The following is a 54,783-nucleotide window of genomic DNA, read 5'->3' as shown; positions in this document are numbered from 1 at the left end:
GGGCGGCGGCACGGCGCGGCGCTGATCGGCGACGTCGGCCGGGTCGGCCTCGACCACATCCGCCTCCGCCGGTTCCGGAACGGGTTCCGCCCGACCGACCGCGGCCTCTTCGTCGACGATCTCGGTCTCGGCCTCGGTTTCGGGCTCGGCGAGGCGCAGTTGGTCGGCCACGTCGTTCCACGGCTTTTCCAGGCTCATCACGGTGATCCTCCACAGCGGCTGCGGACAGGACGGTGCCCGCCGCAACCCCAGGGTCGCGACGGGCGGACGGACATGAACTTCAGGAACGGATTCACACACCATCGGGGACCCGGACTCGTGGTGCTCGCCGAACGCGTCACGAGACGCAGGACCGGGCACTCCGGTCGACCGCAGGAGCGAGCCACCTCGCCGAACGAGCCGCATCCCCCGCTTGCCGTCACCTCCTCCGCCGTTCAACCACCGTCGATCCGACGCGGCGGAGGTGACCGCTCGCGCGGATCGACCCGGTGCGCCGCGTGGGCCGCGGGACGGGCTCGTGGTCCGGCGGACCGGTCGGGGCCGCGGAATGCTCCGGACGGTCCCCGCTCGGTGAACCAGGGCCGGGGCGTGGAGTAGGCGCCGAAGTTGGCGGCGACGATCGCGTCGAACTCGGCGTCGAGCCAGCCCTGGTCCGCCAGGACCAGGTCGGCGAAACCGACCTGCCCGGTATCCCGGACGCAACTCCTGCCGTTCACGTCGATCACTCCCAGGCCACGATCACCGGGTCACTGACCGATACACTTTTCTTATAGCCTCGACTGGAGATTGTGTCAAGTACTCGGTCGGGTTTACGGTGCGGCGAGCAGGTCAGGGGATGGCCTGCGGTGGGAGGAGCTGTCCGCCGTGGGCCTGAACGAACTCGACGACGTCGACTTCCCGGCCTACACGATCGGACAAGCGGCCGACCTGCTCGGTGTGCGGCAGGCGTTCCTGCGCAGTCTGGACACCGCCGAGCTGGTCCTTCCGCACCGCTCCGGGGCGGGTCATCGCCGCTACAGCCGCAGGCAGCTCGAACTCGTCCAACGCGTGCGGGCGCTGTTCGACCAGGGGCATTCCCTCGCCGCCACCGTGCGCATCCTGGAGCTGGAGGACACGCTCGCCGCGGCCCGCGCCGAGATCGCCGACCTCCGCAGCCAACTCGCCGCCTGCGCGGAAGACCCGACGCCAGGTGGTCCCGTCGCCTGACCGGCCCGACACGACGGCCTCCCCCGACGACCTCCCACCACGGCCTCCCCGATCGGCGGACGGACCCGCATTTGGCACTCTCCGCCTCCGAGTGCTAACAAAGTCGAGGGTGGAGCGCACCATCCACCACGACCAAGATGGTGTCGATCACTCACTCGATTTCGGGTGTCCCTCGATCGACTGGCCGACGAGGAAAGGTGTTGCGGTGATGGCGGTGGACGTGGACCTGGTGCCGTTGCGGGCGGACTTCGACGTGGTGTGGCGCGGTTACGACCGGGGCCAGGTGCGGCACTACGTGGAGGGTGTCGAGGCCGAGCTGCGGGTGCTCGCGGTCGACCGCGACGCGGCCGTGGCCCGAGCCGACGACCTCGCCCGTCAACTGGAGACCGCCCGGGCGGAGATCCGCGCACTGCGCAAGCACATCGACCGGATCTGCCGCACGCCGATCGAGCCGGACGCGCTCACCGACCGCCTGCGGCGGATGGTGGAGCTGGCGCACGACGAGGCCGCTGAGGTCACCGAACGGGCACAGGCCGTTGCCGAGCAGCACTGGACGACGGCGGAACGGGCCGTGACGCGGTTGCGGGAGCGCTCGGAACGGCTCGTGGACGAACTCGACGCGCGGCGGCGGGAAGCCGAGGCCGAGCACCGGGACCTGATGCGGCAGGCCGGTGAGCGAATCCTGGCGGAGACCCGGTCGGCCGAACAGCGGCGACGTGAGCTGGACGAGCAGGCGGCGGCGTTACGCGAAGAGGTCCAGCTCGACTTCGAGATGGCCATGCGCGCCCGGCGAGCCGAGTCCATGGCCGCAATGGCCGAACAAGAGGCCGCCGCCCGCGCACGCGCCGATCACCTGGTCCGCCAAGCCCGCGAACACGCCCGCCGCATCGTCGCCGATGCCCGCCACCGAGTAGACGAACTCCGCACACGACGCGACCGAATCGCCGCCGGCCTACGCAACGCCCGAGACCTCCTAGCCGAAGCCGACCCCCTCCTGCACACCCCACCCGACGACATCCCCGCCCCCCGAACCGAATCCAACCCCGCCGCCTAACCCCACCCACCCCAACCCGCGTGTCCAACCTCCAGAACGGGCGTGTCCAACGTCGGGAACGGGCGTGTCCAACGTCCAGAACACGCGTGTCCAACGTCGGGAACGGGCGAGTTGAACGCTCAGAACATCACTAGTCCAACGTCTCCAAGGACACGCGCGTTCTGAGCGTTCAACTCGGGTGTTCTGAGCGTTGGACACGCGCGTTCGGAACGTTGGACACGCGTGGGGGTTAGGCGTCTTCGCGGTTGGGGTTTTCTAGGCGGAAGAAGTTGCTCTGGGAGCCGTCGGAGCGTTCTTCCTGGTAGATGAAGTTCAGGCCGCGTTCGTCGAAGGTGGCGAACCACTCGTCCCAGTCGACGGGGCGCAGCTTGTCGCCGCTGTAACCGGGGAAGTCGAAGCGGAGCACGCCGAGGTGGTCGCCGTGCTCGGTGCCCTCGACGGTGGCGGGCGTGGCGTTGCGCGCCTCGGCCCACTGCCGGATGACGTCGTGGCTGGTGGTGGCGAGGCTGCGGCCCGGCCGTTCGGGGTCGTCGTCCGGAGAGGTGACCTCTTGGGCGTACTTCAGGCTCTTCGACGACTTCTTGCCGCCACGGATGCCGCCGCCGGAGTCACTCTCCCTGCGGGGTCGCGGTGCGCTCCGACCGCTCATGGCCTCGGCGACGGCGTGCACGAGTTGGTCCTTGCGCAGGCTGTGAACACCGCTCAGGCCGAGGTCGGACGCCTTGTCCCGCAGCTGCGCCACGGTCATCTCCGCCAGTTCGCTCTCGCTGACCTTGGACTTGCCGGCCGTCCGGCCGCTCTTTTCCTTCTGTCTGGTCATGTCGTCCTCCTTCGGCGGTGGGCTACCCCCACCGACCCGTGCGATTCGCGCGGCCGGTCGGTTCCTCAGGAGAAGTTCTGCAGGGATCTCTTCAGGACAGGAGGCCGGCTCGGCGGGCCGCCTGGGCGATGAGCGAGGCGGTCAACCCGCCGTGGCGGAACGGGAACGCGTGCGCGCCGGGTGTGACGGCCGACCACGCGTCGGGCGCGGCGGCGGTGAGCCGGTCCACCCAGGTCTGGGGCGCGAAACGGTCCTGCTCGCCCCGGATCAGCAGGGTCGGGCACCGGACGTCCGGGATGACCCGCTCCGGCTCGTCCCGATGCGCGGAGCGGATGAACCTGGTCAGCTCACGACGACCGCCGCGCACGTAGTACGGCACGGTCACCGGCAGCAGACCGGGCGGCTCGTGGCGCGAGTTGCTCGCGTACTCCCGGAACAGGCCGGGGAACCTCCGTTGCTCGGGCGGGAACGTCGGCCCCATCAGCACCAGCGACCCCACCCGGTCGGGACGTCGCACGGCCACGTGGAGAGCGGCCTGAGCGCCCGTCGAATGGCCGACGAGAACGACCCGCGCGTCACCCGCCACCACGTCCAGCCACGCCTCGACGGTGTCCGCGACCGCCGTCACCTCGGCCGGGCACGGGCGCGGCGATCGGTGCCCGAACCCGGCACGTCGAGCAGGAACGACCTGGCCCAGCCCCCGCACCCGGCCAGCGCGTCGACGAGGTATCCGAGGGCACCGAGACCGGGAACGATCGCCACCAGCGGACCGTCGGCACGCCTGGAGCCCCGGCCGGAGTCCGGGTCGGGGGCGCGATGAGCGAGATCGGCCTGGCCGTGCTCGCCCGTGGGAACGAGGCGGTCAACGAGCTCAACTACCTGACCCGCACGCCCGACGGCCGGTTGGTCACGTCGTCCACCATGCCGTTGCGGGACGAACGGGGCGAGGTGTTCGGGGCGCTGTGCGTGAACCTGGACGTGACGGCGTTGCGGCAGGTGGTGGACCTGCTCGCGGACCTGGCCGGTGGCGGTGTCCCGACCGCGACGACCACGTTCACCGACGACATCGAGGACGTCATCGACGCCGTGGTGCGGGCCGAGGAACTAGCGCTGGCCAAGCCCGTGGACGGCCTGGGCAAGCCGGAACGCCTGCGGTTGTTGCGGGCTCTCGACCAACGCGGGGTGTTCCAGCTGCGTGGTGCGGCACCCCGTGTCGCCGCACGTCTGGGCACCTCGCGGGCCTCCCTCTACGCCGACCTGGCCGCGTGCCGGACCAATCACACCGAGGAGGAGCTATGACCCCTTACCTGCTCGTGGACGAGGCGAAGGTTCGGCGCAACGTCGACCGCCTGCGCGCCCACCTCGACGCGCTCGGCGCTCCCCTGCGCCCGCACGTGAAGACGGCCAAGTCGGTGGACGTGGCCAGGTTGGTGTTCGACGGCGGCACGGGGCCGATCACCGTCTCGACGTTGCGCGAAGCCGAGGCGTTCGCGGACGACGGGTTCACCGACATCGTGTACGCGGTGGGCATCGCACCGTCCAAACTGGACCGAGTGGTGGCGGGCCACCAGGTCCAGCCGGTCCGGATGATCGGCGGGAACCAGGTCAAGGGTGGTCAGCGCACGCTCGTAGTCCCCCGCACGCGCCTGCTCAGCCGCTTCCGCAAGTCGGACCTCGTGCGCCAACCCCGCAATCGCGCCGGCGGTCGAAGGGTGGCCGGTCGAGGCGGTAGGGCCGGTCATGCGCTGAACCCCCGTTGCCGTCGCACGCCGCCCGTGGTGGGGTCGGACATGGTGGCGGGTAGTAGACCTCGGATGCGTTGGTTCACCTCGGAGAGGGTCCTGGTGTCACCGGTCATCAGGGCGTGCTCGCCCTGATCGATCAGCACCCTGGCCTGGTTCGGTGACGACATCCGGTCGGCGTTGGCGCGGAAGTAGTGGAAGACCGTGACGTCGAGGCTGCCGTCACGGCGCAGCAGCACCACCTCAAGGTCCAGCGCGCGTCCGGACACCCGTTCCGCGGCGTCCGCGTCCTCGTCCCTCCGCGCCTGCTCGGCCACAGCCAGGAACTGCTCTCTGGCCAACATCTTCTTGATCGAACCGAGATCCACATCGGCCGAACCGTCTTCGAACGACTCGAAGTTGGCCCGCACCGTCGTCTTGGTGGACTCGTCCACCGCCAGCCGTTCCGCTTCGGCCAGCAACGCCTTGATCCTCAACCGGTCGGGTCGGCGCTGGTCCATCATGGCGAGCGCGCAGTTGTTCATCAGGATCGCGGCCGGCTCACGCAGACGTGCCGCCCCCGCGTGACGTCCGTACGGCAACGCCTGGTCCAGCCGCCGTGCCGCCTCGGTCAACTCGACGGGTGCACGCCGCGCCACCACCAGAACAGTTCGCCCACCAGCCGGTGCCCCGTGTGGCCCAACTCGTCGAACGCGTTCCGCACCTGCTCCGGGCTCGGATCGTCGGGCAACGGCAGACGGTCGTCACGCGGTGGCACCCCACCGACCAAGGTCGAAACCCCGACCGACAGCTGCCGCCGCGCACGCACCTCGCGCGGTGACGCATCGGTCCGCAACCCCGTGACCCGGAACGGGTTGCGCCGGTACAGGTCCGGCCCGGCCACCTCCAGCAGCCGTGCGCGTGCGCGATCGGCCCTGAGAGCGTCGCGCCCTGACATCAACCCTCCCACGCCGATTCCCCTCCCACCCGATGACCGAACCAACGCTAGTGACGCTCGCACCTTGCGCCGGACCGTTGGCATGTTCCGGCCGTCGCGCGTCGATAAGCACGCCACCAAGCCACGCTGGACGCATGACACCATCCACTGTGGACCGCCTGCTGATCGCCGGCGGGCTGCTCGCCGCGATGACAGCAGCGGGCTGCGGCACCGTGTCGGGCACCGCCGTTCCCGCTCCCACCACCACGACCACCACTCCCCCGCCGCCGCCGACGGCGACGGACGGCACGGACTACGCGGCGTGCGCCGACGGAACGTGCGAGGTGGCGGTATCCGGCCCGGTCGACATCGCGCTCGGCGGATCGGCCGGACCGGGCACGTTCTCGGTGCGGACGATGCACGCGGACGGGATCGACTTCGAGGTGACGCTGGCCCAGAGCGGAGGCAGCGGCACGCTCAAGGGGCACTGCACGTTGTCGTTCGTCCCCGGTGGAGGCGGCAGCTCGTGCTCGACCAAACCGAGCCCTCCACCCGCACCCCGCGCCGGGGTGCTCGCCGTTCAGATGGTCGGAGTCACGGACGGCACGGCGGTCCTGCGGCTGGTCTCCGGCTGACGGCTAAGCCAGGCGGTAGCCGACCTGCCGCACGGTGTGGATGAGCGGCGGTTGGCGCAGTTTGCGACGCAGCTGCGTCATGAGCACGTCCAGCACGTTGGTCGCGGGCTGCGCCATCTCGTCCCACGCGTAGCGGATGAGGTCGGCCCTCGACACCGGCTGCCCCGCGTTGGCCAGCAGCAGTTCCAGCACCAGGTACTCCCGGCGGGTCAACGTGAGCAGCACCCCGGCACGGCGCACCTGGCGCGTGCCGGAGTCCAGTTCCACGTCCGCGTGCCGCAGCACGGCGGGTCTGCTGACCTCCTGGCGGTGGCACAGCCGGCGCACCCGCACCACCAGCTCCTCCATCGCGAACGGCTTCACCAGGTAGTCGTCGCCGACCTCCAGCCCCTCCACCCGGTGGCCCACGCTGTCCAGCGCGGTGAGGAAAAGCACCGGCACCCGCAGACCGCCGTGGCGGCGCTGCCGGACGTAGGCCAGCGTGTCACCGCCCGGCACCATGCGGTCGAACACCGCACAGTCGTACGAGTTGACCGCCAGCGCCTCGTCCGCAGTCGCCAGGTCCGCCGCCACGTCAACCGCGAAACCAGCACCCCGCAACGTGACCGCCACGGCGAACAGCAGGTCTCGGTCGTCCTCGGTCACCAGGATGCGCACCACCCCACCGTAGTCAACGGGCCCGACGTCATCCCGCCCGTTGCAACAACCAGCCCCGATCGGCGGCCTTCGCGCCCAACTGGAACCGGCTGCGCGCACCGAGCCGGTTCATGATGTCCGCGACCATCCGCCGCACCGTGCGCACCGACACGTCCAACCGGGCCGCCGCGGCCTCGTCGGTGCTGCCGGCGAACAACAGCGCCAGCAGCTCGCTCTCCCGCCGCGACAGCTCGGAGTCGTCGCACACGTCATACGCGGCCACCGCCTCCGGCCAAATCCGCTCGAACAACTCCACCGCCGCCCGCACCACACTGGGCAGCTGGAACACCGCGACGCCCTGTTCGGCAGGCAGCAGCGCCGCGACACCGTCCACGACGACCGCGTCCATCGGCACGTGCGGCAACGTCCGCACCTCACACGGCGCCAGAGCCAGCGCGTTGGGCCGCAGCACGTCGGGCAGCAAGACCCGGTAGCGCACGCCGCGACGCAGATTGGCCTGATCGATCCGACGCAACGTCATCCCACCGGTGGCCATCACCACGACCTCGGTGTGGGCTCGGGCGAGCAGCGCGTCGATGCCGGTCGGCAACACTTTGATCACAGGACACCTCCGATGAGAAGCGAGGCGGCGACGCCCCGAGCGTGCAGTCCATCCAGTCGTTCAAGCCGCACATGTGCGGAAATCACGCCGACCGCCGCTTCGACCGCGGCTTCGGCAGCACCGGCGATGCGCAGCAGCGCGTCGGCTTCGGTAAGGACAACGCCCGCGCAACGTCCGCGTCCACCTCACCCGGCGACACGCGCAGCCGGTATGACCTGGGCCGGGCGTCGATGCGACCGGCCGGCAGCGCCTGCCGCAACTGCCAGACGTACGTCCGCACATTGCGCTCCGCCGACACCGGGACGGCCTGTTCCTGCCAGATCTCGTCGATCAGCTCATCTAGGCTCACCCACGCGTTAGCGTGCAGGAGCAACGCGGCCAGAAGGGTGGCGGGCTTGCGGGCACCGGCTTGCGGGCCGAGGACTCGGAAGATCACGCCGTCAACGATCCGTCACGACACATGAGGTTCTGATGACATGCGGGTGATGGTGGTGGAGGACGACGAGAACCTCCGGATCGCCGTGGCGACCGAGCTGCGCGGCGTCGAGCTGGGTGGCATCGCGCTGGACGTGGACACCGCGGCCGACATCGCCGCCGCCCACCGCGCGTTCACGACCAGAGGCAACAACTACGCCTGCGTCGTCTTCGACCGCATGCTCCCCGACGGCGACGCCATCGACTACGTCCAGGACCAGCGCGGACGCGGGTGGACGGTGCCCGTCCTCTTCCTCACCGCACTCGACGCGGTCGGCGACCGGGTGGCGGGCTTCGCCCACGGCGGCGACGACTACCTGGTCAAACCGTTCGCCATCGAGGAGCTGACCGCCCGGGTGCTCAAGCTGTGCCGCCGCGCCGGCGCCGGGAGACCGGCCGTGCTGCGCCACGCCGACCTGGAGGTCGACTGCATCCGGCACGAGGTGCGCCGCGCCGGCGTGCTGCTCTCGCTGTCGGGCAAGGAGTTCGCCGTGCTGGAGTACCTGGCCACGCACGCCGGGCAGGTGGTCAGCCGCACCGACCTGATCGAGCACTGCTGGGACGACGAGCCCATGGCGAACGTGGTCGAAGCCGTGGTCAAGAGGCTTCGACGCAAACTGCACGCGCCCGAGCTGATCCACACCGTCCACGGACACGGCTACCGATTGGGGAACGCATGAGTGGCTCAGCAGCACGGCTACGCGCGTTGCGGCGGCTGCTCACCGTGCTGTTCACCGCGATGAACACCGCCGGCCTGCTCGTGCTCGCCATCCTGGTGATCCGGGAGGACGAGGAGCAGGGCGTGGCCGAGCTCGACGCCGACCTGCACCGGGTCACCGCCGTGGCGAGGAGGCTGATCGACTTCGACGAGTCGCTGATCACCGCCGACCTCATCGCCGACCCGATCAACGACGAATGCCCGCAGTTCGTGATCCTCCCCGGCGGCGCGGGCCCCGAGTACCGCGGTCACGTGAGCGCGCAGAACTGCGTGTCCGCCGACGGCGGCGTGCTCAGCGGCCTGGCCACCTTGGCGGTGAGCGAGGGCAAGACGGTGTGGGGCCCGAAGGACAACCTGCGGGTGCGTGCCGAGCCGTTGGAGAGAACCAGCGGCGAGGTGATCGGCGCGATCGTCGCCTACACCGACATGAGCCAGGAACGGGCACGACACCTCGGCGTGGTGTGGCGAGTGGTCGGCGGCTGCCTGGTGCTGGTGGTCGCGCTCGGGCTCGCCGGGCACGCGCTGTCGGGTCGCGCGATCCGACCCGCCGCGGCGGCGTTGGAGCAGCAGGAGGTGCTGCTCGCGGAAACCGCGCACGACCTGCGCACACCGGTGGCGGCACTGCGCGCGCTCGCCGAGACCGCGTTGCGCAACCCCGGCCAGCACGCCGAACTGCTGCCGCGCACGGTCGGGCTGGCCGCGCGGATGGGCGGCATCATCGACGGCCTGCTCGTCCGGGCCCGGCTGGCGGCGGGTGTCGAGCAGCTGGCGATCCAGCCGATCTGGCTGGACCAGCTGGTGGCCGTGGTCGTCGAGGAGACGCCCGCGCCGGACACCCGGGTCACCGTCACCGCCGCGCCGACCATGGTCAACGCCGACCCGAGCCTGCTGCAACGCGCGATCGGCAACCTGCTGACCAACGCGCTGCGGCACGGCCGACGGCCGGACGGCGAGGCGATGGTCCACATCACCGTCGCCGACGGCCGGGTGACGGTGGCCGACAACGGGCCGGGCATCGACCCGGCGGCGGCCGAGGGCGTGTTCGACCGGTTCACCGGCTCCGGCGCGTCGTCCGGGCTCGGGCTGTCGATCGTGCGCTGGGTCGCCCTGGCGCACGGCGGCACGCTGCGGGTGTTCAACGCCGAGGAGGGCGGCGCGATCTTCGAGCTCGTCCTGCCGGCCAGCGGACCGTGAACGCGAGCCAGCGAACCGTGAACGCGAGTCAGCGGACCTTGAACGTCTGCCACGGCTTGAGCCGCACCCAGTCGTCGTCCAACCGGTACGCGAGGAGATACGTGTATTCGCCGGGGGCGTCGAAGGTGCGTCGGAAGGTGATCTCCTGCGCGGTCGTACCGATCGAATGCTCGTTGAGCGGGGGAAAGTCGCGCGACTCGTTGGTCGAGTTCCGCACGACCTGCACGGTCAACGCGCGCACCGTGATCGGCCGATCGGCCGAGACTGTGGCGCGGACCACAACCTCCTCGCCGGCCTCGGGCGTCCGGGGTTCCAGGCGCAGGGTGGCGAGGATGGTCGGCGTGGGCGGGAGGTCGGCGACGGGCACGTCCCGCTCACCGGTCAGCACGACCGTGAGAACGAGCACCACCACCAGCGCCGGCACGCCGAGGAGCAGCAGGAACCGCGTACGAGACAAGGGCTGGACCGTTTCTGTATCGGATGCCATACGCTACGTGATTGCAGACTAGGGGGTCGGTGCAATGGGAATCTCAGTGAAGTGGCGGGGCCGCGTGCCGGTTGCCCTGCTGACCGCCGCGAGCCTCACCGTGGCAGGCCTGGCCATCGGCGGTGCGTCGGGCGTGCCGCAGCTGGAGTTCCTGCAATCCGGGCACTGGATGCTGAACTCGGCGCTCGGCAAGGTGTTCCACGTCGACGGCGCGACCAAGCAGGTCAACGCCGAAGTCGCCATGCCGGACGCCGAGCAGGGCAGCCTGGTCGTGCAGAGCGACAGCAGCGGCTACGTCATCGGCAAGGGCAAGTACACCGAGTTCGGCAAGTCGACGCTGCGGGTGGAGGGCACGACCGCCGCGCCGACCGAGGCCGAACTGCCGGTGGCGCTCCAGGTCGCGGGCGGCCCGTACCTGGTCTACCGGGAGACCGGCAGTGTGGTGCGGCTCAGCGGCGACAAGCCCACGCCGCCGATCTCGATCGGCGAGCGGCTGGGCCACCCGGTGGCCACCCCGGACGGCACGCTGTGGCTGCACAAGATCGAGAGCGGCCAGCTGTGCCACCTGTCGGCGGACGCCACCGCGCCGTCCTGCCCGGCCGCGATCACGGCGGGGCACGCGGGCGGTCTGACCGTCGTCGGCGACCAGCCGGTGTTCGTCGACACGACCGCCGACACGATGCAGGTGGTGCAGGACAGCGGCATCGGCCCGCCGAAGGCCATCGGCACGAACATGCCGGACACCACGAAGATCGGCCCCGGCGACGTCACCGGCCGCGTGCCGATGGTCGACCCCTCGGGCACGTTGTACCTGGTGGACACGGCGGACGTGGTCAGCGACCGGCCCCCCGCGCAGACCGTGGTGGTGCCGCTGGGGCCGGGCGACTACACCACACCGGAGTCCACCGGCTCCACCGTGGCGGTGCTCGACCAGCGCGGCGGCACGCTGCACACCTACGACGGCACCAGCGGCAAGCCCGAGAAGACCCCCGTGCCCGCGGAACGCGGCACACCGCGACTGACCAAGAACGAGGACAAGCGGCTCTACGTCGAGAGCGGCGAGGGCAAGCACGTGCTGGTGGTCGACCCCGAGGGCAAGGTGACCCCGGTGCCGGTGGACAGCACCGGCGGTTCCCGCACATCCGAGGCGCCACCGCCCGAGTCGACCACGACGCCCCCGAGCACCACCACGCCGCCGGCTCTCGGCACCCAGCAGCCCACCGCGCAACAGCCCCCCGCGCAACAGCCGACCCAGCAGCCGACCCAGCGTCGGCAGCCACCACCACCGCCGCCGATCCCGGCGAGCCCACCGGGTGCGCCGGGCGGGTTGACCGCGACGCCTGGCAACGGCTCGGTCGTGCTGGCCTGGGGCGCCGCCGCCGACAACGGCGCGCCCGTCACCGCCTACCACATCAGCTGGAACGGCGGCTCGGCCTCGGTCGGCGGTGGTGAACGCGGCTTCACCGCCTCGGGCCTGGCCAACGGCACCGCGTACACGTTCACCGTCGTAGCCCAGAACTCCGCCGGGTCGAGTTCTCCCGCGACCGCCGCGGCCACACCACGGCAGCCGACGACGCTCACCATCTCGCGCGGCCGGACCGAAACCTTCAACGAGGACTGCCAGAAGCCCGACTGCTCTCTGATCCACATCGAGTTGCGCGGCTTCGCCCCGAACACCGACTACACGATCGTCGCCCACTCGACCAAGTGGCCTGCATTCAACGACCACACCAGCCGCAGCGACGCGCAGGGGAACGTGACGACCGATCGGTTCCACTTCGGCGGTGTGGGCCAAGAGGTGTGGGTGGTCGTGAATGGCGTCGAGTCGAACCGAATCTACTGGGAGGACCGATGACCGCGCCGAAGTCGACGCTCGCGTACCAGGCGATCGCTGACAACGTGCAGCGCGTGGTGCGCGGCAAGCCCGAAGTGGTGCGGTACGCCGTGGCCGCGCTGCTGGCCGAGGGGCACCTGCTCGTCGAGGACGTGCCCGGTCTGGGCAAGACCACGCTGGCGCGATGCCTGGCGCGCAGCGTCGGCGGCACGTGGAACCGCATCCAGTTCACCCCGGACCTGCTGCCCGGTGACGTGACCGGGGTGACCGTGTACCACCAGAAGACCGAGCAGTTCGAGTTCCACCCCGGTGGCGTGTTCGCCAACGTGGTGCTGGCCGACGAGGTCAACCGGGGCACGCCGAAGACGCAGTCGGCGCTGCTGGAGGTGATGTCCGAGCGGCGGGTGACGGTCGACTCGGTCGCGCACGAGGTGCCGCACCCCTTCCTGGTGGTGGCCACCCAGAACCCGATCGAGATGGAGGGCACCTACCGGTTGCCCGAGGCCCAGCTGGACCGGTTCCTGATGCGCCTGTCCGTCGGCTACCCGGACCTGGCCGCCGAGGTGCTGGTGGTGATGAGCGACGCCGCGCGGGTCGGCCCGGACGATCTCGAACCGGTGATCGACATGCCGACGTTGCGCGCGGCGATCACCGAGGTCCGCGGCTCGCACATCGCGCCCGCGATCTGCGAGTACGCGGTCCGGGTCGCGGCGGCCACCCGTGAGCACGCCGCCGTCCGCTGGGGCGCGAGTCCGCGCGGCAGCATCGCCCTGGTGCGGGCCGCGCAGGCGTTGGCGGCGACCGAGGGACGGCTGTTCGTCACGCCCGACGACATCAAGGCCGTCGCCGAGCCGGTGCTGTCGCACCGGTTGGTGCTGACCCCCGACGCGGAGCTGAACCAGCGGCGGCCCGCCGAGGTGGTCGCGGAGGTGCTGGGCACGGTCACCGCACCGCTCGCGGCGGGCTGACCGGTGCGGTTGACCCCACGCGGCGTCGCCGTGCTCGTCGCGGCCGTGCTGTGCGGTGTGGGCGGCTTCTGGGCCGGTTACCCGTTGTTCCAGGCGTTGGCGGGGCTGTCGGTGGGCGCGGTGGTGGCGGCGTTCTTCGTCGCGGCCCGGCGTCCGCGCGTGGACGTGCGCCGGGACGTCTACCCCGACCGGGTCGAACGGGGCCGGCCCGCGTTGGCGCGGCTGGCGGTCCGGCACGCGGGCGGCGGCTTCACCGCGCGGGACCGGTGCGGGCCGCACGTGCGGGGCGTGGTCGTGCGGGCGGACGCGGTGTACCGGTACGAACTGCCGACCACCTCCCGGGGGAAGCACACCGTCGGGCCGTTGGCGATCGAACGCGCCGACCCGTTGGGGCTGGTGCGCAACCTCGTGGACACCGGTGACACGGTGACGCTGTGGGTGCACCCCCGGCTGCACCCGGCCCGGCCGTTCGCCGGCGGTTACCGGCGGCACCACCACGACGGCCCGACCACCGACCAGTCGCCGCGCGGTTCGCTGGACCTGCGCGAGGTGCGCGAGTACGTGCACGGTGACGAGGTGCGGCTGGTGCACTGGAAGGCGACCGCGCGGACCGGCCGGCTGATGGTGCGCGACTACGCCGACCCGGACCAGCCCCGGTTCACGTTGCTGCTGGACACCAGGCACCCCAAGGGTTTCGAGGAAGCCGTGGAGATCGCCGCGTCCCTGCTGCACGCGGGTGTCGTCGCCGGTCGTCACGGGCGGCTGCTGACGCCGTGCGGCGTGGACGTGACCGTGCGGGGCGGGGTGCTGGGGGCTCGGCGGTTGCTGGACGAGCTGTGTGTGTTGGGGGTGCGGCCCGATGCCGCGCTGCCGTCGCGTCCGCCCGGCAGCCTGGTGGTGGTGACGGCGGGTCCGCTCGACGCGATCGCGCCGCTGCGGCCGGATGTCGTGTTCTCCCTCGGCGGCCCCGGTGACGTGGTCGGGGCGCGGGTGATCTGGGCGCCGGACGCGGAGCGGGCTGTGCGGCGGTGGAACGAGGCGGTGGGATGAGCATGCCGACAGTTGCGCGCGGGTCCGGTCTCGTGGCGGTCTACCTGGCCGCTTCGGTGGCGGGTCTGCTGTTCGGGCCGGTGTTCGGGGTCGGCGCGTTGCTGCTGCCGGTCGGGGCGACCGTGCTGCCTGCTCTCGCGGTGACGTTGTGGTTGCGTTCGCGTGAGGCTTGGCGTGCGATGGCGGCGGTCTTCGCGGGGCTGGCTGGTCTGCTGGTCGCGCTGCGCGCCGACCCGTCGGCCGTGTTCGCCGGGGTGACGGACTCGTGGCGGCTGGCGTTGCAGACGACGTGGCCGGCGCGCCCGGAGCCCGAGGTCGTCGTCTTCGTGCCGCTGCTGGTGTTGGCCGCCGCGGTGTTCGGGGTCGAGCTCCTGCTCCGGCTGCGGGCGCCGTTGGTCTCTCTGCTGCCCGCGCTGGGTGTGGTGGTGTTGAGCCAGGCTTACGCGGCGGCCGGTGGTGTGTCGGCGATTCTTGCCGCCGTAGCCTTCGCGGCTTGTGGTGCGGTGATCGTCGCGCGGGGGATTCCCTGGGCGGCGGTGGCGCTCGGGGTCGTCGGTGCGGTGGCGTTGGGTGTGGTGTCGTCCGGGCCGGCTTTGTCGTTGCGGACCGACGAGTTCGCGCCGTTGGCGACGCCGCGGGTGGCCAGTCCGCTCGACGAGCTGCCGTCGCGGCTGGCCGATCCTTCGACGCCGGTGTTCGAGTACACGTCGTCCGCCCCGGTCGACCGGTGGCCGATCGTGGTGCTGGACGAGTTCGACGGGGTGAACTGGACGCCCGGTGGTGGGCTGCGGCGGATGGGCACGGGACTGCCGCCCGCCGTCGAGTCGCCTACCTCGCGGTCGGCCGAGGTGCGGATGCTGGGGTCGTTGGACGGGCCTTGGCTGCCGAGCCAGACCTGGCCTGCCACGGTGGAGGGCGTCGACGCGCTGGTGGACCCGGCGCGTGGCACCTTGCTGAGCGAGGCCGGTGCTTCCTCGTACACGTTGACCTGGTGGGAGCCGCAGGTCGACCCCGTGTCGTTGATGGGGAAGGCGATCGATCCTTCGGTGCCGGGTGCGAAGGCCGGGGTCGGCACGGCGCCGGCTTCGGTCCACGACTTGGCGGAGAAGGCGGTGGGGAGGATGCGGTCGTCGTTCCGGACCGCGTTGCTGCTGGAGAAGTACATGCGGGACAACTACGAGCTGGTGACCACCGGTGACCTGCCGGTCGGGCACGGGTGGCCGCAGTTGGAGCGGTTCCTGACGGTGGAGAAGCGCGGGACGCGCGAGCAGTTCGCGGCGGCGTACGTGGCCATGGCCCGGCTGCTCGGCATCCCGGCGCGGCTGGTGGTCGGGTTCGCCGGGCCGGACAGCGGTTCGGTGGTGCGCAACAGGGATGCCCTGGCGTGGCCCGAGGTGGCCGTGGAGGGTGTGGGGTGGGTGGCGTTGGACCCGACGGGGTCGGCGCGGGTGTCGTCGGCTTCGAACGGGCTGCCCAGGGTGTTGGAGGACACCCGTTCCGACTTGCCGTCGCCGGACGAGATGGTGCCGCCCGAGCTGCCGCCGGCCGCACCGGACGTCGCTCCGGCCAGGAGGGTGCCGTGGGCGTTGGCGCTGTGGCTGCTGGTCGTGCCGGTGGGTTGGCTGCTGGCGTTGCCGCTGCTGGTGGGTGTGCGGTCGTGGCGACGTCGGCGTTCCGGCACGGTGGCCGACGCGTGGGCCGAGGTGCGCGATCGTCTGCGCCGGCACGGGGTGGCGGTGACGTCGGCGATGACCGTCCGGGACGCCGCTACCGCCGCCCGACCCGTGGTCGACCCGCCGACCGCGGATGCCCTGTCGGGCCTGGCGATGGCCGTGGACGCCACGATGTGGTCGGGTGCTCCGGTGGACGCGCGCGCGCAGGCGTGGTCGGCGGTGCGAGCGGTGCGGTCGGGTTTGGCGCGGCGGCCGTGGAAAGCCCGGCTACGAGCCGCGTTCCGCTACTGACCGGCACTACCTCTTGCAGACCGCTCCACGGATGGATACGGGCTGGCTGAGGTAATTCTTGTCCCCGTCAGTGCCCCAGACTTCGAAGCAGTACGGCCGGCCGGGCTCGATCGGAACCCGCGCCGTCTTGTCGCGCGACTCCGGCAGCTTCCGATTAGGTTGCCCCGCGGGAACCACAACCACCACGTAATCCAGGTCGGCCGGGCCGCGCCACGCGAGCTCAACGTGGTTGTCGCCCTCTCCGACCACCTCCAACTCGATCTGAACCGCCGCTTCACCGCCCGGCGCACTCACGGTCGGCGGGACCGGCGCCGATGCCGGCGGATCTTCGCGGAGGAGGAGGATCGGCGCGGCGGCGAACAACCCCAACGCGCCCACAATGCCGACGACCAGCCCGAGACGCCCCCGCCGATCCCCCTTGTCCGAAGGCTTGACCTCGGCGATCGGCATCCGCACCGGCGGCGCGGGCGAGACGGAGAAATACCCCTCGGGCTCCTGCGGCGATGCCGGCATCGGCGCTGCGTACGGCGGCGCGACCGGAACCTGTCCAGACGGTGGCACAACCGGCGGTGACACGAACGGAGCACCACCCCACGACGGCTCCACCGGCGACGGCGCGAACGGCACCTCAATCGCCTGAGCCGACGAGTCCTGATCCGACGACGGCTCCACCAGCGGCGGCACGGACGGCACCTCAAGCGGCTGAGCCAGCCCGGCCTGATCCAACGACGGCTCTACCGGCACAGGTGCGACTGGTTCCCCGGCCGGCGGCGCTACCGAGGCCTGGCTTCCCTGCGGCGCGAACGGCTGCACCGGCGGAGCATCAGCCGGTGGTGGCGCGACCGGCAGGAACACAGGTGGAACACCGCCTGGCTGCGGCCCTGGCGAAGGCTGGCTGAGCGGCGGCACGAACGGCGGCGGCACGAACGGCGGCGGTGTGAATGGCGGCGGTGTGAATGGCTGTGCGGTTGGTGGCGCGGTTGGCGTCGGTGGCTGGGTGAGTGGTGGGTGGATCGGGGGTGCGGGGTGCGTTCGGGGCGATGTGGTCGGGAAGTAGGTGGGCGGAGTGGGGTACGGGGTGTCGGCGAAGTCGTCGAAGTCGTCGAAGCCCGAGCCGGCGATGGCCGCCAACCGGGCCGCCACGTCAACCGGACGGCTGTCGGGCTCCCGCGCCAGCAGTCCGCGGACCAGGTCGGCCAGGCCGGCGGGCAGGTCCGGTCGCGAGACCTCCGGCACCGGGGCGCCCAGGAGCCTCAGCAGGTGCTCTTCCGCCCGCTCCCCCATCCGGCCCGGGTAGGGCACCTGGCCCGTGAGCGCCAGGTACAGCACGGCGCCCAGCCCGTACAGGTCGGTGCGCGCATCACGCACGGCGTCGCGCACGGTCTCGGGTGCGGCGAAGTCGACCGGCGGGTCGGACGGGAAAGCGCGGCGCACGGCCAGGCCGCCGTCGGCCAGCACGGGCTCACCCGAAGCGCGGAACAGGACGTTGGTCGCGGTCACGCCGCCGTGCACCAGTCCCGCGGCGTGGGCCGCGCCCAGGGCTTCGGCCAGCACCCGCCCCAGGTCCAGCACTTCGGCGACCGGCAGCTGTCCGTCGTGGCGCACTCTCGTCGCCAGCGAGTACCGGCACAGCTCCGAGACGACCGCAGTCACGCCGTCGGCCAGCTCCTCCACGCCGCGCACGCCCGGTGTGAAGGGAACGCGGCGCCACCTGGCGATCTCGCGTTCCACCGCCGTACGGGTGCGGCGGTCCAGGGAAATCGGGAACACCTTGTACGCGGCCCCGCCGCCCGCGTACACCGTCGCCACCGGGCCGACGCCCAGGGGGACGAGGTGGTTGCCAGGAGGATTCGCCATCGCGGTGCTCATTGTCCCCACGGTGCCGCAGCGCGTCCAGCCGCCGACCGCCGTGTCCGGTAGCTGCCGCGCGGGTACCACGGACATCGCCGCCGGTCCATCGTGACGCGCATGAACACCACAGGGCCGGCGGCCCGAGCAACCCGGCCTGCTCGCGCTCGGCCTGTTCACCGCCGCCCTGGCCTACGGGGTCGATCGGCGTGCTCCTCGGCGCGGTGCTGCGCGGTCCGCTGGAGGGCATGTTCCTGATCATCATGGCCAGCTTCATCGACCCGGTGCTGCAGAACCCGCCCGCCGGTCAACCCGGCCGGCGACAGTGCCGGCCTGACCTACCTGCCCACGTACGGCGCGATGCAGGTGTCGGCCGAGGCGGGCTACTCGGACCGCGTCCCGCTAGGGCACCTCGGTCTCCAGGTGGTGTGGTTCGCCGCCGTGGCGGCGGTGGGGCTGTTCGCCTTCCACCGCCGCACCCGCGACCGCGTGGTTCAGGGCAGCACGGCCCTCGGCCGTAGTCGAGCACCGCCGCTGATCTACCGGGCTCAGAAGGTGATGCTCCAGCCGTCGATCTTGCCGGTGTCGTACGTGTAGACGTCCTTGACCCGCAACGTCCACGTGCCGTTCTTGTTCTCCGACGACGTGTCCACGGTGAACGTCTGGTGGATTCCGTCGGGGGAAGTGACACCACCGGGCTTGTGCAGCGCGAACACCGCGCCGCTCGGGCCCACCAGGTCCACCGCCAGATCGGCGGTGTACGGGTGGACGATGTCCACCTTCACCGCGGTGGCGGCCGTGCCGCGACCGTCGCATCCGGACACCACGATGGCGGACGTGAGGGCCTCGCCGGCGTCCGGGATCTCCACGTCGGTGGTCGAACCGCCCTTGCAGGTCGGCGGGTTCGGGTCGCCGCCGCCGATGAACCCCGTGTGCAGCAACTTGTCCGGCGAACCCGAACCCCCGTCCCCGACCGCGCCGCCGGTGGCGTTGTCGGTCAAAGCCTTGGCCACGTCGGCCGGGGAGGCCGCGCGGTTGGCCGCCAGGTACAGCGCCGCCGCGCCCGCCACGTGCGGCGTGGCCATCGAGGTGCCGTTGAGGGCCCGGTGGCCGCCGTCGTGCCAGGTCGAGGTGATGTTCGAGCCCGGCGCGAAGATGTCGGTGCACTTGCCGTAGTTGGAGAACGAGGACCGGTTGTCGGAGTCGTCGGTCGCGTTGACCGTGATCGCCTCGGGCGTGCGGGCGGGCGTGGTGCCGCACGCGTCACGGCTTTCGTTGCCTGCGGCCACGGCGAAAGTCACACCGGCCGCGATGGCCTTCTTGACCGCGTCGTCCACAGAGGACTGCGCCGGACCACCGAGGCTCATGTTGGCCACCGCGGGCTTGACCGCGTTCTGCGCCACCCAGTCCAAGCCGCCGATGACCTGCGACCACTGGCCGGAGCCCTGGCAGTCGAGCACCCGGACGCCGACCAGCTTCACGCCTTTGGCCACGCCGTAGGCGGCCGAGCCGAGGGTGCCGGCGACGTGCGTGCCGTGCCCGTTGCAGTCCTGCGCCTCGGTGTCCTGGTCGATGAAGTCGTGGCCGTCGACGGCTCGGCCGCCGAAATCGGCGTGCGCCTTGTGGATACCGGTGTCCAGGACGTACGCGGTGACGTTGGACGCGGTGGTGGTGTAGGTGTACTTGGAGTCGAGCGGCGGCTTCTTCTGGTCCACCCGGTCCAGGCCCCAGGTCGGGTTGTTCTGGGTGTCGGTGGCGTACGCGGTGCCGTCCTGCTCCACGTACTCCACCGCCGGGTCGGCGGCGAGCCGGCGCGCCTGCTCCTCGCTCATCGCGGCCGAGAAGCCCCGGATCGTCGCGGTGTAGGTGAGCTTGACCCGGCCGCCGTACCCGCGAGTCAGGTCGGCGGCCTGGGCGGCGGTCTGATGCGCGCTCAGGCCGTGATCGCGCAGCGCGACGATGTAGCTGTCCGCCACCGCGCCCGGTCGGTTCGCGCCCAGGATCTCGCCCTCGGCCTGCCGACCGGTCGCGGAGCCGAGGTGACCGGAGCCGGTCAGCAGCAGGGCTGCCGACGTCAGGCAGGCGGCCGCGACCCGTCGCCGGGTCGAGCGATCAGATCGCATGGGACGTACTCCTGGTGCGGTGGCGCGACGAACCCTGATCGGCTCGTCCTGGCCTCCGACTACCCGTGCCCCTGATCGATCATGCGTCGGGTGCTGTCACTGGATCGGGCGAACGTCCACGCCGGCTGCCCCGATAGGCCCGCTCCCGCGCCCTGGTGAGCACGGCGGGAGCCAGGCCGAGGCCCGGTGGCCGGTTCCGCACCGGGTCGAGCGCGGGCAGGTCGCGGTCGACGTCCAGCGGTCGGGCGACGAGCCTGCCGACCGGCCGCCACGGTCCGCCGACCTCCAGGGTGAACCCCAACTCGTCCGGCAGATCGCCCAACGACGCCGAGCCGGCCCGGTTCGGGTCGGGGACGGCGGCCAGCCACACCAGGCGACCACGCCAGCGGAACGGGCTGATGCTGCCGTAACGACCGCTCGACCACGTCCGTGCGGGCAGGGGCAGTACGCGGGCGAACGACGTGGACAGCAGCACGTCCCAGGGACCCGGCAGCCGGAACGCCAACCCGAGCACGTCGGGCAGCCCGCCGGGCGTGCCCGCGCCCTTGGACAGCCGACCGACCACGTCGGTGACGCCCGTCGGCAGCGGCAACGCCGGGTCGAACGTCACGCTCACCGTGCCCTCGAACCACCGGCCACGCGGGTGCAACGCCCTGGCGTCCCGGGCGCCGGCCAGCACCCGGAACGCCGGTTCGACGACGTCAGGCACTGCGGGCATTCGGGTTTCCCCTTGAGCGCCAGTCCCAGCGCGACCATGCCGAGTCCGAGACCCAGGTGCAGCCAGCGCGCACCGGATGCGGCAGGCGCGTGGTCGTACTCATGCGGATCACCTCGCCTGAGACGGTGGTTTCCGCTCGACTACCCCCTGCTCACCGCTCGAAACGACCCGCCCATCACCACCAGACAGGGCCCGCCCGTCATCGCCCGGCACGGCCCGCCCATCACCACCAGACACAGCCCGCCCGTCATCGCCCGGCACGGCCCGCTCACCGCCGCGCGACACAGCCCGGTCGCCACCAGCCGACACGGCCCGCCCATCACGGCTCGACAAGGCCCGGTCACCGCCGTTCGGCACGACGCGGCCGGTCGCCGCCGATGCCACGTCCGGGTAGCGCGGGAACAGCCGGTCCAGGTCGGTGCGCTCGAACACGCGGCGCACGTGCGGCGGCACGGCGGCCAGTCGGAGCCAACCGCCGGAGCGCTGCGCCCGTGCCCTGGTGCGGACGAGCGCGCTCATCGCCTGGGCGCCGCAGAACGCCACCCCCGACATGTCCAAGACGATCCGGTCGCGTCCCTCGGTCACCAACCGGTCCATCCGGTCCAGCACCCGACGCGCGCCCGCCAAGTCCAACTCCCCGGTCGCCACCACCACCGCGCACCCCGTCCGGTGGGCCTCGACCGACAGCGCCAGCATTCCGTTCCCTTCACGCCACCCGGTAGTACTCGTCGACGCCCGCCCCTGACAGGGTGAGCAGCAGCCCTTCCCTGGTCGACCAGGGACATATCTCCACCTCGTCGTGACCGGTGGCCGCCATCAGCGCCTCCGCGACCAGGGCGCCCGCCAACGACTGCTCGGCCCGGTGCCGGGAGATGCCGGGCAGCCCGGCTCGTCTGGGCGCGGGCAGCCGGTCCAGCCGGGGTATCCAGGCTCGCAGGTCGGCCAACCGCAGGACGCGCCGCACGGAGGGTCCGTCGTGCTGCGGTCTTGCCCCGGCCAGCCGAGCTAACTGCTGGAACACCTTCGAGCAGCCGACGGCCCGGTGGTCGGCGACGGACCTCCCCTCCAGCGCCGCCACCACCCGATCGTGCACCAGGACCTGCTGTTCGCGGGCCAGGCCCCGGCGGTCCGGGTCCAGCGTCCGATCCAGGGACAGCCGTCGGGTCAGCGTGCGTGCGCCGAACGGCAGCGACCGGGCCAGCGACGGTTCCAGGTCGTCACCCGCCGCGAGCTCCACCGTGCCGCCGCCGACGTCGAGCACCAACAGCGGGCCGACGTGCCAGCCGAACCAGTACCGCGCGGCCAGGTAGGCGAGCCGGGCCTCCTCCCGGCCGGGCAGCACGCGCAGTTCGGTGCCGGTGCGGCGGGCGACCTCGGCGATCACCTGGTCGGCGTTGCCGGCGTCGCGGATGACGGAGGTGGCGAACGGGACGACGTCCGCGACACCGGCCCGTTCGGCGATCAGGCGCGCGGTGCGGACAGCGTTCACAATCTGTTCCACGCCTTCAGGGCGGAGTCGGTTGTGCGGGTCCAGGGTCTGGTCGAGGCGGAGCCGGGTCTTGTGCGAGACGACCGGGTGCAGTGGAGAGCCCGACACGACGACGAGGTGTGCGCTGAAGCAGCCGACGTCGAGTACTCCGACCTGCCCTGGTCTGCCGGACATACGCCACCGCCATCCGCTTGTACGAGAGGTACCGGGGAGAGTGCCCACAGACACATCGGGTGAAACCGGATTGGGTGATGTGACTCCGGGTAGTTCACCCCGCATGAGTGCTTCGGAACGGCCGTTGGCAGTGGTGACCGGCGCGTCGAGCGGGATCGGCCTGGAGCTGGCGAAGGTGTTCGTCGAGCACGGGTTCGACCTGGTCGTGGCGGCGGAGAACGACGCGGTGGAGGACGTCGCGCGGGAGTTGGGCGCGGGCGGGGCGCGGGTGGACCCGGTGCGGGCGGACCTGGCCACGTTCGAGGGCAACGAAGACCTCGTCGCGGTGGTCGAGGGCGTCGGGCGCCCGGTGGACGCGCTGGCGGTCAACGCCGGTGTCGGGGTCGGCGGTGATTTCGTCGACGACAGCGACCTGCGAGCGCACTTGCGGGTGGTGGACTTGAACATCTCGTCGGCGGTGCACCTGGCGAAGCGGCTGGTGCCGGCGATGGTGGAACGCGGCGCCGGACGGGTGCTGTTCACCTCGTCGGTGGCCGCCACGGCGCCCGGACCGTTCCACTCGGTGTACGCGGCGTCGAAGGCGTTCCTGGCGTCGTTCTCACAGGCGTTGCGGGAGGAGTTGCGGCACAGCGGGGTGACCGTGACGGCGTTGATGCCGGGCCCGACGGACACCGACTTCTTCCGCCGTGCGGGCATGACCGACACGAAGATCGCCACCGGACCGAAGGACGACCCGTCCGAGGTCGCGCGGGCCGGGTTCAACGCGCTGATGGCCGGCGACGACCACGTGGTGGCCGGGTCGCTGCGCAACAAGGCGCAGGCCATGGCCGGCCGGGTCCTGCCCGATCCGCTGAAGGCGCGGGCGATGCGCGGCATGACCGAACCCGGCTCGGCCGACTCCGGCTGGTGAGCGAGCACCTGGCGAGCGAGCTCAACCCTCCGGATTCCCGGCCTCCGGGCTTTCCGTCTACGGGCTTTGCTTTCCGTCTACGGGCTTTCGGGCTCCCGACTCTCGGGCTCCGGCTGCTCGTCGCCGATCAACCGGCGGTACTCGTCCACTTCCTGCGGCGTCGGGTCGATGGGCGCTTCCTCGGCGACCTCGTCCGGGTCCACCGGTTCGTCCGCGGGTTCCTCTGGTGCGGTCATGGCCGCTGATTACCCGGTGTGCGCTTGCTCGAACGGGGTAACCAGGCCACCGTGACCATCCACGCCCGACGAGATGTACCGGCCCTACCCGACCTCGTCTTCAACGCCGCCGCCGACCCGGCCCGCCTCGCCGCGTGGCTGCCCGCCCCGTACCAGGTCGTCGGCCGCGCGGACGACGTGCTGATCCTGCGCCAGCACGAGGAGCCGTACCAGGTGAGCCTGGCCGCCGACTACGACCGGCTGCTCCTCACCTGGAAACCGCTGGCCGACCACGGCTGCCGGGGCGTCCTCCGTGTCTCGCTGGCGGGCGTGGCGGGCAGCGTCGCCGAACTCCAGATGGACGGTTGCGCCGACGACCAGTTGCCGTCACGCCTGCTCGAAGCGCTGGCTAATGAGGTTGAGCAGAACCTCACCGCCGGCTGATCATGCACGGGTGGACCTCCGCCCCGCCCGGCCCGACGAGCTGCCGCTGCTCCCCGCCATCGAACGCGCCTCCGGTGAGCCGTTCCGCGATTTCGGCATGCCGGAGATCACCGACGACGACCCGATGCCGCTGAGCACCCTCGAACACCTGCACGTCTGGGTGGCCGCCGACCCGCACCCGGTGGCCTGGGTCGCGGTCGAGGTGGTGGACGGGGCGGCGCACGTCGAGCAGATCAGCGTGCACCCCGACCACGCCCGGCGCGGTATCGGCGCGGCGCTGCTCGACCACGTCGAGCACTGGGCCGCGGCGCGCGGTCTCGAAGCGTTGACGTTGACCACCTTCCGCGACATCCCGTGGAACGGCCCCTATTACCGACGACTCGGATTCACCGAGGTAGCGGAGCTGTCGCCGGGTCTGCGGGACGTCGTCGCGGCCGAGGCGGCACGTGGTCTGGACCCTGCGACACGCGTTTGCCTGCGCAGGGCGCTGCACCGGGGCGTTCGAGCGGGATACTGAACGGGCAGGCCTCCCGCCAGCAACCGTTCGGAGGTTCCCCCGGTGGTCGACTTCGTGCACGAGGCACTGCTCTACCGCGACGACCAGCAGTACCTCGCGGGCACCGTGCCGTTCGTGCGCGACGGGCTCGCCGCGGGCGAACCGGTGCTGGTGGCCGTGCCGCAACGGGGCATCGACCTGTTGCGCGGCGCGCTGGGCGGACAGGCCGCGCAGGTGGAGTTCCTGGACATGAGACGCGCGGGGCGCAACCCCGGCCGGATCATCCCCGGGGTGCTGACCGCGTTCACCGACAACTCGGGCGGCGGCCGGGTCCGGATCATCGGCGAACCGATCTGGCCGGACCGCTCCGAACTGGAGTACCCGGCGTGCGTGCAGCACGAGGCGCTGATCAACACCGCGTTCGAGGACCGCCCCGCCTGGATTCTCTGCCCGTACGACACCGCGAACCTCACGCCACAGGCCGTGCGCGACGCGGAGACCACGCACCCGATCATGGTCGAGGAGCAACGGCGCAGGCAGAGCGACAACTACCGCGAGCCGTTCCTGATCGCCGAGGAGTTCAACCGGCCGCTGCCCGCGCCGCCGCCGGACGTGCTGACCCGCCGGTTCGACCTGGACAACCTGAGCGCCACCCGCCGGCTGGTGGCCGGGTTCGCCGCCGACGCGGGGCTGACCGCCGACCAGGTCGAGGACCTGGTACTCGCGGTCAACGAGCTGACCACCAACAGCGTGGTGCACGCGGGCGGCTTCGGCACGCTGCTGCTGTGGCGCGAGGGTGACGTGGTGGTGTGCGAGGTGCGCGACGGGGGCCAACTCGCGAATCCCATGGTGGGCAGGCGCAATCCCGGCGCGAACGCGCGCGGCGGGTACGGCGTGATGCTGGTGAACCTGCTGTGCGACCTGGTCCGCGTGCACACCAGCGAAGCCGGCACCACGATCCGCGTCTACATCGGCTGACCACGACGGCCGACCGCTCGACCGACCGGCTCGCCCAAGACGTTCGGCCGACACGTCGGCTGACACGTTCGGGTGATGCTCGGCGGTCGCGTTGCCTGGCGTCACGCCGGTGCCACCCGCACGTCACGCCCGCGTGGTTGCCTGGACGGTGATGAGCACCGACCAGCTGAGCCCGTTGGGCGTCGCCTTCCTCTGCCTGGAGGGCCTGCGGCTGTTCGACGGCATGGACCGGCACAAGGCTGCGGGCATCGACCGGGGCGCGGGCGCGTTCCCACTGCTGGCCGAACGCATCCCGCCCGTGCTGCACCGGATCGCCGCGCCGATCGCCGGCCTGTGCGCGCCGCTGCTGTTCGACGCGCTGGTCACCAGCGTGCACCTGCCGTCGATCCCGCTGCGGCTGGACGGCGCGGAGCTGTGCGAGGTGTACCCGGTCGCGCCGCTGGCCGCGGGGCACGCGGTGGGCGTCGCGCTGTCGGCGTACCGAAGCTGTGTGCATGTGTGCTTGCACACCAACCAACCGTGGATGGCGGATTCGCGCTGGTTGCAGACCGCCCTGCGAACGGAATTGGCGGCGCTGCACCGGCGTCGCCCGGCAGAATCGGCCAGGTGACTCCCGCACTTCTGCTCGCCCACGGGGCCGGTGGCACCGTCCGCGCGAACTTCAGCCCGCTCATCCCGCAGCTGTCGCGCCGGCGCAAGGTGCACGCGGTGGACTTCCCCGGCTCCGGCACCACACCGCGCGCGACCGCGCCGCTGGACCTGGACGACCTGGCCGACCGACTGGTGGCCGCCGCCGACGGCGAGGAGCGGTTCGCGATCGTCGGCTTCTCGATGGGGTGCGCGGTCGCGGTGCGCGCGGCCCGGCGGCATCCCGAGCGAGTGACGGCCCTGGTCCTGACCGCCGGCTTCGCCCACATCGACGACGAGACCAGGGCGCGGATGGCCGAGTGGGGCCGATTGCTGAACGGCGACCGCCCGACTTTGGCCCGCTACCTCATGTCGATCGCTCTAGGCGAACCGTTCCGCCGCCGGATGACCGCCGAGCAGACCGAAGGCTTCCTGGAACTGATCGCCCTGACCATCCCACCCGGCACACCAGAACAAGTAGACCTGACCCAACGCATCGACCTCCGCGATGAGCTCCCATCCCTAGCCGTCCCAACACTGGTGATCGGCACCAAACAGGACCGCCTGATCGCCCCCGCCACCACCCGCGCCCTAGCCGACCTGATCCCCAACGCCCGCTGGGCCGAACTCAACAGCGGCCACGCCCCCGCACTAGAGGCCCCCACCGACTGGGCCCACCTGATCGAAGACTTCCTAACCTCCCTCCCCCACCCACCCCGCTGACCCCCACCCCCACGACCCGCCCGCCCCACCCACAACCCGCGTGTCCAACCCCCAGAACACGCGTGTCCAACCCCCAGAACACGCGTGTCCAACCCCCAGAACACGCGTGTCCAACGTTCAGAACGCGAGAGTCGTACGTTCAGGACACCCGAATTCAACCTTCAGGACACGCCAGTCCTCGCGTGGTTGACGGCGTCGGCCGGTTTGCGGGTCCTCCGGTCGGGCTAACCAGGCCGCATGACCAACACGCTCGTCCTCGACGTGGACGGCACGCTGGTGGACACCAACTACCACCACGCGGTGGCCTGGTTCCGCGCGTTCCGCCGCTTCGACATCACCGTGCCGACCTGGAGACTGCACCGGGCCATCGGAATGGGCGGCGACAAGCTGGTCACCGCCGTCGCGGGCGAGCACGTGGAACGTGAGCACGGCGACGACCTCCGCACCGCGTGGGAGGCGGCGTTCGAACCGATGCTGGCCGAGATCCGGCCGTTGGAGGGCGCCCACCGCCTGGTCGCCGCGGCCCTGGAGCACCAGTTCACGGTGGTGCTGGCGAGTTCCGGCAAACGCCACCACGTGGACCACTACCTGAAGTTGATCGACGCGTCCGGCGTCCCGTCGACCTCGGCGGACGACGTCGAGGAGAGCAAGCCCGCGCCGGACCTGATCGAGGTGGCGTTGCGGCGGGTCAACGCGACCGGACGGGCCGTGGTCATCGGCGACTCCGTGTGGGACTGCGACGCCGCGCGGCGGACCGGCCTGCCCGTCGTGTGCCTTCGCACGGGTGGTTTCGGTGAAGCCGAGTTGCGCGAGCACGGGGCGTCGGCAGTCTACGAAGAACTCGACGAGTTGCGGGCGGACCTCACCGACCTGCCGATGGCGTAGGAGGAAGCGTGCGGATCGGCTACACCCTGATGACAGAGCAGGCCGGGCCACGCGAGTTGGTGGCGCACGCGGCGCAGGCCGAGCAGGCGGGCTTCGATTTCGAGGTGATGAGCGACCACTACTCGCCGTGGCTGGACGAGCAGGGGCACGCGCCGTACGCGTGGAGCGTGCTCGGCGCCGTCACGCAGGCGACGGAGCGGGTCGAGCTGATGACCTACGTGACCTGTCCGACCGTGCGGTACCACCCGGCCGTGGTGGCGCAGAAGGCCGCGACCGTGCAACTGCTGTCCGGCAACCGGTTCACCCTGGGCATCGGCGCTGGTGAGAACCTGAACGAGCACGTGGTCGGGCGCGGCTGGCCGCCGGTGAACGTGCGGCACGAGTTGCTGCGCGAGGCGGTGGAGATCATCTCGCAGCTGTTCGACGGCGGGTACGTCAACTACTCCGGGCAGCACTTCCGGGTGGATTCGGCGAAGCTGTGGGACCTGCCCGAGCAGCGCGTGCCGATCGCGGTGGCGGTGTCCGGTGGGCAGTCGGTGCGCACGTTCGCGCCGCTGGCCGACGCGATGGTGGCGACCGAGCCGGACGCGTCGTTGAGCCAGGAGTGGGACGTCTTCCAGGGCCGGCAGTCGCGGAAGATCGGTCAGCTGCCGATCTGCTGGGACCAGGACCGGGACAAGGCGGTCGAACGGGCGCACGAGCAGTTCCGCTGGTTCGCCGGTGGGTGGAAGGTCAACTCGGAGTTGCCCGGGACGGCAGGGTTCGCCGGTGCGACGCAGTTCGTGCGGCCGGAGGACGTGGCCGAGCAGATCCCGTGCGGGCCGGAGGTCGGGCCGGTGGTGGAGGCGGTGGGCAAGTTCCGCGACGCGGGGTTCACCGACCTGGCGCTGGTGCAGATCGGCGGCGACCACCAGTCGGACTTCCTCGACTTCGCCAAGGCGGAACTGCTGCCCGCCCTGCGCTGACCCCTGACGCCCCCGGCCGGCCGCTCTCGAACAACGGCACTTCAGCCCCGGCCGACCCCACCGCGGTCCTTGGGCGGCGGCCCGACCACCGGCGGCGGCGCCGGTGTCGGCACGATCACCGGGGCGTTCGTCGGAACGTTGGCCGGCGTCTCACGGTCGGTCTTGGTCTTGGTCGTGGTGGTGGTGCCGCCACCCGTCCCGTCGTCCGCACCATCGTCCGCGCCGTCGTCGTTCCCGCTCCCGGCCGGCGGCGGCACCGGCGCGCCCTCCACCACGGTCACCGTAGAGGCCGACGGGACGCCCGGCACGACCACGCCCGTGCTCGGGGCCTGTTCCGCGACCGGATCGGACACCCTGCTCGTGGTGACCGGACCGGCCTGCTCACCGGTGTCCGGCGCGGACGTGTCCCGCAACGTCACCAGGGTCAGCAGGGTCAACGCCGCCGCGGCGGCGGCCGCGCCACCCAGCAGCACCCGGTTGTCGGTCTTGCGCGCGGGCGCTTCCTCGGGCCGCTCCGCCACCGCCACCTCGACCAGCGGTGGCAGCCCCACGCTGGCCCGCTGCGCCGCGCTGAGCAGCCGCTCGCACTCCGCCGCCGACGGCCGCTTGGCCGGGCTCGACGCGGTCATCGCGGTCAGCACCCGGGCCCACGGCTCGGGCAGGTTGGCCGGGATGCGCGGCTCCCGGTGCAGCCGCGACAGCGCCGCCTCCGTGTCACCGCCGGGGTATTCGGGCCGGCCGGTCAGGCACTCCAGCAGCACCAGGCCCAGCGCGTAGACATCGGCGGCGGGCAGCACGTCGCCGCCCCGCACCTGCTCGGGCGCCAGGTAACCGGCGGTGCCGACCAGTATCCCGGACTTGGTCACCCGGGTGACCTGCGCTTGCAGCGCCAACCCGAAATCGGCCAGGTACGCGCGCCGCCCGGCGCCGTCGAGCAGGATGTTCGACGGCTTCACGTCCCGGTGCACCACGTCGTGCGCGTGCACGTGGGCCAGCACGCCGGCGATCTGCGCGCCGACCGCGGCCACCACCTCGGGTGACAGCGCGCCGCGCATCCGGCGGCGCAGCGTGCCGCCCTCGATCGGCTGCATCACGAAATAGGGACGACCGCGGTAGCTCCCGGTGTCGTACACCTCGACCAGGCCGGGGCAGCGCATCGCGCCCAACACCTGCGCCTCGCGGTCCAGCCGGATGCGGTCCTCACCGGAGGCCTCGCCCTGGAAGAACTTGATCGCGACCTTCCGGTCGAGGCGGGTGTCGAACGCGCGGTACACCTCGGCCATGCCGCCCGACCCGTACAGGGTGCCCAGCGCGTACCTGCCGTCGACCACCTCTCCGGTCAGGTCACCGTCCCACATCCGGTTGAACCTCCGCTGTGTCGACGAAGCCGGTCCGGACGCTGGAAGCTACCGGTCGCGCGGCCCGGCCAGCCACCCCGTTATGCCGTTTCGGGTCCACGTACCCGTAGCGTCCGCGCGGGAAACCACCGGATTGTTCGGGTTCCCGAACTCGTGTCGGACCGCCGCCCGCTGGGTACCTCCGCGACATGACCGAACGCGAGCGCGAGCCCACGATCGACGAGTTCATCGACGACCCTGCCGCGAAGCTGGACGCCCTGGGTGAAGTGAACGAGGTCAGGCCGGCGCAGTACGGTGCCGACCCCGATGAAGAGTACGAGCACGGCCCCGTGAACGGCGGGGAGCCGACAGGCTGAGCGTCGAAGAACACCCGAAAAGGTGATACCCGGTGCACGATCGGCCGAGTCGCCGTGCACGAACGCGGCGTACTCGGCACCGGGGTACAGCCTGGTACCGCCTGATACCGCACCGCCCGCCGCTGGTCGACGTGATGACGTTCACCCGGTGCGGCAAGTCACCCTGCGGGTCGCCCCGCCGCGACATCGACATTGTGCACAACTTCCACCACCCGGACTCACCACACTGGATACTGTCGTCCGACCGTCGGCCGGTCGATGCTGGAGCCTGGCCCGTCTGCGCACCGAAGGCCTGGACGTGGTGGAAGGAGCGCTCAAGTGACGACGACGCCGTACTGGGTCGCGGGGCAGCCCGCGACGAGCGACGACCTGGTCGAGATCCGCACCCCGCACGACGGCGCCCTGGCCGGTGTCACGTCCAACGCCACCGCCGAGGACGTGGAACGGGCCGTCGCCGCCGCGCACGCCGTGGCCGGCGACTTCGCCGACCTGCCCGCGCACGCCCGAGCGGCGGCACTGGACCACGTGTCGCGGCGGCTCGCCGAACGGGCCGACGAGGTCGCCGCGCTGATCACCGCCGAGTCCGGCAAACCGGTGAAGTGGTCGCGGATCGAGGTGACCCGCGCGGTGTCGACGTTCCGGTGGGCCGCCGAGGAGGCCCGCCGGTTCTCCGGTGAACTCCAGCGGCTGGACACCGACCCGGCCGCGAACGGCAGGCTGGCGTTGGTGCGGCGGGCGCCGCGCGGCCCCGTGCTGGGTATCGCGCCGTTCAACTTCCCGCTGAACCTGGTGGCGCACAAGGTCGCGCCCGCGTTGGCGGTCGGCGCGCCGATCGTGGTCAAGCCCGCGCCGACGACGCCGTTGGTGGCGCTGCTCCTGGGCGAGCTGTTGGCGGAGACCGACCTGCCCGCCGGGTCGTGGTCGGTGCTGCCGGTGCCCAACGAGGTGGCGGGCGGGCTGGCCGACGACCCTCGGCTGCCCGTGGTGTCGTTCACCGGATCGGGTCCGGTGGGCTACTCGATCCTGGACCGGGTGCCGCGCAAGCACGTCGTGCTGGAGCTGGGCGGCAACGCGGCGGCCGTCGTCTGTCCTGATTGGACCGACCTGGACCGGGCCGCGCAAAGGATCGCCACGTTCTCGATGTACCAAGGTGGACAGTCGTGCATCTCGGTGCAACGCGTGTACGCCCACCAGGACGTGTACCCGGCGTTGGCGGAAGCCGTGGTGGCGCACGTGCGCAAGCTCGGCACCGGCGACCCGACCGACCCGGCCACCGACGTCGGCCCGCTGATCAACGAGGCCGCCGCACGGCGCGTCGAGACGTGGGTGGACGAGGCCGTGGCGGCGGGCGCGCGACTGCTGACCGGTGGCCGGCGGACCGGCGCGTCCTACGAGCCGACCGTGCTGGCCGACGTGCCCGCGGACTGCAAGGTGGTGGACGAGGAGGTGTTCGGCCCGGTCGTGGTGCTGGACTCCGTGCCCAGCGTCGAGGAGGCGTTCGACCTGGTCAACGCGTCCCGGTTCGGCTTGCAGGCGGGCCTGTTCACGCACGACGTCCGGTTGGCGTTCCGGGCCGCCAAGCGCCTCGCGGTGGGCGGGGTGATCGTGGGCGACGTGCCGAGCTTCCGCGCCGACCAGATGCCCTACGGCGGGGTCAAGGAGTCGGGCACCGGCCGCGAGGGCGTGCGCGCGGCCATGGAGGACCTGACCGATCAGCGGGTTCTGGTGCTCACCGGCCTCGATCTGTAGATCTTGACGCCCGCGGGCGGCGGCGGGCCAGCTCCACCATCGTGGTGCTGGAGTCGAAGCCCGTCACGATGGCGCCCCGGTCGCGCAGCGCCGCGAACAGGGGCCGGAGCCGCAGCCGGCGTCGAGGACCTGCCGGCCGGTCACGTCCCCGGCCAGGTCCAAGATCGCGGGCTGCGTGTAATAGGCGTTGATGAGGCTGCTCTCGGTCTCGGCCGCATACGCCTCGCCGAAGCTGTCGTGGTCGTTGGCTACGGCCCCGTCGGCGGACCCGGCGGAACTCTCGGAATGACAGGCATGCGGCCCATACCGGCATATTGCTCCGAAAGTGTTCGCTTGCCAGTTCGTGAGCCTCTGACCAGCGACTTCCTTCCGCGAAGGTGGCAACCGCACAGTTTCGGTTCAATAACCGGCCTGTCCCGCGTCGAGTTCGGGGCAGTGCGCGCAGGTCGGGGGTTGGTGTCCCGCCCGGCTGGGATTGGCGGTCCGGGGTGTCGCTGACCTGCGGTCCGCCCACCAGGTCCGGACGTCCCGGTTGATCGCTGTCCGGACCTGGTCGGCGAATTCGGCAAGGTGTTCGGAGGCCCGAACGAGCGAGGCTGCGGTTCAGTCGGTTCGCAGGTCCAGACATCGGGCTGTTCGCCATCGACCTGTGGTCGGCCGCCTAGTCGCTGGCTTCTTCCAGCAGACCTGCCGCCTGTGCGGTCCGCTGGTACAACACGTAGCGCCCGGCTCTGACTTTGGTGACGAGGCGTGCGCGGTGCAGTGCGCTGAGGTGGTAGGAGACGGTGCCCGGGGTGTATCCGATCCGGGTGGCGAGTTCTGCGGTGGACCGGGCGGTTTCCAGGTCCGCCAGCAGGGCCGCTCGGGCGTTGCCGAGCACTTGCGCGATGCTTCCGGACCTGCGGTCCCGGCCGGCTCCTACTCGCTGGGCGGGGTAGTAGAGGACGAACTGCCCGGGGGTATCGACCTGGATGATGACGTCGGGCCGGCTGAGTACGCCGGGGGCGAGGACCAGGTCCCGGCCGGTGACATCGATTTCGCCATCTCGCGACTTGGCGAGGGTGACCGCGTCGCCTGCCCAATCGATGTCGGGGTGGAGTGCTCCGAGCACCCGGCCGATGCCATGGGTGGCGATGGCCGTCGCGCGATGGGCGATGTCCTGATCGATGATCGAGCGCAGTTCGGGCCAGCCGTCGGAGAGGGTATCCCGCCAGAACCGGGCGAGACCGTTGGCGAGACGTCGCTGCATCCGCCCCGACTCCGCGATCCGGCGGGTCGTGGCCCGCAGTGGTCTGTTCCAGTGGGTCCGGGTGTAGGTGAAGACCTGGGTTTCGAGGTCGTCCTGCGCTGCGGCCTCGATCTGCGCGATCTGCTCGTCGAGCAGGTCACGGCGCTGCGCGTCCGTCCCTGGCTGCGGGGTGAGCAGGTCGGGCGTGTAAGTGTCGCCGTTCTGCGGCAACAGGTCCGCGAGCAGGGCGACGTCCGGATGGGCAAGTGACGCGCGGGCGAGTGGTCCGGGATCTCCGAACACCGGGTGCCGTCCCGACGCGGCGGTGAGTTTCAGCCACGCCATGGACTCCGCCGCCGGGGAGGGCGACAACCGCGTCCTGGCCATCGTGTCGGCGTCTACACGCAGCGTGAGCACCGCCCCGACGGTAGCAGTCGTCGCGGCGGATTTGAACTGGCTCGAATGCTTTCCGGTGCGAGGTCCTCGCGGGGTTGAGTGGTCATGTCCACACCGGATCGCCACACGATGAGGAAGAAACGGAGCCGCTACATGCGGAACATCAGCAAGGCCGTCTCGGTCGCCGTAGGGGTCACGTCAGCGCTCGCATTCGTCGCGCCGATGGCGCAGGCGGGTGAGATGGGAACCATGCACTACTCCTGCGGCCATGCCAGGCCACCGCAGTTGGACGACTCGCCGTTCGTCTCCGCGATCAGCGCCGCGGGCGTGCGCAGGGGCTCGTCGGAGGGGTGCGGACTCAACGGCACGATGGCGCGCGGGGACAAGCTGGACTACTACTGCTACACCCGCGGCATCGACGGCGAAACGTGGACATTCCTCTCCGTCTATGAGCGAGGATTCGCCGGCTGGGTTCGCGATACCTTGTTGCCGAACAACGGCAGCAGCGATCGCTGCCCGTTCTGAGCCCGTCACCCCCGCACGACGGTGATCAACTGGCTACGTCGAGCAGGTCCGGATGAGTCATGGCCGAACGATAGCTGCGGCGCCTGACAACCAGGTCCGGATGCCCTGTCCGCCGAAACCTGGCGGGTTGGGGCATCGCTGACCTGCGGTCCGCCAACCAGGTCTGGACGGTTCGGCGCCGGTTTGTCCGGACCTGGTTGGCGGAATCCGCGCCAGGGCCGGGAGGCGGGGAGCGGGGACGGCGGGCTCGACGAACAGGCTCTCGGCGTTCCCGCAGCTCATGGTCGACAGCCCGCAAGGTAAGTCCGGACACCGCAAGGTTCAGCCGGACAGGGCATTGGTGTCCGTTCCGGCTGAAGGTAGTGGAGGCACGAGCTCCTGACCTGCGGTCCGCCAAATATGGGCGAACACCCGGCGGCTGAGTTGTTCGGACCTACCTGGCGGATTCGGCGGCGGAGCCACCCGGCGGGAGGCGACGAGCAGGAGCCCAGTGCCAGCCCGCCCCCCGTTTCCCCAGCTCGTGTCTGTTACGCGCGAACCTTGCGGAACGCAGCTTTCTTGACCTCGGTCGCGCAAAGTAGGTCCGGAGCGAGGATGTCCCAGGTGTCCGGACCTGGTTTGCGGAATTGACGGCGGTGTGGCGAAGTTGCCGGAACCAGAGGTCGTCACCAAGGCGACCGATTCGGCAGGTTCCTGCCCGCGCCGCTGGTCCCAGGTGACGCGCAGGCAAGCAGCACTAGCCGATCGTGCCGATTCGGGACCTGCTCATCGACTACTTGCGGGAGCGCCGACCGTCGCTGAACTTCACCAGTCTGGACGCTGTCTCGCGAACGCTGGCTGGCTGTTCTGAGCCAACCTCTTTCCTGCTCGGACGTCCTGTTGGCATGACGTCGACTTCAGAAGGCCATGCGTCTTTCACTGATCCGGCTCGGGTCAACGATTACGACAGCATCGCCGAGGGTTACGCGGCCGAGAACGAGACCAGTCTCCTGAACGCGTACTACGAACGGCCCGCGATGCTGGAACTTGCCGGGGACGTGACCGACCGGCGGATCCTCGACGCCGGCTGCGGCTCGGGGCCCCTGTTCGCCGCGCTGCGCGATCGGGGTGCTGCCCTGACCGGCATCGACGCGAGCGCCGGCATGCTGGAGCTGGCCCGGCTGCGGCTGGGCGCCGACGCGGACCTGCGGGTCGCCGACCTGGCCGACCCGCTGCCCTTCCCCGACGGCGCGTTCGACGACGTCATCGCATCCCTGGTACTGCACTACATAGAGGACTGGGGGCCGACACTGGCCGAACTGCGACGCGTGCTGACCCCCGGCGGACGGCTCATCGTCTCGGTCGAGCATCCGTTCGCCATCACCCTGATGCAGCGCCTGGCAGGGGAAAAGCCCGACTACTTCCAGACCCGCAACCGGACCGAGGAATGGACCATGGGCGGGCAGACCGCCCAGATGAGCTTCTGGGACCGCCCGCTGCACGCGATGACCGACGCCTTCACCGCGGCTGGTTTCCGCATCAACGTCATCAGCGAGCCGCCGCCCGCGCCCGCCGCCCGCGACTTGTTCCCCGAAGAATTCCACAGGTTCGCTGGCACGAGCTTCCTCGGCTTCCTGTTCTTCGTCCTGCAGGCTGGCTAGCCGCCCCTGAGCAGCCCCCTCAGCCACCGCAACCTAGCCCGGGAATCCGCAACCAGTCCCGCAAGGCTCCCCAGAATCCGCAACCTCCCCTGGAACGGACAAATGTCCTATCCGGTTGATCCTGGCGGATGCGTGGCAGGCTGAGCTGGTGTCCGCCAAGTAGGTGCGAACTCGGGCAGGCCGAGCTGTTCGGGCTAGTTGGCGGATCGCAGGCGGTTGGGCGGGAAGAAGACCTTCGGTCCTTCGCCGGGAAGCGTCGGACGCGCGCCGACCGGCTGGCGTCGTCCCGGCCGGACGGGCCAGCCGACCGGCTCGGTGGCGGTGTCCAGATAGGGCGAAGGGGCCGGTTCCGGTCGGGGGTATTCGGTGCGGTGTGCCTCGGTGACGTCGATCTTGCGTCGGGTCTCCAACGAGATCTCCGAGCTGACGACCAGCGCGCCGGTGAACAGCTCCCTCTTGTGTGACCAGTCGCGGATGACGACCGGGCTGAGGCTGCGGTGGTGCAGCAGGGCGTCGCCGCCGCGGCGGTGCTTCTGACCGAACCAGTAGGCGGCCAGCCTGCGTTTGTTGTCGCTGTCCTTGGCGGGCTTGACGAAGCTGGTGCCGCCGAAGGTGCGCAGGCTGCGGTAGTCGTTGGCCGGCAAGCTGGGCGGTTGCCAGCAGTCCTGCTCGATCCAGTGCGCGATCGGGTCCTTCGTCAGCGTCGGGTAGTAGTCGCGCAAGCCCAGACGGCGGCCGATCTCGGCGGCGAACGCGCGTTGCTCGGCTGGGTCGCCGGCGGCCAGGCGCCGCCAGCGTAGCGAGCCGACGACCTCCGCGAGCGCGACCGCTTCGGGGTAAGTGCAGGCGAACAGCCGCGAGGTGCTGAAGGTGTCGGTCTCGGTGCCGGGCGGGATGAGCAGCTCGGCGCGGCGGACCCAGTCCAGCCAGGTGTCGCCGTCGAAGGCGATGTCGGTGAAGTTCCAGCGGTGCGCGCAGAACAGGAACCCGGTCAGCACCGCGTCGTAGGTGGCGGCCGGGCCGAGACGGGCCAGCAGCCGCAGGTGCCGGTGCTGGGCGGCGACGACCTCGGGCAGCTCCTCCAGGCCTGGTGGCGGGTGGTCGTGCTGGTCGGGCGGGCCGATCCAGACCTGGTGGCGGGTGCAGACGAAGCGGTGGTGCGGCAGCAACCGCAAGACCTGGCCGCCGGGGTGGCGGGCCTCGCAGCGACGGCAGCCGCGTTGAGGCTCGTGCCGCAGCGCGAGCCAGTTCGGTTCCGGGTCGCGCAGTTCGACGACCGCGCGGGCCAGCCGGGTGCGGGGTTGGTCGGCGACGGTGGCCAGCAGGTCGCCGTCCAGGCGTCGGGTGTTGTTGCCCTTGCCGCGCGGCTTGCTGACCTGCGCCCAGAGCGTGTCGAAGCCCATGTCGTGCAGGGCGGCGAGGCGGGTCAGGTAGGACACGGCGATCTCGTCGCCAGCGGGCGGGACGTTGATCGGCAGCCGAGAGACCATCAGGCTCCCGCCTGTGTGGCGGGTGCGGACCGGGTGCGTTTGCGGTGTTGCGGGCGGATTACCGGTCGGATGTCATCCTGCCGGGAAAACGGTGGTCAGCCTCTACGCGATCGTGCAGGTCCTGGCGGCCGCGTCGTTCGCGTTGATCATCCGGGAGATCCGACGCGAACACCTGTACCGCACGGACGCCCCGCCCCGGGTATTCGCGCAGAGCACGGTGCGCAGCATCTGCCTGGCCGCGGTGTTCGGGGTGTCCATTCCCGTCTCGTTCCTGACCACGGGCACCGGCGCGTACCTGTGCTGGCTGGCGGCACCGCTCGTGCTCGCCATCGCCGCCCGCATCCAGGACCGCCGTGCGTCGTCCGGCGACGGACCGGAGCACCGCCTCACCAGCACCGCCTCACCAGGACCGCCGTCGCGCTACTGCCGCGTCGCACTGGTCCGACCGGGTGTGGAAGCAGGTTGCCCACGAACCCGGGCAGAAGATCCTCCGCAAGACCTGGGGGCACACTGGTTCTGGGAATACGCGTTTGGCCCCACTCGAGGGTTGCGGTGGGAGGATCGGTGCCTCTGCCGCTCTCGCAGACGGCGGGGCAGGCTTGCTTCAGCTAGCCAAGGTGCCTTGGTGAAAGTACAGGCGCCAGCCCGTCTCCGTCAGGCGCCACAAGGAGCTCCGCCAGGCCCGGCGCCCCTGATTGTCGGCGAAGTACGTCAGGTGAACGATCCCCGGAGCCAGGACGGTCCCTGACATCTTGCTGACCTTGACCGGCGACTCCGAGGACACCGTTCCCGCACTTGTCACCGTGAGGATCGACTCCACGTCCCACCAGCGACCAGACGCTCCGATCTCGGTGAACTCCGGATCCAGAAGCTCCGAAACGAGGGCCGGAGAAGCACGCACCTCATGATCGAGAAGCCGCAGCTCTCCATCAGTGGCCGCTTGCACCGCCCGCTCGTTCTCGTCCGTCATGCACGGATCCTACGAACACCCGGTGCCCCGGCGCAGCGAATATTGGGCACGGAGTGATCAGCGACAGTCCAGGGTCGAGGTCCGCAGGGTGGGGCGAAACAACAGACTCCAAGTGGGGCCGATTCACGATCCTGCGGCCAGTCCCACGGTTCCCCGCATCGAGTTACAGTGACGGTCCCATCCCATCGTCACGAACATGTAGTCTATGAATCGCTGCAGTTCAGAGCCGGTACACGAGCTCCTGCGGTCGGTAAAGTCGGTGATCAGCCACTCGTCCAGCAGGTTCTGCAACTCCCCGATGGTCCAGACGGCGGTGACGTCGCGGCCGCGCTGGGTGGGGTTTGCGCCCTTGAACCCGGCGACGTGTTGGGCGAACAGGGTTTTGATCGCGGTGAAAGTCGCCTCGACGACGGCCTTGTCGGTCGGGGTGTCCTTGCGTGCGGGCTGGATGGAGATGCCCAGGCGTTCGCAGGCGCGGGTGAAGGTGTCGGAGACGAACACCTTGCCGTGGTCGATCACCACCTGCTCGGGAACGATGACCGGCCGCGCTGCGGCCTCCCGCATCCGCGCATCCACCGCCAGCAGCCGCTAGTGGGGCAGCCGGGAGACCGACATCCGCAGCGCGTCCGCCCCAGCCGGGCCGCATCGGTTCCGGGACCAGCATCTTGGCCAGCAACAGCGCCGCGTCGACGGCCTTGGTGCCGACCGGCCGCAGCACCGCGGCGCAGATCGTGCGGGTGGCGACGTCGACCGCGATGGTCAGATCGGCGCGGACCGGGATGCCGTCAGAGGCCAGGACCATCACGTCGATCGGCGTGGAGTCGATCTGGACCTGCTCACCCGGCCGCGAGGCGGCCGTCGCGGTGAACGCTCCGGCCGGCCGGTTCGCGGTCTGCCGCCGGGTCACCGCCGAGCCGAACGTGTGCTGGCCGACCGTCATCCGGTCCACCAGCTCGTAGAAGGCGCTGCGGCCCGGCAACGGCACCACACCCTCGCCGTGCAGCTGCTCAACGCGTTTGGTCGCGCGGCGGATCAGCCGCGACCGCGTTCCGGTGGACAGGTCCGTCTCGGCCGCGATCAGCTCGCGCAGCACCTCTACCAGCCGCGCGTCGGCCTGCCCGGTGACCTCGAACGTGCGCGCCGCCCGCTGGTCGACCAGGCCCCACAACCCCTGCGCCTCGAACCGGGCGCGTTTGCGCTCGATCGTGCGGGCGCTGATGCCCAGCTCGGCTGCTTTAGCCCGCAAGCGATCCTTCTCCGAGGTGGAGTTGGGGTCGAAACCGGGCCGCGCGGCGGTGCCCGGCGTGGCGCCGGGCGGCAGCCCGGTCGCGATCTCCACGAGGTGAGCGCGCCAGCGCTCGGCCTCGGCGACGACCTCGGTCGGCAGCGACTCCAGCAGCCCGAACAGTTCCATGACCGGCAGGCTGGCGCTGTCCAGGACCGCGAAGTCCGCGGCCGCCATCAGGTGCCCCGCCAGCACGACCTGCTCGCCGCCGGCGTCGGCGCGCAGCCGGACCGTGGTGCCCGCCAGGCCCACGACGAGGTGCTCGTCACCGTCGAATGTGACCCGGTCGCCGACTCGGAGAACCGCGGCTGTCGAGGTCACGAGCGCACCGCCTCGGCCGTGACCAAGACGTCCGGGTGCAGCGGCCGGTCCATGTTGGTGTGCAGCTCGCGTCGCCAGAGCAGGTGGAACAGCACCGGCAGCACCGCGATCGGATCGCCGACCTGCTCAGCGCCGTCCAGCAGCCCGGTGGGGGCGGCGAACGCCGCGCGCAGCGCGGCCGCGACGTCCGGGAGGTGGTGGCGGGGATGCCGGTAGCCGGCCAGCCAGCGAACGTTGGCCAGCAGTGCGGCCGGTGGAAGTCCGGCCACCTCGTAGCGCCAGCCCAGCGCCTCGCAGGCCTCCCGCGTCGCGTCGAACGCGACCTGGTCGCGGGGTTTGATCCGGTCCGCCGCGCGGACGTCGAGCACCAGCGCGGAGCCATCAGCGAGGCGCGCGAAGTAGTCCGGCGCGTGCGAGCGAGCCTTGCCCTCCGCCGTGGTCCAGAACAGCCAGAACGGCTGGGAGGCGATCCCGATCACCTCGGGATCGAAGTCCAGCAACACCAGTCGGTCCCGCTCCAGCCACGACTCATAGCTCACCAGGCCGCCCGTCGTGGCGGTCCACCAGCGGCCGTTGAAGCGCTGCTGTCCCTTGTACGAAGGGAACCCACGCACCGGCGTGCAGGCCTCGAACGGCACCGACCAGGCCTCGGTGAGGGGTACGCGCTGCTCACCATGCTCGCCCGCGTACGCCAGCTCGAACCGCTCGGCCAGCGACGACGGTGCCCCGCCGGGCAGATGATCAAGCTTCCGCACGGCGGCATTCTGGCGGACGGCGCGAGCGCCGCTGTCCGTTCTCATCCATCGTGTCGGGGAGCCGGGCCTCTGAACTGGGGATGGACATTTCCGTTGAGACGGAGCGGATGGACGGCATGCCCTGCGTTTGCCAGCCGAGTCGGCCCGGCGGCCGGCGTCTCAATGATCATGTCCTGGCGGGTGCTCTCTGACCTGGGTCGTGACAGCTTCGGTGAGACGCGATTCGGCGTCGTCTCAGTTGAGATGGCAGTTTTCGGGGGCTGACCAGGCGGAACGGAGATCGTTCCACGTCGGCAGGCAGCACCCGCTTCGCGGCATAGACAGACGTTGGTCGTGACCGGTCCGCCTCCCGGTCGTGCCGCGCAGCCGGAGTCGCCGTGTGCGGTGGCGACTGACAGGAAGCGCGGTTGACGGCATCCTGGTTTCGGGGCAGCCGAAGGGGGACGTTGTGCGTGCTGAAGAACTGCTTGCGGAGCACGATCACGTGCTGGTGGCGTTGGACGGACCGGTCGCCGAGGTGCTGTCGACGCGGTCGATCGCCGGTCGGTTGCGGGCGCTGGTGGCCGAGGACCGGTTGCCGCGGAAGGTGGCGCGTACCGAGGACCCGTTCGTGGTCCTCGCCCACGCGGGATCCATCGGCCCGGCCACCGAGCGGGCCGTGTACGCGCAGTGGTGTCGGATCGAGCACGAGGTGGTGGCCACGGCACGGGTCGTGCCCGGCGTCCACGAGGCCTTCGCCGCGTTGGCCGCCGGTGGGGCCCGGATCACCGTGGTCGGCGCTCTGGACGTCGTGGCGGTCCGGACGTTCCTCGTGTTGCACGGGCTGGACGCGCACGTGCGCCGTCTGGTCGGGCGTGTCGGGCCGGATCGTGCAGTCCTGCCGCCCGCCCCGGACCTGGTCACCTCGGCGATCCACGCCGGCGCCGTCCCGGTGCGGTCGTGCGTGTTCGTCGGCGGCACGGATTCCGACCTCACCGCCGCCCGCGCGGCAGGCGTCGACACGATCCGCCACCGCCGCGTCACCGTCACGCCCGCACCCGAACCGGCGACACGATCGAACGCCTGGTTCGACGCGCTCTCCACACCGACGAGAGGATGACCAACCGAACCGCGACCGGCCCGCAGCCCCTCCTGCCGTCGGCCGGCTTCACCACCTCGTCTACCCGAGCACCCTCGGGTGGGCCGCCAGTACCGTGACGTCCTGCTTCACCGATACCTGAGTCCTGACGGTCCGGTATCCGATCGCCTCGTTGACCCGGATCATGTGCGTGTTGTCCGCGCTCGTCGTGGTGTAGAAACGCTCGATGTCGGGTCGATCGGTCAGCAACCGCCGGGCCATGTGCGCCTTGATGCACCGGCCGAGCCCGTGTCCGCGGTGTGCGCCCAGGACCGACGTCTCCCGCTGCGACGCCCAGTGCGGCCGGTGCGGCCGCACCTCGACCTCCGTGACGCCGACGACGTCGCCGGATTCCTCGTGCACCGCCACCACCATCCGCTGCTCGACACCGCGGGCACGCAGGTCGGCCTCGGCCTCCCGTACCCGGTCGCCGGTCCACAGCGGCGCCTGGAAGTCGATCTCACCGAACGGGGCGTCGCGCAACGCGTTCCGCGCGCGGGCGAAGGACTCCAGCAGTGCATCGGGCGCCGCGCCGACCCAGTCCTCGACCCGATAACCGGCGGGCACCGCAACGTCCCAGGTCGACCGATCGACCTCGGCCACCGGCAACAGCTGCAGAACCATCGTGTTGACGACCCGGAACCCCACCGAGACGGCCCAGTGCTCACCGGCGCCGCCGCTGGTGATCTCCCACCCCTCGACGACAGGCCGGCCTTCCAACCGGGGCAGCAAGTCCCGCAGGAACGCCGTGCCGATCCCCCTGCGACGCAGCCGCGGATGCACCGTGATCGTCACCAACGCGAGATGGCCGTTCTCCGCGTCCGGGAGGTTCACGAACGCGACGGCCACGATCCCGCCGTCGCGTCGCACAACCCAATACCGGCGCGGACCGAACCCGGCCGGCGGGGTCCGCATGCTCCCCACGAGCGCCTCGAACGTCACGGGCACCTCGTCCGGTCGGTCGACCGCCTGCGCCGCCAGCACCACCCGGTGAACACTCCGCAGGTCTTCTTCCGCAGCTTCCGCGATGTCGAACAGCTCAACCCCCATGAAGCCATAGTGCCGAAAACGGCTGACCACCACACTCCGCGCGTCCACGTCCGCACATCAGCAGTAGCGGACGTTCGCGGCGGCGATCTGCTCCCCTGGACTCGGCAGAGACCGATGAGAAACGCCAAATCGGATGAGACCCACATCAGCCCAGACGGATACAAACCAGGCAACCGGACCGTCACATGCGCTGCCGCCTGAGAATCCGCCAGATCTGCGCGCGATGCTGTGAGACTCTGCAAGGTCCGCTGAGAACGGACAGCCGCCTCACTGCCCCCGACAACTACCTCCGGACACCGACACCGTCACGACAAGTAGGTCCGGACACCGACAAGTTCGACCGGACAGGACAAACCTGATGTCCTGTCCGACCGAGGTTGACGGGCCTGGATGTCGCTGACCTGCGGTCCGCCAACTAGGTCCGGACGGCCGCAGTGCCAGTCTGTCCGGACCTAGTTGGCGGATTCTGCGATCGCACCGCTCGACGCGGCGCTGGGAATGTTGTGCTTGACAGTTCGTCCGCTGGCTTCAAGCGAGGCGGGTTGTGCAGTCCGCGTGTATGGCACGAGGAGCATGAGGTTCGGCGTTACGGCCGTCGTTCTCCCGGTTCTCGCTCTGCGGCTTCAGCGAGCTGGCTGGCCAGTGTCTTGAGGGCTTGCCGTAGTTCGTCGGGGCGGTGGATGGTGAATGGCCATTCCAGGGAGGCGAGTAGGTGAGCCATGCCGTCCAGGCGTTCTGCGCGGGCGTGCATGAGGACGCCAGTGGTGTCGGCGGTGAGAGTTGCCACCGAGCGGGGCAGTCGGCGGGCGATCGCGTCGATGGGTCCATGGATGGTCACCTCGACTTGCCAGTGGTAGGGGACCTGCGCCAGAGCCGAGGTCAGGTGGGCGACGGGGTCGAAGCCGTTGGGGGCGGCGAAGTCGCGGGCCTGGGAGGTAACGGATTCGATGCGGTCGACGCGGAAGGTTCGCAGGGTGTCTCGGAGGTGGTCGTGGCCGACGAGGTACCAGCGGCCGTTGTGGAAGACCACACCGTAGGGATCGACATCGCGTTCGGTGCGCTGCTGGCGCCACGATTGGTAGCCGATGCAGACAGTCGTGCAGATGCGGGCGGCTTGGGCCAGGGCGAGCAGGATGCCGGCCCCCGGGGCTTGCCCGATGACGGCGTTGCCGGTGAATGCGAGGGATTCGCGGATGGCGGCGAGCGGTTCGCGCAGCGCCTGCGGCAGCACCCGCTCGATCTTCGCAAGGGCGCCCGCACTGGCCAGCACCGTGGTGCCCATGCCGAGGCGTTCCGCGGCGACCAGGCCCAGGACAACGGCGAGTGCCTCGTCGTTGGTGAGCACCAATGGCGGCATTCGGTATCCGCGGGCCAGTCGGTAGCCGCCGTAGCGGCCGCGTTCTGCCTCCACAGGGATACCGAGGTCCCGCAGGTGCGCGGTGTATCGGCGCACGGTGCGGACGTCAGTACCAAGGCGGTCGGCCAGTTCGGCTCCGGTGAGTCGGGCGTGGGACTGGAGGAGTTCCAGCAGCGTCAGCACACGGGTGAGGGGATGCGACATGGATCACTCAACATTTTAGGGCGGATTGTGTCCTGTATTGAGCTTACGCTCTGGGCAACACCGCACTTCAGGGAGATCACATGGCTACCTTCGTATTGGTTCCCGGCGCCTGGCTCGGGGCATGGGCCTGGGAAGAGACTGCTCGCGCTCTGCGGGAGCGCGGCCACACTGCGGTATCGGTGACGCTGACGGGCCTGGCCGAGCGGGCCGACCTGGGCGGACCCCAGACGGACCTGAACACCCACATCAGCGACATCACCGATCTGGTCGAGCGGCACGACCTGCGTGACATCACCTTGGTCGCCCACAGCTACGCAGCCGCTCCGGTCACCGGGGCCGCGGGACGCCTCGGCGACCGGCTGGAGCGCGTGGTCTACGTGGACAGCGCCCCGTTCGCCCCGGGCATGTGCATGCTCGACCTCATGCCACCGCAGGTAGTCGACCAGCTGCGTCAGCAGGTCACCGCCCTCGGGGACGGGTGGCAGCTGGCAATGCCGCCGATCGACATTCTCGGCATGTCCAACAGCCTCGACGGACTCGACGAGCCCGAGCGGGAACGTCTGCTTGCGCGTGCCACTCCGCATCCGTTCGGCACCTACACCCAGCGCCTCGCCGACCCTACCGACCCTGGTCCCGGAGTGGACCGTGTCCTGATCGCCTGCCACGACTTCAAGGCCCTGCTCGATGCCGGGATTCCGATGCTCGCCTACCTGAACCAGCCGCCATGGCGGCGTTTCGACCTGCCCACGGGGCATTGGCCGATGCTCTCGGCGCCCGCCGAACTAGCCGACCTCCTCGACGCGGCCGTCTCCTGACCTCGCCAGATCGGCACAGACGCATGCCTGACCACACGCGTGTACGAAGAGACGAACACCTTCCCGTGGTCGATCACGACCTGCTCGGGAACGATGACCGGCCGAGCCGCGGCTTCCCACATCCGTGCGTCGACGTCGAGCAGCCGCTCGTGCGGCAGCCGGGACGCCGACATCCGCAGCGCGTCGGCCCAGCCGGGTCGCATCGGTTCCGGGACCAGCATCTTGGCCAGCAGCAGCGAGGCGTCGACGGCCTTGGTGCCGACCGGCCGCAGCACCACGGCGCAGATCGTGCGGGTGGCGACGTCGACGGCGATCGTCAGATCCGCCCGGACCGGGACCCCGTCGGCCGCGAACACTCGGACGTCGATCGGCGTGGAGTCGATTGGGACCTGCTCACCGGGCCGCGCCGCGAGCGTCGCGGTGAACACGCCGTCGGGCCGGTTGGCCAACTGCCGGCGGGTCACCGCCGAGCCGAACGTGTGCCGCCCGGCCGACAGGCGTCCGATCGGCGCGTAGAACGCGGTCCTGCCCGGCAGCGGCACCACTCCGGCGCCGTGCAGCTGCTCGACCCGATTGATCGCGCGCCGCATCAACCGCGACCGGGTGCCCGTGGACGCGTCGGTCTCGGCCGTGATCAGCTCGCGCAAGACCTCGACGAGGCGCGCGTCGGCCTGGCCGGCGGCGTCGAAAGTGCGCGCGGCGCGCTGGTCGACCAGGCCCCACGACCCCTGCGCGGTGTAGTGGGCGCGCTTGCGCTCGACGGTGCGCAGCCCGACGCCGAGCTCGGCGGCCTTGGTGCGCTGGCGCTCGGCCAACGTCGTGGTCAGCGGGTCGTAGCCAGGACGCGGCCGCGCGCCCGGATCCGGGTTCGGAGGCAGCCCGGTCTCGACCTCGACGGGGTGATCGCGCCACCGTTCGGCCTCGGCGACGACCTCGGCGGGCAGTGATTCCAGCAGCCCGAACGGCTCGACCTCGGGCAACTCGGCCGTGTCGAGCAGCTCGAAGTCCGGCGCCGCCATCAGGTGCCCGGCCAGGACGACCTGCCCCGCACCGGAGTCGGAGCGCAGCCGCACCTGCGTGCCCGCCAGCCCCGTGACGAGGTGTTCGTCGCCGTCGAAGCCGACCCGGTCGCCGACCCTCAGCACCGGCCGCGATGCGGTCATCAGGCGCTCACCGCCGCCACGATCGCGTCGATGTGCAGCGGCAGCGACAGCTCGACGTGCAGCTCTCGCCACCAGAGCAGGTGGAACAGCACCGGCAGCACGGCGATCGGGTCGCCAACCTGCGCGGCGCCGTCCAGCAGTCCGGTCGGGTGCGCGAACACCGCGCGCAGCGCGGTGGAGATCTCCGGGAGGTCGTGGCGGGGATGCCGGTAACCCTACAACCAGCGGACGTTGGCCAGCAGCGCCGACGCCGGCGCGTCGACGACTTCGTAGCGCCAGCCGAGCAAGGCGCAGGCCTGCCTGGTCGCGTCGAACGCGACCTGGTCCTTCGGCTTGATCCGCTCGGCCGGACGGCAGTCCAGCACCAGCGCGGAGCCGTCGGCGAGGCGAGCGAAGTAGTCCGGCGCGTGCGAGCGACGCTTGCCGTTCGGGGCGTCGAAGAACAGCCAGAACGGCTGCGAGGCGATACCGACCACGTGGTGATCGAAGTCCAGCAGCACTAGGCGGTCGCGCTCCAGCCAGGACTCGTAGCCCACCAACGTGCCGGTCGTGGCAGTCCACCACTGCCCCACGTGATGGCGCTGCCCCTTCCACGACGGGAACGTGCGCACCGGTGAACACGACTCGAACAGCACCAACCCCGCGTCCGTCGGAGGAATCCGCTGTAAGCCGTCCTGACTGACGTACGAGAACTCGAAGCCGCCGACGACCGCGGCCGGGGCGTCCCCAGGGACAAGATCAAGCTTGGGCACGGGGGGCATTCTCCCGGTCACCGACCAGTCAGTCTCACCCTGCCCGCCATGTTTCCCGGACACCCGCCAACCGGCCCGCCAACTATGCCGGACTCCGCCATCTTCGCCCGGACACGACAATTGGTGTCCGTTCCGATCGAACCTTGCGGGTGACCAAGCTATTGACCTGCGGTCCGCAAGGTAGGTCCGAGTACCGTGACACCTGAAGTGTTCGGACCTACCTTGCGGATTCGTCGGCAAGACGCGCTCTGCCTCGGTCGGCCTTAGCCGAATGACACAGGCCCACACCGTTGTCCCAGTTCGTGCAAAGGTGTCACAGTTCCACAGCGACTCAGCTCGAATGTGAATCACTCACACCTTCAGAGAACGGCCGTGCTCTGTATCAGTTGCTCCGAAGAAGAATCTCAGGACCGTGCTGATCCCTTGGCACCCCCACAAAGGCCGCCGACGCGGCATGCGGCATCATGCACCGATGACCGACACCCCGCCTCCCTTATCGGGACCGCCCGACCGGCATCCGGCGCGAACTATGCGCCGCTGGACCATTCCAATGGCAACGGCCTTCGTCCTGCTCGTCACCGGCCTGACAACGTGGCGGATGTGGGCGTGGGTAGCTAGCGCCTCGTTCACCGGCACCGACCAGCGGGTCACTGCGTTGCTGGACGTGGTCAAGATCGGCGCCGCCGTAGCCGCTGCCGGAGGCGGTGTGATCACCCTCTACCTCGCCTCGCGCCGTCAACGCACCCAAGAACTGGAACTTCAGGTCCGGCACGCCGAACTGCGCAACCGTGCGGCTGAACTCGTGCAGCGCGACCGCGCCCAGGACCACACCGAAGTCGCCGCCCAACGGACCCACGACCTCGCCGCGCAAGCCGCCGTGGACACCCGCGAACACGCAGAGGCCCAACGCATTACCGAACTCTATACCAAGGCATCCGAACAGCTCGGCAGCGAAAAAGCCCCGGTCCGACTCGCCGGACTCTACGCACTGGAACGTCTCGCCCAGGACAACCCACACCAGCGGCAGACCATCGTCAATGTGCTGTGCGCGTACTTGCGGATGCCGTTCGACGCGCCTACCGACGCGCCCGGCAATGGAGACGACGTCCTCGCCGACCATCATCGGCGGGTCCAAGAACGCGAAGTCCGCGTCGCGGCCCAGCGGATCCTCCGCGAGCATCTGCGGCCCGGCGACAACCCAACTGTCCCCGCCACCTCCTTCTGGCCCGACATCGATCTCAATCTCTCCGGTGCCCTTCTCGTCGACTTCGACCTGAGCAAATGCAGGCTACGCTCATTCACGGCAAGCTCCGCCATTTTCGACTCCGGCTGCACATTTCACAAAGCGAATTTCACTGGAGACGCACTGTTCGTCGGGACGAGATTTAATGAATCGCCTGCCTTCGATAATGTGCGATTCGAAAGCCTCGCCTCATTCGGCAACGCGCGATTCTCCAAAAATGTTCGGTTCTTCCGGACAAAGTTTGACGAACGGGCAGTATTCTACGAGACACACTTCGATGGAGATGCCGACTTCAGCGCTGCACGGTTCGGTACAGCAACATTCTTCACCGGAGCCCTTTTCAACCAAGCCGCCATATTCCAAGGTGCATGGTTCGTCGGCCTGGCCCTTTTTTCCGGAAATTTATATCTAGGCGGACCCTCGTTCAGCACGAAACGTACCGACAATTTGGAAGATGAATTTTCTTACGCAGCACGGTTCAGCGGGGAAGTCTACCTAAATGCGCGGTTCGACGGCGAGCTTTCAATCGACGGATGCTTGTTCAAGGATATCGAGAAGCACCGCATACTACCGCCTGGCTTGCGCGTATCCGACCAACACGTCGACGTCGAGGGCTTGGAAGGCAGATGGCGCCAGATCGTCATTGACGATGACAATGAGGCGAAGAATAGCGAAAGTTCCGATGATGTAGCTGACAACCCCACCCAGGGCACTAAGAAAATACACGAAATAGTCATCAAAGGAATTACTGCCTGGGATCAGGATTAATCGGATGCCAATAATCGTTATTCAGAACCTCTGAGCTTGGCCGACAGCGCAACAGCCCCGTCCGGGTAGGATCGGTTTCCCTTCACAGAAACGATCCACCACGAGGCGGGACTGTTGCGCTACCAGTCTCCGACTGGACTCGACCGCGACCAGATCCGGGAGTTGGTCGCCCGGATCGAGCAGATCACAAACACCCCGGGCCGCCCGACAGGGCGCCCTCCGGCACTGGACCTGCGCCGCTCGGTGCAACTCACCCTGCTCCTGCTGCGCCACAACCTGCCCCAAACCCTCGCGGCGGACCTGTTCGGCGTCTCCCAAGCCACCGTGTCGCGGGTCTTCTGCCGCATCGCACCACTGCTCGGCCAGGGCATCTGCCTGCACACCCCGCTGATACCGTAGGCACTGCGCGGCCGGGTCGTCATCGTCGACGGCATCCTGGTCTCACCGGCCGATTCAAGACCGACTACAACGGCAAACACCGCAGACACGGCCTGAGCCTGCAGATCCCGGCACCCTGCTGCACGTCGCCGACCCAGTCGAAGGCCGCACCCATGACCGGCACGCCTTCACCACCGCCGGCTACGACACCCTCTTGGTCGACACGCAGTCCCTCGGCGACCTGGGCACCACCGCGATCCGGCCCCGCCGCAAACGCCCCGGCCACACCAGCACACCCCCGCAGGACAAGATCCACAACCGCAGAGTCAACCAGATCCGGTGGGCCGTCGAGCAGGCCATCGCCCACCTGAAGAACTGGAAGATCCTCGCCACCGGCTACCACGCCCGCCTGACCGAACCACCAACGATCATCCGCATCGTCACCAGCCTCAAGCACTACCGCTTCGGCTGGTGACTTCTGAATAACGTTCGATGACTTGTCAACGCCTGCCTCCGCACGTTAGACGTCACCGCATGGAGGACGGCTCGGTCCGATTACCGGGAACAGACATCGTCACAATGTGCCGCGGCCGCCCTAGATCAGGGTTATCGCGGACGACGACGCCGAAGCAAGATTTCAGGTGTGGCGTTGGGCCAGTCCGTCGCTGGAGGTCGAGGACCGCCAGGAAACCTATCGGAACATCGGCCCCTTGATAGCCAGCGGTTTGAGCTAGATAACGCCGCTTTTCGACCATATCGAGCTTCCGATCATCCTGCTTCAACTCTATATACAGGCGGAAGCGCGGGTAAAGGCAAGCCACATCCACGCGGCCGCCTCCAACATCGCGAACCTCAGTTGCCATTAGTGTCGAGATTGAGTTACCGTCGAAGAACGTCTTGAGGTCCCGCGCAAGGTCCTCCTCTACCGCCTTGGGGTTGAATAGATACGGCATTCTACTGGGACCGAAACCATCCCGGCTTCGCCAGAATCGCAGCAATATCAGCATCAACTCATCGACGACCTCTTTAACTTCGCCGCAATAATACTCGCTACCGCGCAGACCGTGCTGCAATTGGATAAATGTATCCTGAACAACAAGCGTGTCGCGCGCAGCGAGCGCCCCATCGTGAAACTCATTACGTCCGGAGAGGGCGCTCTCCAATCGGTGGGCGATTTCGGAAGGTAGAGCGTTCATAGTGGCGCTGTCGCCTCCGAGTAGCCGGTGCAGCAAGGGCAGCGTCGCGGGGCGATCAGGCGAGGTAGCGGCGCTGCCATGCGATTTTGGGACGTGGTCCGCGGTGGCGAGTTGTGTACGTGCCTCGGCCAGCAAGGATCGAGCTGCTGCCAATTCGGTTGTACGTTCGCTGTCGCGACGCGTCTCCACACGGGCGCCCTCCGTGCCAGAAAGGAGAGCGTCTGAACCTGCTTCGAGGGCGCGGATGTGATCCTCTAGGTGTTTCATCAAGCCAGCTTGAACCGCGATACCAGACTCGATCGAGGGCGCAAGGATCGCCCGTACACCGATCTGGTCCTCGCGTCGCAAGACACGGCTGCAGCGAGAGGCGGTGTAGGCGGCTAGGACGTTGGCCAATGTCTCTTCGGCGTGGTACCAGCTCGCTTCTGCCAGAGCTGTGCTGGTGTGGGCGACATCGTGAGCCAGTTGTGCCCATGCGACTTCGGCGTCTAGCCGTGGTGTGCGCCAGTGATTCAACCCTGCGTAGCCGAGGACGTGCTCTTTCACTCGCTGTTCGAGGTGGTCGGCCAAAGCGGTCAGGTCGATGGAGGCACGCACGTTGCGACCTGTATCGGTAGGTAATTGTGCGGACAGAAGGCGGACCACGTCGGCTAGGACGGCGGCGTCTTCACGGTCAGCGGCGGCGTTGGCCAGGCGGCGTTCTGCGGCCTGCAGATGCTCCTCGGCTTCAAGTAGCGTGCTCACGCCAAACGCCTGCAGCAGTGACGCGCAGCCGAGTTCGTAAGCGGCATCCGGGGCGATGTCATGAGCCCACTGCTCGGCAGTGGCCGTATCAACTTGCACCGGGTTGGCCGATGGCCGGATGCCAGCCAGTTGCTCGAGTACGCCGACGAGTTCAGGTTCTCGCCACTGTTCGTAGCTGGCCGCCAGGCACCGCAGTGCCGAGCGTACGAACAACGGAGGAGCGACTGGCGGCAGTTGCATCAGTTCAGCAAGGAGAAAGAACCGTTGCCCCCAGCCGCCGAGAGCGAGGCGGGTTGCAGCTTCGAGCGCATCGGCAGCCAGCAGCCATGATCGAGGGCTGGCGTCGAACGCGGGAGGTTTCGCACGGGTCAGACACATGCGATACAGCCGCTCTCCAACCTGCTGTAGAACTGAACTGCTTTCCAGCAGGATCTCGAGACACTCGTGCACGATGGCCGGGCTGGCGCATCGGTCCAACGCGTCGATCAGCGCAGCATGAACGGCACCAGCAAGATCGGTTGGAGGTTCGTCGTCGACGACCAAGCGGGTGAGGTCGACGAGTTCTGGGTCGTCGACCAGAGCCGCCGCTCGTTCTGGGATCTGTGGCCAGCCGCCGATGGCGGCGATCGTCGGCCCTTCAGCGGTTGGCTCTGGAGAAGCGGTGCGGGGCAGGATGTCGTCGTTCACCCTCTACCTCCTTTCGGGCTTCTGCTATGGCTCCGTCTCGTGACACCCTGCCTCAGCTCATCGGCGAGCGCACCTACCAGACGTAGCCGCCGGGCGGGGCTACCCGCTGGCGCTCTTCGGTGATCAGGTCGTCGAGGAGTTCGGTCCTGGTGGTAGCGATGATGATCTGCATCTGTGTCGAGTCGGCTGCCACGTCCTGTAGGGCATGGAGCATCGCGTCGAGGCTGGTCTTCGTCGCTTCCTCTGAACCGGGAGAGTCCACCAACAACAGACCCGGGTGCCGGCCGATCTGTGTGGTGAAGCCAGCACGCAGCAGCGCGACGGCCGTGGCCACCTTCAACCGTAGCTGCTCCCCCGGTACACATTTGCTGTACGGGGTGGTGACGTCGGTCTTGCGGACCTTCAGGGTGGCACCGCCGCCCAACTCCACCGACACCAGCTCTTGCATTCCGAAGTTCCTGGCTAGCGTGGCGATCTCCCTGGACAGCTCGGCGAGTGCCTCCCGCTGGGCATCTTGGACCCAGGCAGCGGTCACCTTCTCCGCGGCCTTCAGCACGTCGCGCCTGCGCTTCAGCACCTCGTGCTCGGCGGCCTCGCCAGGCGTGGCAGGGGACTCCAGAGCGTCCAAGGCACCTTGTGCGCGGGCAAGCGCCAACTCAGCGTTGTGCCTGCGCTGCAACAAGTCGGCGAACTCGCCTCCGGCATGTACCAGCGCTGCGACTTCATCGCGTTGCTCGATCAGTGCCCGGAGTTGGGCCTCGATACCGTCGGCCGCCCTGGAGGTACTGTCCAATGCCTGCCGCAGCGCGGTCTCCCCGTCTTCGGGTGCGTCCTCTCCATCATCTTGGGCGCGGGTAGTCAGAGTCGCGCTACGCAGCGCCGCCTCTCGTTCCTGAGGCGGTGCGGAGGCAGCAACAAGAACCTCTTGACCGAAAGCCTCGAGATCCAAATCGGTCGTACACACCGAGCACTCGTGCCCCTGCGACTCCTGTACCCGTCGCTCCTCGGTCACCGGTGCGGCGCACCGCGGGCAGGCGGTTGGACGTAGGGCGTTGAAGAACCGGCGAGCCAGTGCGTCTTCCAACTGCGCGTGCTTGCGCTTCTGTTCTTCCTGCAGTTGCTTCCGTGTCTCTCGCTCGGTGTCGCGCAGACCTTCCAGTTGCAACCGCAGATTCGTTATTTGAACACCAAGGCGGGGCACCTGAACGACAGCATCTTCGGCCTTTTGCAGTTGATCACTGTATGGGAGTTCACTCAGAGCTTCTTGAGCAGCCTTGACCGCTGTCTCAGCGTCCGCCCGTTTCGCTGCGGTTGCCTGTTGATTCTGGTCGGCCTGTTGCTGTAGCCGCTGGATAGCTGCCTCGACCGTCTTCACCGCCGTCGCGGCCTGTGCTCGGCTAGCCGCCCACGCCGCGCCCACGAACATCTGAAGCAACCGGCTGGCCATCCCGGAATACGCGATGTCGCCGAGCAAAAAATCCAGCCCTCGGGATGAGATTGAGAGAGCGCCAGAGTAAGCCGTCCAGGCGTGCTCAATGGCCTGGTCCTCCTGCCACGCCGCGATGCGCTGAAGGTGCAGTCGGGTCATCATCACGGCGTCCATCGCCTGTTCGAACGCATCCTCATCATCGAAGCGAGCCAACTCGACCTGCCCGGAGCCACTCGGGTTCTCCCGGCGAACCGTGCCTTGAGGGCGTCCGGCGTGCACCGCGAAGTCAACGATGACGTGTTCCTCGCCGACCATGAAGACCACTCGGACATGTTCCAGCCAGGAGCGGACGTCCTCTGCAAGGCGGGAGCGACCTCGAAGTGCCCAGCGGATCACTTCTAGCACGGTGCTCTTACCTCGTAGGTTCTCGTGGCTGCCGACCACGTACAAGCCCGGCCCCATACACCAGGAGAACTTGAAAGGTTCACGTATGGTGAGCTCGGTGACATCCGCATCCGGCTGCCGCAGACGTTTGACACCGGAGAACTCAATCTCTTCGACCCGCAACCGAACTGGCGTCGGAACGGCAGCGCTGACGGTGACCCGCGAGTCGCGGAGGATGACTTCGACCTCTTCTTCCGGCACGGCACCTTTCAGCTTCTCCGTGACTGCTCGTCCCAGTTCGCTCACGACGCTCTCCTTGCCTCCGTCAGCCGCTGACTCACCCGGTCGGCGATCGGGCCGATGTGGGTGCCCAACTCCGTACCCGCGTAGGACGCTTGCTGGTACTGCCTAGCCTTGAGCTGGCTGCCTGTCTGGTTTCGTGCGACCAGCAGTACCAACTTCACTTGCCGCGGGTACCAACTGAGTGCTGAATCGGTGTCAGTCAGGG

At 69.6% G+C, this 54,783-nt stretch carries 59 protein-coding genes and 1 pseudogene (2 of these 60 running past the window's edge); 29 read left to right on the top strand and 31 right to left on the bottom strand.

What is annotated here, in order from left to right; translation table 11 throughout:
• A protein-coding gene (locus tag ALI22I_RS10850) for a hypothetical protein (RefSeq protein WP_077005320.1) crosses the window boundary here: on the bottom strand, positions 1–198 show its 5' portion. Its footprint begins 27 nt before the window's first position; only the first 198 of its 225 coding nucleotides appear in the window; its start codon is at positions 196–198; its stop codon lies off the left edge, out of view.
• A gap of 236 nt (positions 199–434) precedes the next feature.
• On the bottom strand, positions 435–716 hold the full coding sequence (locus tag ALI22I_RS10845) for a hypothetical protein (protein WP_143532127.1): 282 nt from the start codon (positions 714–716) through the stop codon (positions 435–437).
• Between the two features lie 148 nt (positions 717–864).
• Between ALI22I_RS10845 and ALI22I_RS10840 the strand changes: the two genes are divergently transcribed.
• Both ALI22I_RS10840 and ALI22I_RS10835 read left to right on the top strand, forming a co-directional pair.
• Positions 865–1,206: a MerR family transcriptional regulator gene (locus ALI22I_RS10840; RefSeq protein ID WP_077005318.1), complete on the top strand. Its 342-nt coding sequence runs from the start codon at positions 865–867 to the stop codon at positions 1,204–1,206.
• 208 nt (positions 1,207–1,414) lie between these two features.
• Positions 1,415–2,260 carry a hypothetical protein gene (locus tag ALI22I_RS10835; RefSeq protein WP_077005317.1) on the top strand — a complete coding sequence of 282 codons (846 nt, stop codon included), beginning with the start codon at positions 1,415–1,417 and terminating at the stop codon, positions 2,258–2,260.
• 229 nt (positions 2,261–2,489) lie between these two features.
• Here the strand turns inward: ALI22I_RS10835 and ALI22I_RS10830 are convergent, their stop codons facing one another.
• Both ALI22I_RS10830 and ALI22I_RS10825 read right to left on the bottom strand, forming a co-directional pair.
• The gene (locus tag ALI22I_RS10830) at positions 2,490–3,080 is read right to left on the bottom strand and encodes a Rho termination factor N-terminal domain-containing protein (RefSeq protein WP_077005316.1); all 591 of its coding nucleotides are present in this window, start codon (positions 3,078–3,080) and stop codon (positions 2,490–2,492) included.
• A 91-nt stretch (positions 3,081–3,171) separates the two neighbouring features.
• Entirely contained in the window at positions 3,172–3,786 is a 615-nt protein-coding gene (locus ALI22I_RS10825) for an alpha/beta fold hydrolase (RefSeq protein WP_077005315.1), read from the bottom strand.
• Between ALI22I_RS10825 and ALI22I_RS55555 the strand changes: the two genes are divergently transcribed.
• Complete coding sequence (locus tag ALI22I_RS55555) at positions 3,732–4,379, top strand: helix-turn-helix transcriptional regulator (RefSeq protein ID WP_274522781.1); 648 nt, start codon at positions 3,732–3,734, stop codon at positions 4,377–4,379. The two genes, ALI22I_RS10825 and ALI22I_RS55555, sit on opposite strands and share 55 nt — an antisense overlap.
• A complete protein-coding gene (locus tag ALI22I_RS49030) occupies positions 4,376–4,957 on the top strand; it encodes an alanine racemase (protein WP_077005313.1) in 582 nt (193 codons plus the stop codon). Before ALI22I_RS55555 ends, ALI22I_RS49030 begins: the two co-directional genes overlap by 4 nt.
• Before the next feature lie 475 nt (positions 4,958–5,432).
• Here ALI22I_RS49030 and ALI22I_RS10810 read toward each other — a convergent pair whose 3' ends face one another.
• Positions 5,433–5,759, bottom strand: a complete 327-nt coding sequence (locus ALI22I_RS10810) for a hypothetical protein (protein WP_143532126.1) — start codon at positions 5,757–5,759, stop codon at positions 5,433–5,435.
• A gap of 134 nt (positions 5,760–5,893) precedes the next feature.
• On the opposite strand from ALI22I_RS10810, the gene ALI22I_RS10805 reads away from it, so the two are divergent.
• Positions 5,894–6,373: a hypothetical protein gene (locus ALI22I_RS10805; RefSeq protein ID WP_143532125.1), complete on the top strand. Its 480-nt coding sequence runs from the start codon at positions 5,894–5,896 to the stop codon at positions 6,371–6,373.
• 3 nt (positions 6,374–6,376) lie between these two features.
• Here the strand turns inward: ALI22I_RS10805 and ALI22I_RS10800 are convergent, their stop codons facing one another.
• The 3 genes from ALI22I_RS10800 to ALI22I_RS10790 form a co-directional block, all read right to left on the bottom strand.
• Positions 6,377–7,030: a response regulator transcription factor gene (locus ALI22I_RS10800; protein WP_077005370.1), complete on the bottom strand. Its 654-nt coding sequence runs from the start codon at positions 7,028–7,030 to the stop codon at positions 6,377–6,379.
• Between the two features lie 28 nt (positions 7,031–7,058).
• A complete protein-coding gene (locus ALI22I_RS10795; protein WP_077005310.1) occupies positions 7,059–7,631 on the bottom strand; it encodes a helix-turn-helix domain-containing protein in 573 nt (190 codons plus the stop codon).
• A gap of 82 nt (positions 7,632–7,713) precedes the next feature.
• Positions 7,714–8,067: an AfsR/SARP family transcriptional regulator gene (locus tag ALI22I_RS10790; protein WP_077005309.1), complete on the bottom strand. Its 354-nt coding sequence runs from the start codon at positions 8,065–8,067 to the stop codon at positions 7,714–7,716.
• A 40-nt stretch (positions 8,068–8,107) separates the two neighbouring features.
• On the opposite strand from ALI22I_RS10790, the gene ALI22I_RS10785 reads away from it, so the two are divergent.
• Together ALI22I_RS10785 and ALI22I_RS10780 are read left to right on the top strand one after the other, a co-directional pair.
• Entirely contained in the window at positions 8,108–8,785 is a 678-nt protein-coding gene (locus tag ALI22I_RS10785) for a response regulator transcription factor (protein WP_238598295.1), read from the top strand.
• Positions 8,782–10,017, top strand: a complete 1,236-nt coding sequence (locus ALI22I_RS10780) for a sensor histidine kinase (RefSeq protein WP_077005308.1) — start codon at positions 8,782–8,784, stop codon at positions 10,015–10,017. Before ALI22I_RS10785 ends, ALI22I_RS10780 begins: the two co-directional genes overlap by 4 nt.
• Before the next feature lie 28 nt (positions 10,018–10,045).
• Here ALI22I_RS10780 and ALI22I_RS10775 read toward each other — a convergent pair whose 3' ends face one another.
• Complete coding sequence (locus ALI22I_RS10775) at positions 10,046–10,474, bottom strand: hypothetical protein (RefSeq protein WP_077005307.1); 429 nt, start codon at positions 10,472–10,474, stop codon at positions 10,046–10,048.
• 64 nt (positions 10,475–10,538) lie between these two features.
• On the opposite strand from ALI22I_RS10775, the gene ALI22I_RS10770 reads away from it, so the two are divergent.
• From ALI22I_RS10770 to ALI22I_RS54600, 4 genes are read left to right on the top strand one after another with little or no spacing between them, the layout of a single operon-like run.
• Positions 10,539–12,359: a fibronectin type III domain-containing protein gene (locus tag ALI22I_RS10770; RefSeq protein ID WP_077005306.1), complete on the top strand. Its 1,821-nt coding sequence runs from the start codon at positions 10,539–10,541 to the stop codon at positions 12,357–12,359.
• Positions 12,356–13,306, top strand: a complete 951-nt coding sequence (locus ALI22I_RS10765; protein ID WP_077005305.1) for an AAA family ATPase — start codon at positions 12,356–12,358, stop codon at positions 13,304–13,306. Before ALI22I_RS10770 ends, ALI22I_RS10765 begins: the two co-directional genes overlap by 4 nt.
• Before the next feature lie 3 nt (positions 13,307–13,309).
• A complete protein-coding gene (locus ALI22I_RS10760; RefSeq protein WP_077005304.1) occupies positions 13,310–14,356 on the top strand; it encodes a DUF58 domain-containing protein in 1,047 nt (348 codons plus the stop codon).
• Positions 14,357–14,358: 2 nt separating this feature from the next.
• Complete coding sequence (locus tag ALI22I_RS54600) at positions 14,359–16,320, top strand: transglutaminase family protein (protein WP_077005303.1); 1,962 nt, start codon at positions 14,359–14,361, stop codon at positions 16,318–16,320.
• A 6-nt stretch (positions 16,321–16,326) separates the two neighbouring features.
• Here ALI22I_RS54600 and ALI22I_RS10750 read toward each other — a convergent pair whose 3' ends face one another.
• Positions 16,327–18,189: a protein kinase domain-containing protein gene (locus tag ALI22I_RS10750; RefSeq protein ID WP_179118185.1), complete on the bottom strand. Its 1,863-nt coding sequence runs from the start codon at positions 18,187–18,189 to the stop codon at positions 16,327–16,329.
• A gap of 339 nt (positions 18,190–18,528) precedes the next feature.
• Here ALI22I_RS10750 and ALI22I_RS10745 point away from each other — a divergent pair, with 339 nt between their 5' ends.
• On the top strand, positions 18,529–18,765 hold the full coding sequence (locus ALI22I_RS10745; RefSeq protein WP_077005301.1) for a hypothetical protein: 237 nt from the start codon (positions 18,529–18,531) through the stop codon (positions 18,763–18,765).
• Here ALI22I_RS10745 and ALI22I_RS10740 read toward each other — a convergent pair.
• From ALI22I_RS10740 to ALI22I_RS10725, 4 genes are all read right to left on the bottom strand, one after another.
• The gene (locus tag ALI22I_RS10740) at positions 18,717–20,291 is read right to left on the bottom strand and encodes a S8 family peptidase (protein WP_083751628.1); all 1,575 of its coding nucleotides are present in this window, start codon (positions 20,289–20,291) and stop codon (positions 18,717–18,719) included. The two genes, ALI22I_RS10745 and ALI22I_RS10740, sit on opposite strands and share 49 nt — an antisense overlap.
• Before the next feature lie 79 nt (positions 20,292–20,370).
• Complete coding sequence (locus tag ALI22I_RS10735) at positions 20,371–21,009, bottom strand: hypothetical protein (RefSeq protein WP_077005300.1); 639 nt, start codon at positions 21,007–21,009, stop codon at positions 20,371–20,373.
• 108 nt (positions 21,010–21,117) lie between these two features.
• Positions 21,118–21,705, bottom strand: coding sequence for an STAS domain-containing protein (locus ALI22I_RS53475; protein ID WP_238598294.1), 588 nt, complete (start codon positions 21,703–21,705; stop codon positions 21,118–21,120).
• Between the two features lie 10 nt (positions 21,706–21,715).
• Positions 21,716–22,672: a Ppx/GppA phosphatase family protein gene (locus tag ALI22I_RS10725; protein ID WP_077005299.1), complete on the bottom strand. Its 957-nt coding sequence runs from the start codon at positions 22,670–22,672 to the stop codon at positions 21,716–21,718.
• Positions 22,673–22,775: 103 nt separating this feature from the next.
• Here ALI22I_RS10725 and ALI22I_RS10720 point away from each other — a divergent pair, with 103 nt between their 5' ends.
• Positions 22,776–23,582, top strand: coding sequence for an SDR family NAD(P)-dependent oxidoreductase (locus ALI22I_RS10720; RefSeq protein ID WP_077005298.1), 807 nt, complete (start codon positions 22,776–22,778; stop codon positions 23,580–23,582).
• 77 nt (positions 23,583–23,659) lie between these two features.
• Here the strand turns inward: ALI22I_RS10720 and ALI22I_RS50665 are convergent, their stop codons facing one another.
• Positions 23,660–23,818 (bottom strand): hypothetical protein, encoded by a 159-nt coding sequence (locus ALI22I_RS50665; RefSeq protein ID WP_179118184.1) that lies wholly within the window; start codon positions 23,816–23,818, stop codon positions 23,660–23,662.
• 51 nt (positions 23,819–23,869) lie between these two features.
• Here ALI22I_RS50665 and ALI22I_RS49025 point away from each other — a divergent pair, with 51 nt between their 5' ends.
• The 7 genes from ALI22I_RS49025 to ALI22I_RS10685 all read left to right on the top strand — a co-directional run bounded on the left by ALI22I_RS49025 (position 23,870) and on the right by ALI22I_RS10685 (position 28,915).
• Positions 23,870–24,241 carry a hypothetical protein gene (locus tag ALI22I_RS49025; protein ID WP_179118183.1) on the top strand — a complete coding sequence of 124 codons (372 nt, stop codon included), beginning with the start codon at positions 23,870–23,872 and terminating at the stop codon, positions 24,239–24,241.
• On the top strand, positions 24,210–24,758 hold the full coding sequence (locus ALI22I_RS10710) for a GNAT family N-acetyltransferase (protein WP_202970929.1): 549 nt from the start codon (positions 24,210–24,212) through the stop codon (positions 24,756–24,758). Before ALI22I_RS49025 ends, ALI22I_RS10710 begins: the two co-directional genes overlap by 32 nt.
• A gap of 42 nt (positions 24,759–24,800) precedes the next feature.
• Positions 24,801–25,715, top strand: coding sequence for a sensor histidine kinase (locus ALI22I_RS10705; protein ID WP_077005295.1), 915 nt, complete (start codon positions 24,801–24,803; stop codon positions 25,713–25,715).
• A gap of 151 nt (positions 25,716–25,866) precedes the next feature.
• Positions 25,867–26,325, top strand: a complete 459-nt coding sequence (locus tag ALI22I_RS49020) for a WS/DGAT domain-containing protein (protein ID WP_077005294.1) — start codon at positions 25,867–25,869, stop codon at positions 26,323–26,325.
• Positions 26,322–27,065, top strand: a complete 744-nt coding sequence (locus tag ALI22I_RS49015) for an alpha/beta fold hydrolase (RefSeq protein WP_238598293.1) — start codon at positions 26,322–26,324, stop codon at positions 27,063–27,065. Before ALI22I_RS49020 ends, ALI22I_RS49015 begins: the two co-directional genes overlap by 4 nt.
• 237 nt (positions 27,066–27,302) lie before the next feature.
• Positions 27,303–27,950 carry an HAD family hydrolase gene (locus ALI22I_RS10690; RefSeq protein ID WP_077005293.1) on the top strand — a complete coding sequence of 216 codons (648 nt, stop codon included), beginning with the start codon at positions 27,303–27,305 and terminating at the stop codon, positions 27,948–27,950.
• An 8-nt stretch (positions 27,951–27,958) separates the two neighbouring features.
• On the top strand, positions 27,959–28,915 hold the full coding sequence (locus ALI22I_RS10685; RefSeq protein WP_077005292.1) for a TIGR03557 family F420-dependent LLM class oxidoreductase: 957 nt from the start codon (positions 27,959–27,961) through the stop codon (positions 28,913–28,915).
• Between the two features lie 41 nt (positions 28,916–28,956).
• On the opposite strand, the gene ALI22I_RS10680 is transcribed toward ALI22I_RS10685, so the two are convergent.
• Positions 28,957–30,273: a serine/threonine-protein kinase gene (locus ALI22I_RS10680; RefSeq protein WP_077005291.1), complete on the bottom strand. Its 1,317-nt coding sequence runs from the start codon at positions 30,271–30,273 to the stop codon at positions 28,957–28,959.
• A 188-nt stretch (positions 30,274–30,461) separates the two neighbouring features.
• On the opposite strand from ALI22I_RS10680, the gene ALI22I_RS50660 reads away from it, so the two are divergent.
• Positions 30,462–30,629, top strand: a complete 168-nt coding sequence (locus ALI22I_RS50660; RefSeq protein ID WP_179118182.1) for a hypothetical protein — start codon at positions 30,462–30,464, stop codon at positions 30,627–30,629.
• A gap of 318 nt (positions 30,630–30,947) precedes the next feature.
• Positions 30,948–32,378, top strand: coding sequence for an aldehyde dehydrogenase family protein (locus ALI22I_RS10675; RefSeq protein ID WP_077005290.1), 1,431 nt, complete (start codon positions 30,948–30,950; stop codon positions 32,376–32,378).
• Positions 32,379–32,394: 16 nt separating this feature from the next.
• Here ALI22I_RS10675 and ALI22I_RS55550 read toward each other — a convergent pair.
• Positions 32,395–32,570: pseudogene (locus ALI22I_RS55550) on the bottom strand (class I SAM-dependent methyltransferase); the annotation flags it as partial.
• Between the two features lie 469 nt (positions 32,571–33,039).
• The gene (locus ALI22I_RS10665; RefSeq protein WP_143532123.1) at positions 33,040–34,023 is read right to left on the bottom strand and encodes a helix-turn-helix domain-containing protein; all 984 of its coding nucleotides are present in this window, start codon (positions 34,021–34,023) and stop codon (positions 33,040–33,042) included.
• A gap of 132 nt (positions 34,024–34,155) precedes the next feature.
• Here ALI22I_RS10665 and ALI22I_RS10660 point away from each other — a divergent pair, with 132 nt between their 5' ends.
• Together ALI22I_RS10660 and ALI22I_RS10655 are read left to right on the top strand one after the other, a co-directional pair.
• Entirely contained in the window at positions 34,156–34,527 is a 372-nt protein-coding gene (locus ALI22I_RS10660; protein ID WP_077005289.1) for a hypothetical protein, read from the top strand.
• A gap of 884 nt (positions 34,528–35,411) precedes the next feature.
• The gene (locus ALI22I_RS10655; RefSeq protein WP_077005288.1) at positions 35,412–36,167 is read left to right on the top strand and encodes a class I SAM-dependent methyltransferase; all 756 of its coding nucleotides are present in this window, start codon (positions 35,412–35,414) and stop codon (positions 36,165–36,167) included.
• A gap of 194 nt (positions 36,168–36,361) precedes the next feature.
• Here the strand turns inward: ALI22I_RS10655 and ALI22I_RS10650 are convergent, their stop codons facing one another.
• The 5 genes from ALI22I_RS10650 to ALI22I_RS10630 form a co-directional block, all read right to left on the bottom strand.
• Positions 36,362–37,657, bottom strand: a complete 1,296-nt coding sequence (locus ALI22I_RS10650) for a TniQ family protein (protein ID WP_077005287.1) — start codon at positions 37,655–37,657, stop codon at positions 36,362–36,364.
• A gap of 102 nt (positions 37,658–37,759) precedes the next feature.
• Complete coding sequence (locus ALI22I_RS55545; RefSeq protein WP_179118181.1) at positions 37,760–37,915, bottom strand: hypothetical protein; 156 nt, start codon at positions 37,913–37,915, stop codon at positions 37,760–37,762.
• A gap of 346 nt (positions 37,916–38,261) precedes the next feature.
• Positions 38,262–38,627 carry a nuclear transport factor 2 family protein gene (locus ALI22I_RS10640; RefSeq protein WP_077005286.1) on the bottom strand — a complete coding sequence of 122 codons (366 nt, stop codon included), beginning with the start codon at positions 38,625–38,627 and terminating at the stop codon, positions 38,262–38,264.
• A gap of 220 nt (positions 38,628–38,847) precedes the next feature.
• Positions 38,848–40,233, bottom strand: coding sequence for a hypothetical protein (locus ALI22I_RS53460; protein WP_238598292.1), 1,386 nt, complete (start codon positions 40,231–40,233; stop codon positions 38,848–38,850).
• Positions 40,230–40,988 carry a TnsA-like heteromeric transposase endonuclease subunit gene (locus ALI22I_RS10630; protein WP_083751625.1) on the bottom strand — a complete coding sequence of 253 codons (759 nt, stop codon included), beginning with the start codon at positions 40,986–40,988 and terminating at the stop codon, positions 40,230–40,232. The genes ALI22I_RS53460 and ALI22I_RS10630 overlap by 4 nt, the downstream gene beginning before the upstream one ends.
• Positions 40,989–41,436: 448 nt before the next feature.
• Here ALI22I_RS10630 and ALI22I_RS10625 point away from each other — a divergent pair, with 448 nt between their 5' ends.
• Positions 41,437–42,087: an HAD family hydrolase gene (locus ALI22I_RS10625; protein WP_143532122.1), complete on the top strand. Its 651-nt coding sequence runs from the start codon at positions 41,437–41,439 to the stop codon at positions 42,085–42,087.
• 60 nt (positions 42,088–42,147) lie between these two features.
• On the opposite strand, the gene ALI22I_RS10620 is transcribed toward ALI22I_RS10625, so the two are convergent.
• Both ALI22I_RS10620 and ALI22I_RS10615 read right to left on the bottom strand, forming a co-directional pair.
• Positions 42,148–43,155, bottom strand: coding sequence for a GNAT family N-acetyltransferase (locus tag ALI22I_RS10620; protein ID WP_077005284.1), 1,008 nt, complete (start codon positions 43,153–43,155; stop codon positions 42,148–42,150).
• A gap of 586 nt (positions 43,156–43,741) precedes the next feature.
• A complete protein-coding gene (locus ALI22I_RS10615) occupies positions 43,742–44,695 on the bottom strand; it encodes a helix-turn-helix transcriptional regulator (RefSeq protein ID WP_238598291.1) in 954 nt (317 codons plus the stop codon).
• 101 nt (positions 44,696–44,796) lie between these two features.
• Here ALI22I_RS10615 and ALI22I_RS10610 point away from each other — a divergent pair, with 101 nt between their 5' ends.
• Positions 44,797–45,531 carry an alpha/beta fold hydrolase gene (locus ALI22I_RS10610; protein ID WP_077005282.1) on the top strand — a complete coding sequence of 245 codons (735 nt, stop codon included), beginning with the start codon at positions 44,797–44,799 and terminating at the stop codon, positions 45,529–45,531.
• On the opposite strand, the gene ALI22I_RS10605 is transcribed toward ALI22I_RS10610, so the two are convergent.
• From ALI22I_RS10605 to ALI22I_RS10600, 3 genes are read right to left on the bottom strand one after another with little or no spacing between them, the layout of a single operon-like run.
• Positions 45,423–46,694 carry an integrase gene (locus ALI22I_RS10605; protein WP_202970925.1) on the bottom strand — a complete coding sequence of 424 codons (1,272 nt, stop codon included), beginning with the start codon at positions 46,692–46,694 and terminating at the stop codon, positions 45,423–45,425. The genes ALI22I_RS10610 and ALI22I_RS10605 overlap by 109 nt on opposite strands.
• The gene (locus ALI22I_RS52365) at positions 46,694–46,855 is read right to left on the bottom strand and encodes a hypothetical protein (RefSeq protein ID WP_202970924.1); all 162 of its coding nucleotides are present in this window, start codon (positions 46,853–46,855) and stop codon (positions 46,694–46,696) included. Before ALI22I_RS52365 ends, ALI22I_RS10605 begins: the two co-directional genes overlap by 1 nt.
• Before the next feature lie 54 nt (positions 46,856–46,909).
• Positions 46,910–47,446 carry a TnsA-like heteromeric transposase endonuclease subunit gene (locus ALI22I_RS10600; RefSeq protein ID WP_202970923.1) on the bottom strand — a complete coding sequence of 179 codons (537 nt, stop codon included), beginning with the start codon at positions 47,444–47,446 and terminating at the stop codon, positions 46,910–46,912.
• Positions 47,447–47,918: 472 nt separating this feature from the next.
• On the opposite strand from ALI22I_RS10600, the gene ALI22I_RS10595 reads away from it, so the two are divergent.
• The 3 genes from ALI22I_RS10595 to ALI22I_RS47615 all read left to right on the top strand — a co-directional run bounded on the left by ALI22I_RS10595 (position 47,919) and on the right by ALI22I_RS47615 (position 50,310).
• Positions 47,919–49,457, top strand: a complete 1,539-nt coding sequence (locus ALI22I_RS10595) for a pentapeptide repeat-containing protein (protein WP_179118180.1) — start codon at positions 47,919–47,921, stop codon at positions 49,455–49,457.
• A gap of 114 nt (positions 49,458–49,571) precedes the next feature.
• Positions 49,572–49,856, top strand: coding sequence for a transposase family protein (locus ALI22I_RS10590; RefSeq protein ID WP_077005280.1), 285 nt, complete (start codon positions 49,572–49,574; stop codon positions 49,854–49,856).
• Between the two features lie 52 nt (positions 49,857–49,908).
• Positions 49,909–50,310: a transposase family protein gene (locus ALI22I_RS47615; RefSeq protein ID WP_083751621.1), complete on the top strand. Its 402-nt coding sequence runs from the start codon at positions 49,909–49,911 to the stop codon at positions 50,308–50,310.
• 52 nt (positions 50,311–50,362) lie between these two features.
• Here ALI22I_RS47615 and ALI22I_RS49010 read toward each other — a convergent pair whose 3' ends face one another.
• The 3 genes from ALI22I_RS49010 to ALI22I_RS10570 form a co-directional block, all read right to left on the bottom strand.
• Entirely contained in the window at positions 50,363–52,462 is a 2,100-nt protein-coding gene (locus ALI22I_RS49010; RefSeq protein WP_143532120.1) for a hypothetical protein, read from the bottom strand.
• Between the two features lie 73 nt (positions 52,463–52,535).
• Positions 52,536–54,581 (bottom strand): hypothetical protein, encoded by a 2,046-nt coding sequence (locus ALI22I_RS10575; protein WP_143532119.1) that lies wholly within the window; start codon positions 54,579–54,581, stop codon positions 52,536–52,538.
• A protein-coding gene (locus ALI22I_RS10570) for a hypothetical protein (RefSeq protein WP_083751620.1) crosses the window boundary here: on the bottom strand, positions 54,578–54,783 show its 3' portion. Its footprint extends 325 nt past the window's final position; the window shows 206 of its 531 coding nt (coding positions 326–531); its start codon lies off the right edge, out of view; its stop codon occupies positions 54,578–54,580. Before ALI22I_RS10570 ends, ALI22I_RS10575 begins: the two co-directional genes overlap by 4 nt.

Origin of the sequence: Saccharothrix sp. ALI-22-I, from assembly GCF_001984175.1 — a bacterium.
GTDB lineage: Bacteria > Actinomycetota > Actinomycetes > Mycobacteriales > Pseudonocardiaceae > Actinosynnema.
The sequence above is the reverse complement of the archived record's forward strand: the minus strand, read 5'-3'. Positions and strand labels throughout refer to the sequence as shown.

What these genes read in the sequence shown, in the direction of transcription:
- ALI22I_RS10835 (WP_077005317.1), top strand. Translation starts at nt 1,415, where the DNA reads ATGGCGGTGGACGTGGACCTGGTGCCGTTGCGGGCGGACTTCGACGTG.
- ALI22I_RS10830 (WP_077005316.1), bottom strand. Translation starts at nt 3,080, where the DNA reads ATGACCAGACAGAAGGAAAAGAGCGGCCGGACGGCCGGCAAGTCCAAG.
- ALI22I_RS49030 (WP_077005313.1), top strand. Translation starts at nt 4,376, where the DNA reads ATGACCCCTTACCTGCTCGTGGACGAGGCGAAGGTTCGGCGCAACGTC.
- ALI22I_RS10810 (WP_143532126.1), bottom strand. Translation starts at nt 5,759, where the DNA reads ATGTCAGGGCGCGACGCTCTCAGGGCCGATCGCGCACGCGCACGGCTG.
- ALI22I_RS10805 (WP_143532125.1), top strand. Translation starts at nt 5,894, where the DNA reads ATGACACCATCCACTGTGGACCGCCTGCTGATCGCCGGCGGGCTGCTC.
- ALI22I_RS10785 (WP_238598295.1), top strand. Translation starts at nt 8,108, where the DNA reads ATGCGGGTGATGGTGGTGGAGGACGACGAGAACCTCCGGATCGCCGTG.
- ALI22I_RS10780 (WP_077005308.1), top strand. Translation starts at nt 8,782, where the DNA reads ATGAGTGGCTCAGCAGCACGGCTACGCGCGTTGCGGCGGCTGCTCACC.
- ALI22I_RS10770 (WP_077005306.1), top strand. Translation starts at nt 10,539, where the DNA reads ATGGGAATCTCAGTGAAGTGGCGGGGCCGCGTGCCGGTTGCCCTGCTG.
- ALI22I_RS10765 (WP_077005305.1), top strand. Translation starts at nt 12,356, where the DNA reads ATGACCGCGCCGAAGTCGACGCTCGCGTACCAGGCGATCGCTGACAAC.
- ALI22I_RS54600 (WP_077005303.1), top strand. Translation starts at nt 14,359, where the DNA reads ATGCCGACAGTTGCGCGCGGGTCCGGTCTCGTGGCGGTCTACCTGGCC.
- ALI22I_RS10750 (WP_179118185.1), bottom strand. Translation starts at nt 18,189, where the DNA reads ATGAGCACCGCGATGGCGAATCCTCCTGGCAACCACCTCGTCCCCCTG.
- ALI22I_RS10745 (WP_077005301.1), top strand. Translation starts at nt 18,529, where the DNA reads ATGCAGGTGTCGGCCGAGGCGGGCTACTCGGACCGCGTCCCGCTAGGG.
- ALI22I_RS10740 (WP_083751628.1), bottom strand. Translation starts at nt 20,291, where the DNA reads ATGCGATCTGATCGCTCGACCCGGCGACGGGTCGCGGCCGCCTGCCTG.
- ALI22I_RS10735 (WP_077005300.1), bottom strand. Translation starts at nt 21,009, where the DNA reads ATGCCCGCAGTGCCTGACGTCGTCGAACCGGCGTTCCGGGTGCTGGCC.
- ALI22I_RS53475 (WP_238598294.1), bottom strand. Translation starts at nt 21,705, where the DNA reads ATGCTGGCGCTGTCGGTCGAGGCCCACCGGACGGGGTGCGCGGTGGTG.
- ALI22I_RS10725 (WP_077005299.1), bottom strand. Translation starts at nt 22,672, where the DNA reads ATGTCCGGCAGACCAGGGCAGGTCGGAGTACTCGACGTCGGCTGCTTC.
- ALI22I_RS10720 (WP_077005298.1), top strand. Translation starts at nt 22,776, where the DNA reads ATGAGTGCTTCGGAACGGCCGTTGGCAGTGGTGACCGGCGCGTCGAGC.
- ALI22I_RS50665 (WP_179118184.1), bottom strand. Translation starts at nt 23,818, where the DNA reads ATGACCGCACCAGAGGAACCCGCGGACGAACCGGTGGACCCGGACGAG.
- ALI22I_RS10710 (WP_202970929.1), top strand. Translation starts at nt 24,210, where the DNA reads ATGAGGTTGAGCAGAACCTCACCGCCGGCTGATCATGCACGGGTGGAC.
- ALI22I_RS49020 (WP_077005294.1), top strand. Translation starts at nt 25,867, where the DNA reads ATGAGCACCGACCAGCTGAGCCCGTTGGGCGTCGCCTTCCTCTGCCTG.
- ALI22I_RS10690 (WP_077005293.1), top strand. Translation starts at nt 27,303, where the DNA reads ATGACCAACACGCTCGTCCTCGACGTGGACGGCACGCTGGTGGACACC.
- ALI22I_RS10680 (WP_077005291.1), bottom strand. Translation starts at nt 30,273, where the DNA reads ATGTGGGACGGTGACCTGACCGGAGAGGTGGTCGACGGCAGGTACGCG.
- ALI22I_RS50660 (WP_179118182.1), top strand. Translation starts at nt 30,462, where the DNA reads ATGACCGAACGCGAGCGCGAGCCCACGATCGACGAGTTCATCGACGAC.
- ALI22I_RS10660 (WP_077005289.1), top strand. Translation starts at nt 34,156, where the DNA reads ATGCGGAACATCAGCAAGGCCGTCTCGGTCGCCGTAGGGGTCACGTCA.
- ALI22I_RS10655 (WP_077005288.1), top strand. Translation starts at nt 35,412, where the DNA reads ATGACGTCGACTTCAGAAGGCCATGCGTCTTTCACTGATCCGGCTCGG.
- ALI22I_RS10650 (WP_077005287.1), bottom strand. Translation starts at nt 37,657, where the DNA reads ATGGTCTCTCGGCTGCCGATCAACGTCCCGCCCGCTGGCGACGAGATC.
- ALI22I_RS55545 (WP_179118181.1), bottom strand. Translation starts at nt 37,915, where the DNA reads ATGGACACCCCGAACACCGCGGCCAGGCAGATGCTGCGCACCGTGCTC.
- ALI22I_RS10640 (WP_077005286.1), bottom strand. Translation starts at nt 38,627, where the DNA reads ATGACGGACGAGAACGAGCGGGCGGTGCAAGCGGCCACTGATGGAGAG.
- ALI22I_RS10620 (WP_077005284.1), bottom strand. Translation starts at nt 43,155, where the DNA reads ATGGGGGTTGAGCTGTTCGACATCGCGGAAGCTGCGGAAGAAGACCTG.
- ALI22I_RS10610 (WP_077005282.1), top strand. Translation starts at nt 44,797, where the DNA reads ATGGCTACCTTCGTATTGGTTCCCGGCGCCTGGCTCGGGGCATGGGCC.
- ALI22I_RS10605 (WP_202970925.1), bottom strand. Translation starts at nt 46,694, where the DNA reads ATGACCGCATCGCGGCCGGTGCTGAGGGTCGGCGACCGGGTCGGCTTC.
- ALI22I_RS10595 (WP_179118180.1), top strand. Translation starts at nt 47,919, where the DNA reads ATGACCGACACCCCGCCTCCCTTATCGGGACCGCCCGACCGGCATCCG.